Below are 56,939 nucleotides of genomic sequence, written 5' to 3' on the forward strand. Positions count from 1 at the left end.
GATGATTTCGTTGACGGGGCGCGCCCGGATTGGGGTGCGGCCGGTGCCGAACTGGTGGCCGATGTCACCCCGTTCGAGCATATGAAACTGCGAATGCTGAACGGCACCCATAGCGCGCTGGCCTATCTGGGCTATCTGGCGGGGCATGAAACGATTGCCGATGCGATGGGCGATGCGGTGCTGGCGGATTTCGTCAACTATCTGTGGCGCGCCGAGATCATCCCCGCGCTGACCCCGCCCCCCGGTGTTTCGCTGACTGACTATGCAACGGCCCTTGCGGCGCGCTATGCCAATCCCGCGATCCGTCACCGGACATGGCAGATCGCGATGGATGGCAGCCAGAAACTGCCCCAACGCATTCTTGCCACCGTCACCGAGACCTTGCAGGCCGGGCGCGACTGTCCGGGGCTGATGCTCGTGATTGCGGCCTGGATGCGCTATGTCGGGGGTGTCGATGAGGCCGGCCAGCCAATCGAGGTGAAAGACCCGCTGGCGGCCGAGTTGCGCGCGCTATCTGACAGCGCTCCCGATCCCGCGGGCAAGGTCGCCGCCCTGTTGTCGCAGCGTGCGGTGTTTCCCGCAGCACTGGCGGCGGTGCTGGTAAATCCGGTCACGGCTGCCTATCAAACGCTGGTTGCAAAAGGCGCGCTCGTCGCGGCACGGGAGGGTATCCAATGATCGAAAGCTGGCGCTGGTATGGCCCCGAACTGGACACGATCTTGCTGTCCGAAATCGCGCAAACCGGCGCGTCCGGCATTGTGAGCGCGCTGCACGAGATAGCCTATGGAGAGGTCTGGCCGCGCGCCGCGATTGCAGAGCGTCGCGCCCGGATCGAGGCCGCGGGGTTGCAATGGCAGGTCGTTGAAAGCCTGCCGATCCACGAGCGCATCAAGCGCGGCGATGGCGATCTGAGCGCGCTATTCGCCAATTATCGCCAGTCGATGGCCAATCTCGCCGCCGAGGGCATCACCACGATTTGCTACAATTTCATGCCGGTGCTGGACTGGACGCGCACCGAGCTGGCCCATCCGCTCGCGGCGGGCGGCACCAGCCTGCGCTTTGAGGCCTACCGGATGGCCGCGTTTGAAATCCACATGCTGGGGCGCGAGGGGGCCGGGGATGATTATTCCCCCGAGGTCTGCGCGCGCGCCAAAACCTGGTTCGAAGGCTCGACGCAGGCGCAGCGCGATGCGCTGTTGCACGCGATCATGTCGGGGCTGCCGGGGGCTTATGACCGCTATGATATTGCCGGTCTGCGCGCCCAGCTTGCGCTGTATGACGGCATTGGTCGCGACGAAATCCGGCGCAATTACAAACGCTTCCTTGATGAGGTGATCCCGGCGGCCGAAGATCTGGGCCTGCGTTTGGGCGTGCATCCCGACGATCCGCCGCGCGACATTCTGGGCCTGCCGCGCGTGGTGTCCGATGGCGAGGATATCGACTGGATCCTGAACGCCCATGACAGCCCCGCCAACGGGCTGACGCTTTGCACCGGATCGCTGGGGGCCAATCCCGCCAATGACCTGCCCGCGATCGCCGCGCGCTTTGCGCCGCGCATCCATTTCGCGCATCTGCGCAATGTGCGCAAAGACCCTGATGGCAGCTTTGAGGAGGCGGCGCATCTGGCGGGCGATACCGATATGGTTGCGGTGATCGCGGTGCTGCTGGCCGAGCAAACGCGCCGCGTCGAAGAGGGGCGCGCGGACGCACAGATCCCGTTTCGCCCCGATCACGGTCATGCCTTGCTGGGCGACGCCGCGCGCGGGTCCTTTCCCGGCTATCCGTTGATCGGGCGGATGCGCGGGCTGGCCGAACTGCGCGGCGTCATTGCGGGGCTGCGCGGGCGCTAAGCGGGAACGCGCGGCCAGTGAGGGCCGGGTGCGGCCTGCGTCTGGACGGTCCGGGGCCGTCGGAGTCACAATTCGAATTTAAAACAACGGAGTGGTGATGTGAGCAAGAAAACGGTTGTGGCCTGCGTGGGCGAGGCGATGGTGGAGCTGTCCTTCGATCGCCCTCAACAGCAGATCGGTTATGCGGGCGATACGCTCAATACCGCGATCTATCTTGCGCGCGCTGTTGGACCCGAGACGCAGGTCGAGTTCGTGACCGTGCTGGGGCGTGATGCGGTGTCAGATCGCATGAGCGCCTTTATCGCCTCCGAAGATGTGGGCTGCGCGCGTATCGCCCGCCATCCCGAGCGTCTCCCCGGAATCTATGCGATTGCGCTGGACGAGCGGGGCGAGCGCAGCTTTTCCTATTGGCGTGATCAGTCCGCCGCGCGCTGCCTGTTCGAAGACGGGTTCGCGCAGCTTGACGGTGTCGATCTGATCTATCTCAGCGCGATCACGCTGGCGATCTTGCCCCATCCGGTGCGCCTGTCGCTCTTGGCGCATCTGGCTGCGCATCCCGCCCGCGTGGCTTTTGATTCCAACTATCGTCCGGGCCTGTGGGAAGATGCGCAGACCGCGCGCGCGGTGACCGAGGCGGCCTGGCGCATCAGCGATATCGCGTTGCCCTCGCTGGATGACGAAATGGCGCTGTTCGGTGACACTGATGCACAAGCGGTGCGCACCCGGCTTAATGGCTGGGGAGTGCGCGAAGGGGCGCTGAAGATGGGCGCGCGCGGGCCGATATCTTTGGACCCGAGCGCCGCGCCGCTGGATCTGCCCGCTGCGCGTTCGGTGGTGGATACGACGGCAGCGGGGGACAGTTTCAACGGCGCCTGGCTTGGTGCATATCTGCAAGGTGCCTCTGGCGATCAATGTCTTGCTTGCGCCCATAACCGCGCGCTTGAGGTGATTGCCCAACCCGGTGCAATTATTGCGCGCTAGATGTGTCGTCTCGGGCCGCCTGTCCCCGGAAGGGACAGGCGTTACGGGGCTGACTCTGCGATAGCCTGCGCCGCCATTGCCAGTTCACAAACGCGGAAGGTCCGGGCCTGCGGGCAGGCTGTTTGCGTGCGCTCGCGGATATCTTCCAGAAGATTTCCGAAATATGGCAGGTCTGCATTCGCGCAGTCGATATATTCACAGCGGGTTCCATTGACCAAAAACAGGTGGTCGGTGCCGGGACGACCCGCCACATCGGTATATTTCCGCAGCTCGATTGTGCCTTGCGTGCCGCTTATAAACAACCGCCCGTCGCCCCAGTTGGGCAGCGCATCTGCGGTGTACCAGTCAACCCGGATATAACCGTGCGCCGATCCGGATCGCAGCACTATTTCGCCAAAATCCTGAAAATTCGGATGCTCTGGATTGGCAAAATTTCCGGCAGACGCCATGGCGATCTCTGCATCTTCACAGCCGGTGAAATGCAGGAACTGCTCGATCTGGTGTGAGGCGATATCGGTGAGAATACCGCCATAGGTGCGCGCGTCAAAGAACCAGTCGGGACGGGAGGGCGCGTTCAGGCGGTGCGGTCCAAGACCAACTGTCTGGATCACCTGCCCGATCGCCCCCTCTTGAACGAGGCGCGTTGCAACCGTCACCGCAGGCACTTCAAAGCGTTCGGAAAAGTTCACCGACCAGATGCGGCCGGTCTCTTGCACCACGTCACGCAGACGGCGCAGTTCATCCTGCGAGATGCAGCCCGGTTTATCCGTCATCACATCCTTGCCCGCGCGCATCGCCGCAATCGCCAGATCCGCCCGCTGGTCGGGGCGACAAGCGATCAGCACCAGCGCGATTTCGGGGTCTTCCAGGATTGCCTGCAATTCCAGACGCGGAGCTGTCGGATGGCGTTTTATAAAGCCCTCCAAAGGCGGTGGCGCGCCTTGTGTCCACCATCCGGCCAGTTCGGCGCCCGCATCCAGCAGGCCCTGTGTCATGCCATAGATATGGCGATGATCCATCCCAAGGGCAGCAAAGCGAATTTTCTGCATCAGACTTTTTGCACCTCTACTTGTTTGCCGGTCCGGGCGGATCGCGTAATCGCATCAATCAGCGCATGGACGCGCAGCGCTTCGCGTCCCGTGATGGCGGGAGGGCGACCCGTCTGGATGGCTTGCGCAAAATCAAGGATGAGGTCGCGATGCCAGTCGCAAGGAAACGCCATCGGGTCCGCGCCGCCACCAGTGCCCGAGGGTTCCCCCAACTCTTCGCGTGTGCCGTCGTGCCAGCACACATGCAGCGCGCCACCTTTTAGAACGGCGGTCCCTTTCGTGCCGTCGAGCACAAGGCTTTCGATCGCGCCGGGATAGGTTGCCGTCGTGGCGACGACAGACCCGACCGCCTGATTGGCAAAGCGGAGCCCGGCCGTGGCGAAATCTTCGGTTTCCATCTCGTGCATGGCGGTTGTCGCGGTCATCGCTTGAACCGATTGCGCCGGGGCAGTCAGGCTTAGCATCAGGTCAAGCACATGAATCGCCTGTGATATCAGAACGCCGCCGCCATCGCGCTCTAGTGTGCCTCGCCCCGGCACATCATAATAGGCCTGATCACGCCACCACGGAATTTCGGCGCGCACCAGTGCCAGTTCTCCAAGGCTGCCATCATTCACCAATTCTCGAAGCCGCAGGGCCGCCGCGCGAAACCGGTGCTGGAACACGACACCCAGCGTCACACCCGCCGTTTCGCACCGGGTTACAATGTCTTGCGCGGCGTGCAGCGTCCGCTCTAGCGGCTTTTCCATCAGGATATGCTTGCCCGCGGCTGTCATCATGGCGACAATCTCTGCGCGTTGATTGGGCGGCGTTGCCAGAATGATACCATCGGTGGCGGGATCTGCGGCGATTGCCTCCAGCGAGTCAAACACGGCAAAGCCGAACTGTCTGGCCACGGCCTCGGCTTTGGCGGGGCTGCGGTTGAACACACCTGAAACCGCAACTGTCCCGCGCAATTGTTCCAGCGCATCCAGATGAGGTCTGGTCGCCATACCTAGGCCGATAACAGCCAGTCGTGCGATTGGTTTCTCGGACATGAAGACCTCCTTATGGGCCGAACAAAGTGATCGGTAGCAGTGTCAGTTGCGGAAAGGCGGTGATCAGGATCAAAACCAGAAGCTGTGCCGCAATGAACGGAAGAATGGCGCGAAAAACCGCAGAGGAGGGCGCGCCACCGACCCGAGCGGTGGTAAAGACCAGAACCCCCAAGGGGGGTGTCAGCGCCCCGATCACAAGGTTCATCACCATGATGATACCGAACTGCAAGGGATCCACGCCAGCAGCCATCACCACCGGCACAAGGATCGGCACAAGGATGACCATCGCGGCGATCATCTCGATGAACAGGCCGACGAAAATCAGGAACAGGTTGATCAGCAAGAGCAAAACGACCGGATCTCCGGTCAACGCTCCCAGCCAGCTCGCAATTTTTTGCGGGGCCTGTTCGAACGTCAATATCCACGCAAAAGGCGACGAGGCGGCGATGATCACGGCCACGGCCACGGTGTCTTCTACGGCTTCTTTGAACGCCCCTGTGAGGTTTCGCGCCGTCAGCCCGCGATAGATGAACGCACCGGTAAAGAGGGCAAAGACAAAGGCGATCGCACCTGCCTCGGTCGCGGTAAAAACGCCAAAGCGCACGCCGCCGACAATAAGAACGGGCAGACAAAGCGCAGGGGTGGCCAGCAAAAAGGCCCGCCCGACCTTGCCACGACCGGAGCGCTTTCTTTCCCCGCCATAGCCACGTTGAACCGACACCAGCCAGACCACAACCGACAATGCGAGCGCCATCATCAGCCCGGGAATGATCGTGCCAACAAATAGGGCACCGACCGAAACAGAGGCAAGGGCGGCATAGATAATCAAGCCCAGACCAGGCGGGATCAGGTTGGCAAGTGTCGAGGCCGAGGCCGTAAGCGCGCAGGAAAACGCCCGGTCGTAGCCGTGCTTTTCCATCTGCGGCACCAGCAATTTCGCCGTCGCGGATGCATCAGCTGTCGATGATCCCGAAACCCCGGCCAGCATCACATTTGTCACGATATTTGCCTGCCCCAGCCCGCCACGCAAATGGCCGACAAGATGATAGGCGAGGTCAACGATCCGCGTGGTCACCCCGCCCGCATTCATCACCGCAGCGGCCAGAATGAAGAAGGGGATAGCCAGTAGCGTAAAAGAGTTGAGCGCCCCTGACATATTCTGCGTGATCGTCACCAGCATCAGCGGGGGTAAGGGCGCCAGCGCAGCAAACGAGCCGACAACCAGCGCAAAGACAATCGGAACCTCGGCAAAGATCAACAGCAGCGAGAAGGTCATCAACACGGTGGTGCTACTTGTTGCGGCAAAGACCGCATGGCCACCCCAGCGCATTGCCGCATAAAGCGCCAGCCCGCCAATCAGCACAAGAAACCCGCTCCACCATGCGCGACCGGGCAGCGGCGCGGAGAGAAAAACCAACCCGAGGACGCCGCCCGCCGGAACCGCCATGAACAGGTATTTCAGCGGCACACGCAGCGCGGGCAGAACCTGAAGCGACCGGTTCATGAAATCAATGCCGTGAGTCACCAGAACGATACAGGCCGCCGCCGAAACGACCCGCAAAAAGATGGCGTGCCCCGTCTGGACCCGCGGCGACATCTTGGGCACAAACAACGAAATCGCGATGTGGCGCTCACGAAAGGTCAAAAGCGCCAGTCCTAGAAACACCGCCCAGACGAACAGAAACTGCGCTGCCTCTTCGGGCCAGGGCAATGATGCGTTCAGGACATAGCGGCAAAACACCTGCAATGTGACGATGCCGACGGCCGCCAGCATCAGCAAAACGACCACCGCTTCTATCAAGCGGTCCAGTAGCTGATAGAAACGGATCGGCGTCACAGTGCCGCTTTGGAATTCGGTCTGGGTCATGGTTTGCTTTCGAGATGTGCTTGTCCGGACTGAGAGCAAAACCCCGCCCCCAAACATGTCTGGAGCGGGGTTTGATCCGGCTAGGCCAATGCGCGGATTTTTGCGATCATTTCGGCGGTCGCGGGGCTTGTTGCGCCGAATGTCTCATAGAGGCTCGCCGTCTTGTCTTCCCACTTCGCCTTTTCCGCGGCGGGGAAGGGATGAACGACACAGCCCACCGCCTTGAGTTCGTCCAGCGCCTTGTCCGCGCCGGCGCGATTGATCGTGCGCTGCTCTTCGAACACTTCTCTGGCCGATGTGCGACACAGATCCTGTAGATCGTCGGGCAGCGCATCAAGCCAGGCAGCATTCATCCGGATCGCCTTTGGCAGGAACCAGTGATAGGTCGGCAGGATGTGCTTGGCCTGCTCATGCCATTTGAACCCGAGGACCGAGAAGTAATCGGAATCCAACCCGTCGATGACGCCAGTGGACAGGGCCGAATACTGCTCGGAATAGGGCAATGGAGTCGGGTTGGCCCCCAGGAGCTTCCAGAAATCGACCCAGATCCGCACTTCCGGCACGCGTAGCTTCACGCCTTGCAGGCTTGCCAGATCGGTCACCGGTTCTTTCGTCAGCAGATGGCGAAAGCCGACTTCACCGTAGGCGATGAATTCCACGCCGGTCTTTTCCCGCGCGATCTGGCTGATTTCCTTGCCGATATCCCCCTGCAATACGCGATCGACATGGGCCTCGTTCTTGTAAATGAAGCCCGGTGCGCCTGCGGTCGCCGCGATTTCCGGCGCGATGGCCTCTTCGCTATCGGGACCGGCGGCCGTTACCTGAATCGTTCCGATCCGGCTCATTTCCAGAAGCTGTGCAAGGCCGCCAAGCTGGCTGGCCGGGAAATGCTGCGCGTCGATCCGGCCCTCACTTCTTTCGTTCAGGATCTTGGTCCATTTGTCGAAAGCATTTGTGAAGGGCGAGCCGATCGCCTCTGAATGAGCAATCTTGCAAACATATTTCTGTTGCGCCCAAAGCGAACGAGCGAGCATCGGCGTCGCCAAGGCAGCGCCTGCGAGTTGTAACACCCCACGGCGTCCAATCAGGTTTCTCGTCATTGTCGTAATCTCCTCCCTGGATTTTTTGCAGCGCCCAACCTCCCGCAAGGCTCTGCCGTCTCATGTCGTTCCCGAAATGCTATTTCCCTTTGTTTTGAGTGGCGTGTTTTTATTTGCCGAGTTCGAAAAACTCCGGCACCGAGGCCGCAACTCTCGGCAGGTCTTCAAGAATCCGGCGTAAATGCTTGCGCATGTGGCGCTCGGCAGTATTGCCGTCGCCTGCCGTGATTGCGTCCACGATCTGACGATGCTGCAACACGAGATCACGGCGTGGAAACTGGCTGGCGCTTAGATGGCGAACACGGTCCATCTGCGTCTTGAGCGGTTGCAAGAAAGCCCATCCCGCACCCTGTTCCGCAATTTCGGCTAATTTGCGGTGAAACGCCTCATCCGAGGCCATGAACGGGCGAGGATCCTCAATACCTGCGGCCTCCTCCTGCGCTGTGAGCATCGCTTCAAGCTCTTTACAGATTGCAGGGGTGGCTTGTGCAGCGACATATCGCACGATATCCGCCTCTACGGCTTCGCGTACAAACTGGGCCGAACGGACCGCCGCCGGATCGATGCGCCGGACGTAACTGCCACGCTGCGGGCGCACCTCGATCAACCCCGCGTCAACCAGCTTGATGAACGCTTCACGGACAGGCTGCCGGCTGGTTCCGTAGACCGACGCAATCTCGACCTCGGACAGGCGCGTATCGGGCGTGAGCTCCCCGCGCACGATCCGGTTATAAAGCGCCTGATAAAGCTGCGGGCCAACGGCGGCCTTCAGGTCCAATATGTCAGCTTGGCATTTTTTGTTCATGATCGCGCAGGCTCCCCCTTGAATGAGAGCCTGCGCGAAACGCACCATACTAGTCAACAGAAAAACGAGGCCGTGCGATAGCGCTCCGCTTGGGCGGGGTGTGAACGCTTAACGTGACAACGCCGATCGCCAGTGTTGCAGAAGTTGGCGTGCAGACGAGCCTCGCCCTTTGAAGTGGTCCGCACTTGTAGTTGGAAAAGCGGAGGGCGGTTCTGTCTCAAATTTCCAGATAGGCTGGAAACGGGCTGCTACTGCACATAGTTATGCTGCGAGCCGGTCAAACTGCTGGAATGCAGTCAAGCCATGAGCGTCACATGGTCAACATCGACGCCGCGCTCCTGCATCCTGTCGAGCCAACCGCAGGCCCAGAATATTTGCGACTGAACCCGTTCAGGAGATCGGGGCCGGATAGGGGCGCAACCAATAGGGATCATGAAACGGCCCCTCGGGCGGTGATTTTGATGCAGGGACAGCCTTGTCAGCATGTCCGGCCACCATTCCGCGCAGCAGCTCGGTGGTCATCAATTTGTCCAGTCGGGCGCGGATATCGGGGTGCTGCTCGATCAGGTTTTCCTGCTCGCCCGGATCGGCCTGCAGATCAAAAAGCGCTTCACTGCCGACATAATAGCGCGCCAGCTTCCAGCGGCCTTGACGCAGCATCATGCCACGCGCGGTGACGCCGAATATGGCGCGATCGTTATCGGAAGCCCCAAGCAGGGTCCCGCGTGATTGCGGCGCCGGGGGCAGGCCCGCCCATGACAGAAAGCTCGGGAAAAGATCGACCAGCGTAACCGGCGCGGTTTCGACATGTGGTTCGGGCTTGCGGAAATCTGTAACGATCAACGGCACACGGATCGAAGGTTCGTGGAAAAACCCTTTGCCCATCAGCCCGAAGTCGCCAAGATAGTCACCGTGATCGGAGGCAAAGACGACGATCGTATTCTCGAGCCTGCCTGTCTCGCGCAGGGTTTCGATCAGCATGGCGATATCCTCGTCCAGCCGTTCGACCGAGACGGCATAGTGATGCCGGATGGCACGGATTTGCGCGTCCGACAGGTCGGAATAGTCCAGCCCTGCCCAATCCTGACGATATCCGGCAACGAGTTCGGGTAAGACCTTGGCGCTTTCTTCGGTGCGCGGCAGGGCGGCGGGTAGACCGGCCGGATCGATCCGGCCAAGCGCATCGGCCGGGGGATCGTAGGGGCAATGCGGGCCGGGAAAGCCGACCATCATCGCAACGGGCTGGTCGCCCTCAAGGCTGCGAAGGTAGTCTGCCGCTCGGTTGGCAACCCAACGATCGGGTTGCAGGTGGTCGGGCAAGGGGTTGATCGCGGCGCCTTTTGTCTCGGCGTAGCCTTGCATCTCTTTTCCGTGCAGTTTGCCGTGTCCTTCGGCGCATAGAGCGTGATGATAGTCGTCGCGCACATGGATATGGCGTTTGTCCTCGGCAATGACCCGGTGCTGGAAGCCTTCCCCGATGTCCCAGGGGTAGAAATGCATCTTGCCGATCGCGGCAGTTTGATAGCCTGCCTTGGCCAAAAGCTCTGGCCAGGTGTGTATGCCCATCTGGCAGTGGTCGGGGCGCAACCAGGACGCGTTGTTGAGAATGCCGGTTTCATGTGCTGGCTGCCCCGTCAGCATTGATGCCCGCGCAGGGACGCAGATCGGTGAGGGAGAAATTGCGGTCTCGTATCGCGTGCCCTGCGCTGCCAGTGCATCAATCGCCGGCGTCGACAGGAAATTCGCACCATAGCAGCCTAGAAAGTCATGACGCAGCTGATCGGGCAGCAAGAAGATGATATTCGGGGCACGGGTCATGGCAGCTCCAAGTCGGTCGAGGAAAGATCAGGTGCGCAACGCGTCGGCTGCGATTACGGGGCAGGCGGGTCATTCATGCGTATCGTGCAAGCGACCGGGCCGGGTCATTTTCCAGCGGATCTTCACAGGAATGTGACAGGGCGGGGCGCTGTACCTTTAACGTATCTAATCATCATATGGTAATACTACAGTCATTCCATAATGACCAGTCCGGGTCGGATATGCGGAATGCAAAAATTCAGCCGTAACAGGCGAGGGCGTCCGCAGCCCGAGACCGGCTTTCAAGACGGCGGGCTACCGTAAGGCACATCTGCCCGATTGCATTCAAAAGAGGAGGAGAAAGATGAATAGAAATTACGGATGGATGCCGGTTGCGGCCACATTGGCGCTAGGCGTCATGGGCATGGGGCATGTTGCGGGCGCGCAGACGTCGACGCAGATTACGACGGGTGCGACGGAAAACCAACAAGCCGATGCGCAATCCGGACCGGAGGATATCAGCGCCAATGTACCCAATGCAGGTCCTGACAGCCGGAATTGGCGCCTTGTTCCCGCCTTGTCGGACGAATTCAACGGCTCTGGTCTTGATGCCAGCAAATGGGACGACGCGCCGCAGTCCTGGGGGATCTGGACGTGGAGCGCCGATAACGTCTCTGTTGAAAACGGCGCGCTGGCGTTGCGTATGCGCCCTGACGACCAGCCGAACGCAGTAATCCGCGACAGCAATTACAAGACCTCTACGAAACACACCTATTTTTCGTCGGGCATCATCCAGTCCAAGGCCAATCAGGTTTATGGCTATTACGAAGCGCGCGTGAAAGGCGTCGATACGTTCCCCGGCTCTGCTCCGGCATTCTGGCTTTATAGTAATCTCAAAACCGATCAGGCTGCCGGGTTTGTCGGCAAGGCCGACGGCGATCCTGCCTATTCCGAGGTCGATATTGTCGAGATGCAGCAGCACCCCGACGACGCCCGTATCATGGATCTGCACGCCCCCTATCAGGTCATCAGGAACGGCAAGCCGACATGGATCCGCAATGCGCAACAAGCACCGTATCTCGACCATAAAAACGTCAAGGTGGATTTTGACCCGGCCGCGGCCTTTCATACCTACGGGGTGATGGTCGCGCCGGATCGCCTGACCTGGTATATTGACGGCAAGGAAGTGAACAGCCTGCCCAATACGAACTGGAACCGGCTGCCGATGAATGTGACACTGTCCTTGGGGCTGCGGGAGCCGAACATGCGCTATGGAACCAAGGACAAACCCTGTCCTGGCAAAGCCTGGCGCTGCGCCGTGGCGCCAAAAGTGAATGCTGATGGCAGCGTTGACGGTTATCCTGCAAAGATGCTTGTCGACTGGGTGCGGGTCTATGCCAAAAAACCGGGAACCGGCGCATTCTAGGCGCGGGCCTTCTCGCATTGGCAGATGCGTGACGGGCGAGCGTTGATTGGGCGGGCGTTGACCGGCCGGGTGGCTACGTCGATCCGTCTTGCATGCTCTGGGTGTGCAAGACGGTTTCGCGTAGCGCCCGGCTATACCATTGACCGCATCCGGCTCTAGGCAGCATAAGAGCCAGACGCGCCGGATCATAAACGTCTCCGGTGCAGGGATGCCCAGAAGAAAGAAGAACGCGTGGAACATTCTTATGCAGGCGAGACGCCGGGCGGTCTGAAAACGCCGATGAAGCGCGGGTTGCCCCAGCAGGTTTCGCAAGCAATCGGAATACGAATTCTGACGGGGCAGTATGCGCCGGGTGACACGCTCGGGGATGAGCCTTCGCTGGCACAAGAGTTCGGGGTCAGCCGTACGGTGATCCGCGAAGCCGTGCGCGTCCTCATTTCCAAAGGGATGCTTGATGTCCGTCCGCGGATCGGGATGCGCGTGCAAGAGCCGCGTAAATGGCAGATCCTCGATCATGAAGTGCTGGAATGGAAACAGGCCGTCCCGCTTGCGGACCAGCATCTTTCGCAGCTGATCGAGCTGCGCTTGGGGATCGAGCCACTTGCGGCACGTCTTGCGGCCTCGCGGCGCACCCAGGAAGACATGAGTGCAATTCGCAAGGCGCTGCAGGCCATGCAAGACGGGGCGGGGCGCAACTCGGACTATGTGATGGCCGATGCAGGCTTTCATGCGGCCGTTTTACGCGCTGCGCATAACCGCTATTTCGATGCTCTGGAAAACGCGATTTACGCAGGGCTATTGCTGAGCATCCGTATCACCAATCCGGGCAAACAGCAGAATCTGACGTCGCTTCCGTTCCATCAGAGCATTGCCGATGCCATTGAGGCGGGCGAGCCCGAGACGGCGCAAAAGGAGATGGAACGCCATCTCGCCGATTCCGCCGCCCGTCTGGAGCGTGCACTTGCTGCGATACAATCGTCCTGATCGCTCGCAACAGCCGCCCGTCTATCAGTTCGTGCGGTCTACCAGTTCGTGACAGAGCCGTCGGGACGCGACAGATGGGGGCATTCAACGTGGCCGACATCAGAGGCGCGCAGCGCGGCTTCGTTAATCTCGATCCCCAGTCCCGGCGCATCGGATACGATATAGCACGGTCCGTCCATCTCGGCCTGAACCGGGAAAATATCTCGATTGTGAAAGCCCAGATTCTCGACCGGGGACTGGCGGGTCTCGAGCCAGGAAAAGTTCGCCACAGCCGCGCTCATATGGACACTGGCTGCGGTGCAAACGGGGCCAAGCGGATTATGCGGCATCAGATCGATATAGTGACGCTCGCACCAGCCCGCGACTTTCATCGCCTCGGTAAAGCCCCCGATATTGCTGATGTCAAAGCGCATATATTGCGTCAGCCCCTTTTCGATAAAGGGTGCGGCTTGCCATTTTGACGAGAATTCCTCGCCGATGGCAAAGGGAATATCGGTCATGGTCCGAAGCATTTCATAGGCTTCCGGGCTTTCCGAACGGATCGGCTCTTCAAGAAAATCAAGCGTTCCACGGGGCAGCATGTTGGACAGGCTTGCGATCTCGGCGGGCGTATAGCGATGGTGCAGGTCAATGCCGATGCAGATCGAATGACCGAATGTTTCACGCAGGCGGATCAACGTCTCGGCGGTCCGTTGAAGCGAGGCGCGCGGGTTGAAAATGGTGTTCTCGAAGCCGCTGGGATAAATGCGAACGCAATCCCATCCGGCATCAATCAGGGTGCGGGTATCTGCCAGTGATTGTTCGATTTCATCGGCCATGAACGAGGCAAATGTGGGCACCATATCGCGCTGTTTGCCGCCCAGAAGCTGATACACCGGCACGCCAAGGCGCTTGCCGAGAAGATCATAAAGCGCAATGTCGATCGCCGACATTGCAGCCGTAATGATCCGCCCGCCCTCAAAATACTGGCTGCGATAGGCTTCCTGCCAGATCCGTCCGATCTGACGGGAATCCTTGCCACGCAGAAATCCTTCGAAATTCTTCACCACTTCACTGACCGCCACCTCGCGGGAGGACAGCCCGGATTCACCCCAGCCAACAAGCCCGTCTTCGGTCTCGACACGGACCAAGAGCTGGTTGCGCCCGCCAACGCGCGCCTGAATAGGTTCGATTGCGGCGATCCTTGCGTCGAGGTTTGCACAACCGCGCCTCGGGGTGGCGGTTTCCGGTTTTGTCAGGTCTTTCGTGGTCGTTGACACAATTCTGCTCCTACTATTCTCACAGATAGTACCTGCTTTTGGCATTTTAGTACATTATTTTTGTGAGCCAGGTTGATATTAATTCCGCTGTCTCCGGCGCCAGCGGGGGCGTTTGCGCGGCCCCGTCACTTCATGCCCAGATCATAGCTGCGCCGCTGCTCGAGTTCCTGACTGTAGCGCTTAAGACAGAACGCCTCGCTCACCGAGCCAATGATCTTGTGACAGTCCTGAGATTGCACGACGGCCAGAATCTCGGACTCGCAGGCTTCGAATTTCTTCAGGATCGTCGATATGCTTTCATAAGGCAGCACATAGCAATTCTCCGTTGTGGTCATGTCGGCGGCGATCACGACCTGTTCGATCTCGGTATGTTCGGGATCATGCACGGCGGCGACGTCGATAATGCCGCCATATCGCCCGTCTTTCGTCACGCCAAAAATCCATTTGCGACTGCCAAGGGGAATCCTTTGGCGCAGAGCCCCGAGCGACATTTCCAAAGGTACCGATGTGAAATCCGAGCGCATCAGCCGCCCCGCAGTCAGTGCAGACACCCAACCGATATCCTGCGCCCCGTGCAAAGGCAGGCCGCGAAGGTGGAAACGCCATGTCGAAAAGCTGTAGCCAAAGGTCAGCCGTACGAATGTCGAAGCGACCAGAACGCTGAGAACCGTCGCGAAAGCGATATCAAGGTTGTCCGAGGTTTCCAGCACCAGAAACACCATCGTCAATGGCGTTCCCACGATCGCCGCCCCGGTCGCCGCCATACCCGCAAGCATCAGCACCGTCTTTTGATCGGCCATCGACGGGACAGCCAGCACCAACACCTGTGAAAAAACCGCCCCGAGCAGGACGCCGATAAAGAGAGAGGAGGAAAACAACCCGCCTTTGAACCCCGCGCCAAGCGACAGTGCGGCGGCGATGATCTTGCAAACGAGGATGACAATAAGCGGGGCGGTTGCGGGGATCTTGTCAAGATGAAGCTGCATCGCCCCATGCCCTGCCCCGAGGATCTGCGGACATCCGAAAGCCAGCACGCTTAGCGCGATCCCCCCGATCGCCGGGCGTGACCAGCCCGGCACACCGGCGCCGGTCAGCCAGCCTTCGATCGTCGTGGCGCTGCGCATGGCGGTGATGCCGACCAGCGCAGCGACGATCCCCAGAATCGCGAAGAGGCTATAGGATGCGACGGTTTCCACAGCGCCGTTCAGAACGAAGACCGGCGCTTCATATCCAAGATATTTGACGACGAAAACCGAGGACAGGCAGGCGGCAAGGACAGGGGTGAATGTGCGATAGGAATAGCTGGAGTGGACCAGTTCGAACCCGTAGAACGCGCCCGCAAGCGGGGCATTGAACGCCGCAGCGATTGCAGCGGCGGCTCCGGCGGTCAACATGCTGCGCTGGTCTTCGCGGCGCAGCTTCATCGCGCTGCCCAAGGTCGAGAAAATGCCCGCGCCGAACTGGCTGTACGCGGCCTCCATACCCACCGAGGCCCCGCAGGCGTTGGAGGCAAGGGTCAAGCCGGTCAGCCGCGTTGAATCGCGCAAGGAAAGCCGCCCGCCATAAAGCGCATTGGCTTCGACCGGGTCGACAATATCTGTGAGGTTGCGTTTTTTCAGGTGCCAAAGAAGCGCCCCGAAGGCCAGCCCTCCAAGTGCCGGGATCAAGGCCAGTCGCACCGGATTGATCGAAAGATAGGCGCTCAGATGTGCGCCATCGGGCAAATCGAAACTCAACGCGTGCAAATAATTGACGACAGCAGACATACCGGCCGTTGCCACGCCAACCAGCGCCCCCGCGACCACGGCCACAGCGATGCGCACCAGTTCCTGGCTGCGCGCGAAACGCTGCAAGTTACGCTCGCGGTAGCGCACCGCGCGCGACAGACGTTTCCCCCAGCGGCGACCTACACGCAGATACAACGTCTTTACCCCTCATTGCGGGCATATGACGAGATACCTTCGCCTATGCCGAAAAGTTCTGCGCCGTCCGGTCCCGAAACCGTCGCGCCACGATCAGTGACGCGGCGATGGCACCCGCTGCAGCTACAAATTAGAACAGGGCCGCGGACTGAACTGGCCCAGTGATGCCCAGCCCGCGCGCCCTGTATCCGGCATGCCGGATTCAGTGCCAGCCAACGCGCGGCGCGACCGGAATCATGTCATCGGGACGCGCCCGGATCATGTCCATGTGCTCTTTGCGAATGCCCGAGGAGCCTGCGTCATCAAACAGGTTCACCATTTCATCAGGATCTTCCTGCATGTCGTAAAGCTCGCCGGTGTCGGTATACATGTCGACGGTCATCCGGTAGCGTTTGCTGCGCACCGTGCGCATATCCAGATCAACTGCGGACCGGATCGAATCCACCTCGTATTCCGACAAGGCAAAATCACGAGAGCCATCGCCCTCCCACAGATCCCGCCATGAGCGGCCATGGTTCGGCCCCGTTTCGACATCTGCAAGATCCGCCGCCGTCGCGAGAATATCCGTGCTGGCAACCGGATCGTCGATCACCTTGTTCGCAGGAATTCCCGGGCCGCTGACAAGACAGGGCACACGCAACAGCCCGTCATACATCATCGGCCCTTTCAGCAGCAGGCCGTGATCGCCAAGCCATTCGCCATGATCGCTGGCAAAAATGATATAGGTATTTTCCAGTTCGCCCTGCGCCTCGAGCGCATCAAGAATGCGACCGAGCTGGTAGTCCACCGACGAGATCATTCCGAAATAGATCGCGGTCAAATCGCGCAGGGCCTGTTCGTTCAGATCGCCTTTTTGTCCCCAATCAATGCCGCCGGCATTGTGCTCGGAGCCTTGTTTGATGGGCTTGGCACGATCTTCGACAAAGGCTTTGTGCCACCACGGACGGTTTTCCAGATCCAGGTGGGGATGCTTGGCGATCACGACATCATCGCCGTTATACATGTCACACCACGGGCGGGGCGACAGGAAGGGCGGATGCGGGTCAGGGAACGAAACCCAGGCCATCAACGGCTGGTCGTCTTTCTTGTTCTCGATCATTTCGACCGCGCGATCCCCGATCCAGGGCGAGGAATGCCATTCCTCTTCAAGGCCCGAACGCCAGGTCTGGAAATGGGCAGTCTGGGGATCGAGGCGCTCTTTCGCGCGATCCCAGCGTTCTTGCCCGCGACCGTCCTGATCCAGCCAGTATTCATAGTGCAGGGCTTCGGGCGGGGCGTACCACTGCGTGTGATGGTGTGGGCGCAGCATCAGCTGGACGCGGTCGAAGCCCATGTATTTACCGCGCCATTCCGGCCCGAAATCCTTGGCGCTTTTGTAGCATTCCGGACGGCCGGTCGGCTCGAAGGTCTGCTGGCTCGACAGATGGGCCTTGCCGATGAAATGCGTATCATAGCCCGCCTTCGAGAAGGTGCCGCCAAGCCCTGCGGCGCCCAGAGCTTCGTCAAGATCGCGGCCGTTGTCGCGCACGCCATGGCTATAAGGAAGCTTGCCGGTCAGAATCGAGGCCCGCGCCGCCTGACACATCGGGTGCGGGGTGATGCATTTGCGAAAGCGAACCCCTGCTGCGCCGATTCGGTCGATATTGGGTGTCTTGACCCCGCGCCCCTCGGCAGAAATGCAATCGCCTCGCTGCTGGTCTGTCGTTATCAATAGGAAATTGGGCTTTTTAGGCATGGAGCCTCCTTGTGCGGCTGCTGAATCAAGGTGCGTAATCTCGATCTTAGCGCACTATATCCACTTTTTAATGTACAATGCAAAAAAATAATGTATTATTTGTGCAATGGAGGAGATAGCCCATGATGAACAAGACCTTAGTTGCGGCTGCTGCGATTCTTGTCGGAATCGGTGGTAGCGCCCAAGCCATGACGGATCTGGATGTTGTTGCCTGGAAGGGCAATGTCGCTCAACCCGCAGGCTTGCCAGAGTTGATCAAACGCTTCGAGGAGCAAAACCCCGATATCAAGGTGGACCTGTCCTACGTCTCGCGTAAAGACGTCGACAAGGTTGTCCCGCCGCGCCTTCAGTCCGGAAATCCGCCGGATGTCACAATGGTAGATGCGTCGCTCGTTGCGCTATGGGGCGGGGCCGGTTTCCTGAGCGATCTCGGCGAGGATCACGACTGGTATAAAAAGATGCTGCCGTCGGTCAAAAAGGTGATGACGCTGGATGGCAAGGTTCTTGCCTATCCGCTGGAAATCGTCGGCATGGGCAATTTCGTCAATATGGATCTGCTCAAGAAAGCCGGTATCGACAAGGCGCCGGTGACCATCGACGAGCTGAAAACGGCGTGTACCGCTCTGGCCGATAAGGGCATTTCGCCGATGATCTTCTCGGGTGGTTTCTCGGCCATGCTGTATGTCGGCGCGAACGGGATCAATCCGAAGGGGCCTTCGCCGGCAGAGTTCGGGAATGGCGATCTCAAGTTCGCGGATGATCCCAATTACAACGCCGCGCTGGATAGCGTGCGCGATCTGGTCGCGGCAAAATGCTTTGATCCCAAGCTTCAGGCGGCTCTTGATCCGTGGGCTACAGCGCCTCAGGCGTTCCGCTCGGGCACGGTCGCGATGCTGCCGCATGGCGCGTGGAATATCAGCGATTTTGCCAAGGTTGACGGTTTGAACTTCGAATTCGCTCCGATGCCGTCCTCGTTTAGCAAAGACGGGCTGGCGCTTGATCTGGTTGGCCCGGGCTGGGCTATCCCCAAGGATGCTGCCCATGCAGAGGCGGCGCGCAAATGGATCGAATTTTTTGCCAAGCCCGAGAATCTGAACGTCTTCCTGTCGGTCGAAAACGCCTACAGCCCCTATAGCGGGGATGCCACGCCTCCGCCGAAGTTCTCGGGACCCTACACGGCCGCGCGCAAAGCGGGCGATTCCATCTTGTGGCCGTTCTCGAACGAGGAATTTCCGAAGCAGCTGCAAAGCGAGTGGGAAAACAGTCTCACCGGTTTTCTTTTGAACCTCGACAAGCCCAACAAGGATACGCTCGATCGTTGGGACGAGTCCGTCGAAGATAACCTCTGATCTCTGAAGCCGGCCGGGAGCGGTACCGTTCCCGGCCTCACCTTTCTCAGGAATGCCCGATGCGTCACCGTAAAACACTCTATTTGTTCATAATTCCCGCGTTGCTCGTTATCGGGGTATTCTTTGTCTACCCCATAATTCTGACCTTCAATATGAGCTTCACCCGCTTTCAGGGGATCGGAAAGGCAACACAGGTCGGTCTCAAGAACTACGACCGTATCTTCTCGCGCGACCGCTATCTCGAGGCAGCTTGGGTGACGGTTTTCTATACGGTCATCGTTGTTACGGCGATGAACCTGAGCGGGTTGTTTTTCGCCGCGATCCTGCATCGTCTGCCGATGATCCGGAATTTCTCGCGGGCCGCGCTCTATACGCCGTCGATGATCTCGTTTGTCGTCGTCGCCTACGTCTGGCAATTCCTGTATTCGCCGCTGAACGGCGGGATCAATGTGGCTCTGACCAAGCTCGGGCTGGGGGCGTTTACCCAGAACTGGCTTGGAGATCCAAATATCGCGATATTCTCTGTCGCCTTCACGCAGGTCTGGATGTTCACCGGGTTCACCTGTGCGATCTATCTGGCCGGTTTTGCGGGGATTCCGGAAGAAATCGGCGAGGCGGGCCGTCTTGAAGGGGCGTCCTCCTGGCAGCGTTTCCGCTATCTCGAACTGCCGCTTCTGGGGCCTGCGATCACCGTCGCGGTCATGCTGACAACGATCGGCACCCTCAAGACGTTCGAGCTTCCTTACATCCTGACCAAGGGCGGCCCCGACGGCGCGACGCGGATGCTGTCGATTGAAATTATCAACAACCTGTTCGGGCAATACAAGTTCGGCTTCGCCTCGGCGCTTTCGATCCTCATGCTGATTTTGGTGCTCTTCGTCGCCTTCATCCAAAACAGGGTTCTACGTGACCGGGAGAACACCCAATGAGTGCTGCTGATACATCGACTGTCAAAAAGACAGGCCGCAAATTCGACGCAAATCTTTTGCGCCGCCGTGTGAAACTTTCTTTGGCACATGGCTTTGTGCTGACGCTGGTTGTAATCATGCTGTTGCCGCTGGTTTACATGGTCATGATGTCGTTCAAGACATCGACCGAGATCGCGCAAAACCCGCTGGGCCTTCCCAAAAGTCTCTATTGGGGCAACTACATGGAAGCGCTCTCTTCGATGGGGTATGTCCGCTCTGTCCTGAACTCGCTTTTTGTAACGCTTTCGGTCATTGTCGTCGTGGTGTTTGCCGGTGCAATGGCCGCCTATCCGCTGGCGCGTATCAAAAGCCGGGCGAGCCAGCTTATCGTCATGATCATGGCGCTGGGGCTGGCAACACCGAACTTCGTGACGATCACGCCGATTTATGTGATTTTCCGCGAACTCGGGCTTCTGGATACATATCTCGGCATCGTTCTGGCCTTTGCGGCCCTCAAGCTACCGCTCGCCGTGTTCTTCTATACCGGCTTTATCGCCGCGATTCCGATCGAGCTGGAAGAAGCCGCGCGATTGGACAATTGCAACAACTGGCAGATCTTCTGGCATGTCATCCGTCCGCTTCTGGCGCCGGTCACGGCGACGCTTTCGCTGTTCGTGATGATTATGGTCTGGAACGACTTCATCTATCCGCTGCTGCTTTTGACCGACAAGAACAAGCTGACGGTGATGATCTCGGTCTATAAATTTGTTGGAAATACCGGAATTGACCCGACCAAGCTGTTCCCTGCGGCGGTGCTGGGCTCGATCCCGCTGTTGCTGCTCTTTGCGGTTTTCCAACGCAAAATCATGTCGGGCGCTACTGCAGGAGCTGTGAAATGAACCTTCAAGGACGCAAGATTGTCGTCACGGGCGCGAGCGCCGGAATCGGCTTGGGTATCGTGCGCCAGTGCCGCGCCGCCGGAGCCGAGGTCACAGGCTTCGACATCAATGAGGCGGGCGCGCAGAAGCTGGCCGGTCTTGGTGCCGATTTCCAGCTGGTTGATGTCTCGGATGCCGCCGCATTCGCCACAAGCATCGCAGAGGCAAATGCGCGCATGGGCGGGCTTGACGGGTTCGTGAATAACGCCGGTGTCACGATCAAGGTGCCGTTTCTCGAGATGAGCCTCGCGCAGATGGACATGCTTTGGGAGGTGAACCAGCGGTCGGTCCTTGTTGGCTGTCAGACCGCCGGCCGGATTATGAAGGATGCGGGGGTGCGGGGGGCGATCGTCAATATTGCCTCCAATCACGCGCGCGCCACCAACCCCGGTCACGAAGGCTATTCCGCCACCAAAGGGGCAATCGTGTCGATGACGCGTGCGATGGCCTGGTCACTGGGCGCGCATGCGATCCGGGTAAATGCGCTTTGCCCCGGCATGACGCAGACCGAAATTGTCATCGAGGCGATGAAAGACCCGGCCAATGCCGAGAACTTCCGCGGATGGGCCGCCGATAACGAAGTAAGCACTGTTGAGGAAATCGGCGATGCCGCTGTGTTTCTACTGTCGGACGCGTCGATGGCGCTGAACGGCGCTGATGTGCTTGCCGACCGCGCAATGTCCGCCCTGCTGGGCGTCAACGATACGAGAAGAGGCTGATATGGGCGAACTCAAACTTAACCAGGTGATTAAGCGCTACGGTGCAACGCAAGTGGTCCACGGTGTGGATCTCGAGGTGAACGACGGCGAGTTCTGCGTGTTCGTCGGCCCGTCGGGCTGCGGCAAATCGACCCTGCTGAGAATGATCGCCGGGCTGGAAGAAACGACGGGCGGCACGATGCAGATCGGCAATCGCGATATTACCCATCTCGACCCTGCCAAACGGGGCGTTGCGATGGTGTTCCAGACCTACGCTTTGTATCCGCATATGACTGTGCGCGAAAACATGAGCTTTGGCTTGAAGATCGGCGGCACCAGCAAATCCGAGATCGCGCGCAAGGTTGATGAAGCGGCCGGTATTCTCAAGCTCGATCAATATATGGATCGCAAGCCCAAGGCGCTTTCGGGTGGTCAGCGCCAGCGTGTCGCAATCGGGCGTGCGATCGTGCGCAGCCCTGAACTGTTCTTGTTCGACGAACCTCTCTCCAACCTTGACGCCGAGCTGCGCGTCGAGATGCGCGTCGAGATCGCGCGCCTGCATAAACGCCTGGGCGCGACGATGATCTATGTCACCCATGATCAGGTCGAAGCGATGACTATGGCCGACAAGATCGTCGTTTTGCGCGATGGCCGGATCGAGCAGGCGGGCAAGCCCGTTGATCTGTATGAAGACCCCGATAACCTGTTTGTCGCCGGTTTCATCGGCTCGCCACGGATGAACTTCTTCGACGCAAAAGTGACCGGGCATCGCGACGGTGGGGTTGTTGTGAATATTGCGCGCCTTGGCATCAGTGACATGCCCGTCGATATCGGGGCGACGGTGGATGTCGGTCGCGACGTGGTCATCGGTCTGCGTCCGGAGCATTTCTCACTCGATGGGCCGACGCGTTTTGAGTTGGCGGTTGATGTGTGCGAAAACCTCGGTGGTGTTGCCTATGCCTATTCTGTCTCGCCGGATGACGACCTGCCTGTTATTGTCGAGTTGCGGGGTCGGAACAAACCCGTCGCCGGTGACCGTCTTGAAATAGGGCTCGATCCGGGTGCGGCATTGATGTTTGATCCGAAAACGGAGAAACGCATCCGCTAACCGCGTCATGGCCGCAGGGCTTGCGGCCATTCGCCATGAGCGGGATGTTTCAAAGCGGGCGGATTGATGCGCCTCTAGCGTGGGAAGAGCCAGTATGTTTGCAAGAACGCAATTTGCAGAAAAAGACGGCAATGACGCCGAAAGCATCTACGAGAAGATCCGCAACGAGATCCTCTCGGGGGAGCTTGCGGCGAATGCAAGGCTCAAGATAACGGCGCTGGCAAAGCAATATAATACTTCGACAAACCCGGTCCGCGAGGCGGTTCAGCAATTGCGCGGCGAAGGGCTGGTTCTGTTCACGCCCAATCAGGGCGCGCGCGTGCGTCCGATCGACATGGATTATGTGCGCGATGTCGCTGAGGTGGGCTACCTGATTGAACCCTACCTCATGCGTCTGTTCGTCGAGACCGCGACGCAAGAGGATCTGGACGAGCTTGAGGCGATACAAGACCAGATCGAGTCAATCAACTTTTCGGACAAGGCCCGTCATACCGAACTGAACCATATGTTTCACGAGTTGATGTATGAACGTCATTACAACCGTGTCGCCTTTGGCCTATGGAAACAACATCGCGAAATCATGGGCGCAATCAGCCGCCGCATCCCGATTGCAATCGGTCGCCAGGAGGCGATCCTGCGCGAACATCGTGAATTGATCGAAGCCGCGCGGCGTCAGGATGTCGATATGGCACTGGAGGTGCTTGGCAAACACATTCAAGCTGCCGGGCGTCATCTGGTCAACCAGCTTCGCATCGAGCAATCGAAAGAGGCGAAACACGATGGCAGGTAGCTGCTGCGCCCCGTCACGCGGGGGAGACAGCGCTGCGATTGCCTCCCTTGCGCCCGAAACCGGCATTCAGGACGATATTCAGGCCGGGGCCGGGGCGGGCGTTCATTTGCGCGACTGCGTCGCCATTCCCGGCGGCACGGCTTTGCTGGGCACCAACCGGCCTGAAATTCCTGCGGATTTCGAAGCGCCCCAGATCAAGCGACGGGTCAAGGATTTCTGGTGCGAAAGGGGCGCAACCAGCGTGGCCCAGTTCCGCCGTTTCGTACAGGCGACGGGCTATGTGACCCTTGCCGAGCGGCTTGGCTGGTCTTTTGTCTTTCACACGCATGTCCCCGAAGAAAACGCGGACGCTCTGGGTGTTATGGGGCTTGAATGGTGGCGCCGTATCGACGGTGCGACCTGGGACCGGCCACAGGGGCCCCATGGTGCGCCCGCGCGCGACGAGATGCCTGTCACGCATATTGCCTGGGAGGATGCCCGCCAGTTCGCCGCTTGGGCCGGAGGCCGGTTGCCCCGTGAGGTCGAATGGGAACATGCCGCGCGCGGCGGTCTTGGAGATGTCATCTACCCTTGGGGGGATCAGGACCCCAACGATCAGGACTTTACGCCGTGCAACATCTGGCAAGGCGATTTTCCGATGACCGATCTGGCGCTAGACGGGTATCACGGCACCGCACCTGTTCACAGTTTCGCCCCCAATGGCTACGGGCTGCACAATATGTCTGGCAACGTCTGGGAGTGGACAGCAGAGCCGTTCCGGGTGCGCTCGGCCTCTTCGGCGGGTCGCCAGATCAATCAGGCATCTGTTGGCAAGAAGCTGCTTAAAGGCGGCTCGTTCCTGTGCCACAAAAGCTATTGCTATCGTTACCGCATCGCGGCCCGCACCGGCAATACACCCGACAGCACCAGCGCGCATACCGGCTTTCGGGTCGTGTACGACAAGGCGCCAGATCCGGCGCCTTCCACTGCGTCAGGCTGTTGTTGCAAATAACGCGGTTTATTCCGCCCGCATCATGCCAGCGGCGTTTGCAGGGTAGGGAAACGGCAGGGTCGCGACGGGCTCAGGCGCGGATATAGGCCCAGCCTTGCGCCTGACGCTGCACCAGATGACCCGCCGCAGACGGCACCACGATCAGCGCGTCTGACGGCTTCAACCCTTTGTTGCGCAGCGTATTGGCGCAGATCCGCAACAGCGGGGCGGTCCGCGTATCCTTGATCTTCAACGCCGGGGCGACGGCAGCGGCATTGACCACAATTTCCACCTGCGCGTCCGGCGTTGCCGCCAACAGGTTTACAGCATTGGAACGCGCGCGGATCAGGGCTTCCTCGGTGGGCGCATGTAAAACGACTTTGACCACCATCACAGCTTCTTTCCGATGTGTGCCACAAGGCGTGCAAGCGCCTCCGATCCGCGCGGACGCGGACGCGGCAAATCAATCTTCAGGTCCAGCGCGATCGTAGCCGGGCTCCCCGACAGGACGAGGACACGATCTGCCAGAAACGCCGCCTCTGCAATGTCATGGGTGACAAAAAGCACGGCCTTGCCACTGGCCTGCCAGATCCGCAGTAATTCGTCCTGAAGGGTGTCTCTGGTGATTGCGTCCACCGCCGAGAACGGCTCGTCCATCAGCAGGATATCGGGTTGCACGGCCAGCGCGCGCGCAATCCCGCCACGTTGGATCTGCCCGCCCGACAGCTGGTGGGGATAGCGTTCGGCCAGCGCGGCGAGACCGGTCAGGCGCAGCACTTCGTCCACGCTGGCAGCCTTAGCCGCGGCGGGCAGCGCAAGCCCCTCCAGACCGTAGCCGACATTGGCGCGCAACGTGCGCCATGGCATCAGCCGTCCGTCCTGAAACACAATGGCGCGGCGACGCCGGTCAGGTCGCTCGGGGGTATTGATCGCAACCTTGCCGCGCTGCGCCTGCACCAGATTGGCGATGACGCGCAGCAGCGTGGACTTGCCCACGCCAGAGCCACCGACAATGGCGACAAATTCACCCGCTGCCACGTCCAGATCAAACCCGTCCAGCACCGGATGCGGCGCACCGGGGTGCTGGAGGGTGATGTCGCGCGCTGACAGGATCGGGGCTGCGTTTATTGCGGACGCCATTGCAGCACCCTCCCTTCGACGGCAGAGAACACCCAGTCGCTAACTGTGTAAACGGCGGAAATCGCCAGCATATAGACCACCACCGCGTCATAGGCCCCCACGCCGGCGGCCGCGTTCATTTCCTGCCCCATGCCCGGCACGCCCAACAGTTCGGCGGCGATTAATGTCATCCATGCCTGACCTACGCCGGTGCGCAGCCCCGACAGAATCTGGGGCGCGGCGGCGGGCAGGGTCACCGAGCGGTGCATTTTCCAGAAGCTGTCCTGATTGAAGGCGCGGGCCAGCTCGAAAAAGCGCGGGTCGATGTTCTTCACCGCCGAGCAGGTCGCAAAGTAGTTCACCCAGAAGACGCCGATCGAGATGACAAAGGCCGCGCCGGCATGGCTGACCTTGAACCAGGCGATGGCAAAGACAACCCATGCCAGCGGCGGGATCGGCCTCAGGATGCGGGCCAGCCACGATTGCAGCCCGTCAAATGTGGGGTTCACCGCAGCGGCAAAGCCCACGGCGAAACCTGCCACGCTGCCCAAGGTCAACCCCCAGACATAGTGAATCAGAGACGCGCCAACGGCGGGCATAAGGCGGCCCGAGTCCAACTCGTCCATCAGCGCGCCCGGCAGCGCGAAAGGGTCGGGCATGGTGCCGCTCGGGGCGATACCAAAGCCTTGCACCGCCTTCCAGAGCAGCACGAACCCCACCAGACCGGCCAGACCCAAAGCCGGCTTGCGCCAGCGGCTTTCACGTGTGTTCATAAGATTACTTCTGCAAACCGTCATAAAGCGACAGATCAAAAAGCTGATCCAGATCCACCGGCTGTTTCAGTGTGCCCAGACCGGCCTGAAAATCATGCATAACCTTGGTGCCCTTGACGATCCGGTTGGGGTCGGCGACGAAGCTGTCCTTCGACCGTTCCAGCGCGGCGGTCACGACCGAAGCTTTCATGCGGCCACCACCGACATATTTGCCCACCATCGGCGCGGCCGCGTCGGGATGCTCGCGCAGCAACCTGGTTGCCTTCAAATGGGCCGCAAGCAGCGCCGAGACTGCGGCCCGATGATCCTTGATCACCCCCTCACGCACGGCAAGAACCGCACCCGGCTGATGGGGGAACATGTCCGGGCCCGAGGCCACAACTTTGGCATCCGCGCGACGATCCAGCACCAGACTGACCACCGGCTCCAGCAGGGCAGCGCCATCCACCGCGCCGGTCAACAGGGCCTGCTGCGCCTGTGCGGCACCCTGATAGATGACCTCCACCTGATCGGGGTCGGCTTGTAGCTGTTTGCGCAGCCAGTATTGCAGCACGGTCTGGGGTACAGAGCCCACGGGGAAAGTGCTGATAACCGCCTTGCGCCCCTTGTCCTTGGCAAAACGCGCGAAGGCGGTCGCGGGATCGCTTTCGAAATAGGGGGCGAGGTCGCCAAGGGCGATCATCGAGATCTGTTCGACAATATCAGAGCCCACGACCTTGATATCGGCGCCCTTCGCACGCGCCACCATCGCCGGCCCGATGCCGAGATAGGCCACGTCCAACTGACCGGCCAGCAACGCCTGAACCATCGCCGGACCGTTCTGGAACTGCACCAGCTCCGGCGTGATCCCCGCATCCTTCATCCAGCCCTCTTCCAGAGTGACGAACAGTTGCGACACCGGCAGGATCGGCATGTAGCCGATTTCGAGTTTCACATTTTCCTGCGCCGATGCGCCCGAGGACAGGCCCAAACCCAACGCGACAGCCAGTAGAACGGATTTCACGAACGCCATCGAATCTTCCTTTTTTCACGGGCCGTCAGCGGCCCTTCGGGCGCATGTCGTCCACTTGCCCCGACAAGATCAACCGGGGTGCAGCGGGAAAAGGAAAGCGTTCTGACATCGCCCGCGCGGATCAATAACCGTTCCGCGACAGGCGTTTTTGTTGGAACATCAGACAGGGGTCACAAGGCCGGCTACTGCTTTAGCGCCGGGTTGAGATGGGGTTTGTGGTCATGCTGTTCATGGGCAGGGCGCCCGTCGATATAGCTTCCGACCGGCAACTGGTAGCCGCCACAGATCAGCGCATCATGTTCGGCCTTCATCCAGTCAAAGAGTTGCTGTTTGAGACGGCTTTCGATCTCGGCCATGTCAGGGTCTCCCGCGCGGTTGTTGCGCTCTTGCGGGTCGGTTTCCAGATCGTAAAGCTCGGCGATGTCATGCGGGCTCCATGCGTATTTGTAGCGCGCATCCCGAATGCCGCGGAATTTGAACTGGCGCCCCTGATAGGCGTCGTAGCAATAGGTGATGTGGTCCTGATCTGTCCGGTCATAGGCGCGTGCGGCCTCGTCTTCGCTGAGAATTGCCGCACCTTCGGTGGCACTGACGAGCGTCGGGAACAGGTCGCGGAAACTGACAAACCCTTCAGAGTCACAGCCCGACGACTGGCCCGGAGACCGGATCAGCATCGGGATGCGCATCACCTCGTCATAAAAGAACGGCCCCTTGTCGAACCAGCCATGCGCGCCCAGCATCTCGCCATGATCGGCGGTAAAGGCGAACACGGAATTGTCGTCCAGTCCCAGATCGTGCACGCGCCGGCGGAACTGGCCAAAGAGGTCGTCGATGAACGAGCAGAAGCCCCAGTAATGCTGCGCGGTCCGTCGCCAGTCGTCCTGCGTAAGGGCGCGCGTATCCTGACAGGGCCAGTAGGGCGCACCCTGCGCCTCGGGTTTGCCCTGCTCGGTGAACTGCGGCAGATAGTTGTCGGGCATGTAATCTTCGGGCAGATCCTTATAAAGATCGACCCAGTCCTTGGGGACGTGATGGGGAAAATGCGGCCCCGGCAAAGAGACGATCAGACAGAAGGGCTTGTCCGATTTCGACAGGCTTTCCAGACGCTCCATGCCGATGTGGACGCGCTTTTCATCCAGATGTTCGCCTTCGGTGATCGTGCCGTAAAACGGCGTTTTGCGCGGCGGAGCAAAGGTCAGATCGTCAGCCGTCATCAGCGGTTCGTCGCCGCCATCCGATAGCGGCGCATCCTGAATGCCGCGCTCGTGCAACGTGCCCGCGCCCAGATGCCATTTGCCGACGAAAGACACGTTGTAACCCGCGTCCTGAAGTCGTTCCATATAGGTGCGGTGGCTCGGGTGCAGCTTGCCGTGCGGGTAAAAGGACGACCCCTGCACATTATCCATCGTTCCGTTTTGATGCGGCCATTTCCCCGTGAACAGCGAGCCGCGGGCGGGGGTGCACAGCGGCACCGATGTAAAAGCGTTCACATGGTTGGTGGATTCTTTCCGGAAGGCTTGCAGATTTGGAAGCTTTGCGGGATGCCCGGGCTGGTTGATCGTGTCCCAACGCCATTGGTCGGTGATGAACAGGATCAGGTTCTTGGCTGTCATTTTCATTCCTCTTCGCAATCAGGGCACTGACGAACTTTGTGAAGAGCGTTTGCGCGGGCGCGGCTCCATCGGGACGGGTCTTGCGCAACCCTGTCCAGCTCTGTCGTGGGCGTTTCAAGGGGCGCAATCCGGGCCGTCTTGGTGGTCTTCACCTTCATGTGCCCGTACATCGTGTGCGATTTTGAAGCCGGATGCAATAATAATACATTCTTTTATCAAAATAGCACATCAAGTTGACTTCGGAGCGGGCTGCGTGCTGTGATCTGGTCAACAGGATGAAAAGGTAGGTAGTGAAAGATGGCGCCCACACGGATCGAAACCCCGCTGAATGTACACCATGCCGGATCGTTTGGCGCGCTTTGTGGGGAAAGCCCGGTCTGGGATCACCGCGAGAACCTGTTGCGATGGGTCGATATTACCGCGCATCAGGTCAACGCGTTTGACCCGGCCACGGGCGACTCGCACAGCCTGACACTGGACGAGCTTGTCAGTGCGGTCCTTCTGGAAAAGGCTGGCTCTTTGCTGGTCGCGACCGTGTCGGGCCTGCAGCGGCTGGATTGGAAAAGCGGCGCAATCGAATTCGTCCACAACCCCGAGCCCGGGATCGCAGGCAACCGTCTTAACGATTGCAAGGCGGACCCTGCGGGCACCCTGTTTGCAGGCACCATGAACGAGGGGGCAAAACAAAGCTCGGGGGCGCTTTACCGGTATGGGGCGCAGGGCGTCAGTCGCATCGTGAGCGGGCTGACGGTCAGCAACGGCCTGGCATGGAGCCCGGACGGGGCCCGCTTTTATCTTGTAGATAGCCCGTTGGGGCGGATCTACAGCTTTGACTATAACGCCGAAACAGGTGTGCTCTCGGATCAGAGGGTCTTTAAGGAGTATGGCGCGGGAGCTGGCAAGCCCGACGGGATTTGCACGGATTGTGAGGGCAATCTCTGGGTTGCGTTCTGGGGCGGTGCGCGGATCGAGTGTCTTCGTGTGGACGGCGCGCTACTGCATTCTGTACCGATGCCCGTAAGCCAGGTGACCAGCCTGTGTTTCGGGGGGGCGGATATGAAAACACTTTTCGTCACATCCGCCCGGATCGGTGTAAAGCAGCCCGGACTTGACGGCGACATCTTTGCGTTGACGCCGCCGGTCGGAGGACTGTTGGCGACAGAGGTGCGCCTTGCCGGCGTGGCCTAGTCCAGACGCAAGCACAGGCTCCAATGCGCCGTTTGACCCGGGGCAAGCCAGTTGGCGCGTCCCTGCGCGAGTGCCTCGTCAAGCTTGCTGAAAGGGTGCGTTGTGGGCTCGATGGCCACTTGATACAGCGGGTTATCAGCGGGCCATGCCCCGTAGCAATACCAAAGCCCGGCATAGGGCAAATCGCGCCCGCGCCAACAAAACCGGAGCGTCCCTTCCGGGCCGGTCAAAGCGACTTCCGCGCGGTTTGGCGTTGTGTCCAGCACCTTGGCAAATAGTTTCTCGACCTGCGGCGCGCCGTGGGGACCTGCGGGTCCGGGCACGACTGTTTGCGCGTCGCGGTCGCGCCACTCCGAAAGGCCGGTCGCGGTAAAGGTCTCGCCGATACGGGGGGTGAGCAGGCAATGCTGGCTCCAGAGCCAGGGCAGAGGGGCAGGGTGGTGGCTTTGCAGGCTGTAGCGGACAAACAGGGTATTCCCAAGCAGCCGGAAAGCCCGCCGGAAGGTGAATTTTGATGTGCTAAACTGCGCGACCAGTCCGTTTGCGTTGCGCGTGACCGTCCAGGGGCGCGCCCACAAAAGCCCGTGGTCGCGCAAATCGCCACCCCACTCCTCGCTACAAGAGGTGCCGACGGTCGGAAAGCACTCGTCCCAGCCCGAGGCCGCGTCCAGAAACGAGGCATCATCCGAAGCGTCCCCTTCGCCATCCCCCTGCACGATCCAGTCCCGGCCGGTTCTCTTGTCGATCAAGGATGTAACGCGCGCCCCGCTTCCGGGTGTCACGCGCAAGAAGACAAGATCGGTTTCCAAATCCATCGGCGGTATGTCCTATCTGTGATTCATCTAATCATATTATGATTGCGCAAAGCGCGATTTCAAGTTAGCTCTTTGCAAGAGACACCTTTGCGCCCCGAGGCGCGCAGGTGGTGTAATTTCCTCGAGTTGGGAGGCGGAAAATGGCCCTGAACAAGAAAATGTACATTGGCGGAGCGCTTGTTGACGGGCAAGCCGTGCTGGATGTCACCAATCCGGCAACCGAGGAAGTTGTCGGCACGGTTGCAGCCGCCGGGTTTGACGATGTTGAAAAGGCGTTGCAGGCCGCAAATGCTGCTGCAAAAAGCTGGGCGGCGACACCTGTCGCGGAGCGTCAGGCCTGGATGTTGAAGCTGCGCGATGCGGTGATCGAGAACGAAGACTACCTGCGCGACTGCATCCATCAGGAAATGGCTAAGCCGTGGGGCGGAACGCAAGAAGATTTCGATCTGCTCGAACGCGCCCTGAAATTCTATGCCGAGGAAATCCAGCGCGTCAGCGATGAAACGCTGCGTGACCGTGAAGGAACGCATGACCATCGCATCGTTTACGAATCTGTGGGTGTCTCGGTTGCCTATCTCGCTTGGAACTTCCCGCTGTTGAATCTGGCTTACAAGATTGCGCCAGCGATGGCGGCGGGCTCTCCGATCATTCTGCGGCCGTCCGCGGCCACCCCGATTTCTGCTTATGCGGTTGGTGAACTGTGCCACAAGATCGGCCTTCCCGCCGGTGTCGTAAATATCCTGACGACCGATGGATACGCGCCCTCGGATGCGTTGGCGGCTTCGACGATACCGGGATTGATTACGCTGATCGGCTCGACCAATACCGGTAAACACCTGATGAAGGTGGGCGCTACATCGATCAAGAAATACTCGATGGAGCTTGGTGGAAATGCTCCGGTTCTGGTGTTCAACGATGCCGATCTGGACCTTGCCGCTGATATTGTGACCACCGTCAAGTTCAACAATGCCGGGCAGATTTGCGTGACGCCGAACCGCGTTTTCGTCGAGCGCGGTGTCTATGATGCCTTCATGGAAAAGGTGTTGACGCGCACCAAGGCGGTGAAGGTCGGGTTTGATCGCGATGCCGATCTTCTGACAGGTCCGATGATCGACGCGCGCGCCTGGGCGCGTGTCAAAGGGCTGATTGACGATGCGGTCGCCAAAGGGGCCGTTTTGCGCGCTGGCGGAGATCGCCCTGAAGGGTTGGAAAAGGGGCATTTCCTTGCGCCGACCGTTCTGGATGGCGTGACGCCAGAGATGGAGATCTATCAAAACGAGATCTTTGGGCCGGTTGTCAGCCTGATCCCCTTTGACGATCGCGACACGATTCTCGATCGCGCGAACGAGGGCGATGAGGGCGGTCTGTCGTCTTATATCTTTACTGCGGATCTTGCGTTGGCCGAACGCCTCGCCAAGGGGCTGCGGTATGGCGAAATCCAGATCAACGGCGTGAAATACGACATTTACCTGCCACATGGCGGCATCGGTCAATCCGGCATCGGCCATGACTGCTCCCGGCTTGCGCTGAACGACTACCTCGTCGTCAAACGCATCTCGCGCGGCCTGAATTGAGAGGATTGATCCCGATGAAAATTGTAAAGATCACAAGTCACGTTTTGCAATGCGACATGCCCGAAGAGCTTGGCTATTCGCAGCAATATTATGCCAAGCGCACCGCACATCTTGTCGAGATCGAAACCGACGAGGGCATCACCGGCTGGGGCGAATGCTTTGGCCCGGGCAATGTCGCGATTGCAAACAAGACAATCGTCGAGAAGGTGATCCAGCCGATGATCCTTGGGATGGACCCGATGGATCGCGATGTCATCTGGCACAAGGTCTATAACCTGCTGCGCGATCACGGGCAAAAGGGGATGCCGCTGCAATCCATGTCCGGGGTTGATATTGCATTGTGGGATATCGCGGGCAAAGTGACGGGCCAGCCGATCCACAAGCTGATCGGTGGCGCGCATCGTACGCAGGTTGCGGCTTACGGCTACGGGATGATGCTCAAACGGGAAAGCGTGGACGATCATGTTGCGCGTTTCGTCGATGAGGCGGCCGCGATCCGCGATATGGGATTTGCGGCGACGAAGATGAAGGTCGGGCTTGGGCCGCGCGACGATGTCAAGCTGATCGACGCCGTGCGGCGCGGGGTCGGCGATGATTTCGACTTCATGGCCGACGCCAACCACGCCTATAATACGCATGACGCCTTTTATGTCGGCCGTGCCATGGAAGAAGCCGGCGCTTTCTGGTTCGAAGAGCCGGTCGCGCCCGAAGATCTTGACGGCTACAAAGAGCTGCGCGCCGGTCTGAAGGTGAATATCTCGGGCGGGGAAGCCGAATTCAACCGCTGGGGCTGGCGCCAGATCCTTGAAAACCGCGGCCTTGATATTGCCCAACCTGAAGTCTGCGCGCTTGGCGGGATTACCGAATACCTGCGGGTGCTGGCGCTGTGTCACGCGCATTTCACGCCGGTGATCAACCACGTCTGGGGCTCGGCGATTGCTGTGGCGACAAACCTGCAATTGCTTGCCGCGATGCCGCCCTTGCCCGGTGGCTTGTTCCCGCGCGAGCCGTGGCTGGAATTCGACACCACCGAAAACCGGTTCCGCGACAATCTTCTGGCCGAGCCGCTGGATATTCAGGGGCAGGTTGCGCGCAACGGCTATGTCGAAATCCCGACTGCGCCCGGCATCGGCGTCGAACCCGATCGCGCGTTTATCGCGCAATACGAACTCGATCTGTAGCACCGGCAAAACCAATGCTGTGAAAGATTTGCCGCCGTCACAGGGTCGGGGCGGCGTTTCACAGGAACAGGAGTACATGCATGATTGACTTTATCGCTGTCGATTGGGGCACGTCCAGTTTCCGCCTTTGGGCGATGGAGGCAACGGGGCAGGTGGTTGCGGCGCGCTCCAGCAAAGAGGGCATGTCGACGCTTCAACGTCCCGATTTCGCTCCTGCACTGGAAAAGCATCTCGAGTGCCTTTCGGTCTCGAAGGATATCCCGATTGTCATCTGCGGAATGGCCGGCGCGGCATCGGGATGGCAGGAAGCGCAGTATATCCCTACGCCGACGCGGCTGTGTGACATTCCTGCCCATGCGATCAAGGTTTCGGGCACAGAGCGGGATGTGCGAATCCTGCCGGGCGGGGCACAGTGTGATGCGGCGCGACCCGATGTGATGCGCGGCGAGGAAACGATCCTGCTGGGGGCGGCGCTGGAGTCCGGCGGCGACGGGCTTTTCTGCTTGCCCGGCACCCATTCGAAATGGGCAAGGGTCGTGAATGGCGAGCTTGTCAGCTTTTCAACCGCGATGACGGGCGAGCTGTTCGCGCGCCTCGCGCAAGGCTCTACCTTGTCGCAATTCGTCGATTCCTCGATCTTTGACGAAGATGTTTTTGTGCAGTCGGTGCGCGATGCCGCCAATTCTCCGGCCTCTTTCACCCATGCCTTGTTCGGGATGCGTGCGGGTCCGTTGCTGAATGTACTGGCGCCGGAAACGATTGCGTCGCGCTTGTCGGGCCTGCTGATCGGACTGGAACTGGCAGGGGTCCGGGCAGATGAAACCGGCCCGGTTTCACTTGTGTCCAGCGGTCCGCTGTCGCGAAACTATCAACTCGCCCTTAAAGAGCTGGGCTTGGATTTCCAGGTTCTGGATGCAGATGAACTTGTGCGCAAAGGGCTGACCTTTGCAGCGCAGAAACTTTGGCCGATGCCCGTTTATCACTGATGCCCGTCTATCACGAAGGAATACTCTATGACCGGACCCGAAATCTGGAACGACATAAACGTCAAGCTGATCGCGATCCTGCGCGGCATCAAACCGGAAGAAACCGACGAGATCGTTACCGGCCTGCTGGATGCCGGGTTCCGGGCTATCGAAATCCCGTTGAACTCGCCCGATCCGTTCACCTCAATTGCGCGCGCGGTCGAGATCGCCAAGAACTACGGTCCCTGCCTGATTGGTGCGGGCACCGTCCTGCGCAGCGAGGATGTTGCGCAGATCGATAGCATTGGCGGCAATCTGATTGTCTCGCCCAACATTGACACCGAAGTTGTCGATGCGAGTGTTGCGCGAAAGATGGCCAGCTTCCCGGGTCTCTTTACCGCCACTGAGGCGCATCTTGCGATCAAACATGGCGCAACCGGCCTGAAATTCTTTCCGGCAGGGCAACTCGGGCCGGACGGTATCAAGGGAATCCGCGCCACGCTGCCGGACACCACGCAGGTCTGTGCCGTCGGAGGCGTCGGCCCGTCTGGCTTTGCGCAATATATGGCTGCTGGCGTGGTCGGGTTCGGTTTGGGATCGAACCTTTATAAAGCCGGTGATGACGCCGCAACCGTCATCGAACGCGGCGTCGAATGCGTTGCAAAATACCGCGCGCTCCTCGAACCGACCACATAATATCGCACCGGCGCGACCGGCCCCCCGCAGGGCCGGTTCCCGCTTTCGCTGAATATTACGCACGCGGCAAATCGCCGGAGCAAAACGCCAGTGCTAACCGGCCGTTCCGGCGGATTTCAGGGTGGCGATAAAACGCGCCGTGCGCTCTTGTGTCGGGGCGTCAAACAGCGCACGGGCGGGGCCGGTCTCTACGACTTGGCCGCCGTCAAGAACAATCACCGTCTCGGCGATCTGCGAGGCCAGCCGCAGATCATGCGTCGCCATCACCATCGTTGTGCCCTCACGCGCGAGTTGGGCCAGCACGTCCACGACTTCCGCCGCCAGTTCGGGATCAAGCGCCGATGTGGGCTCGTCGCATAAAAGAACGCGCGGCGATGGGGCGAGGGCGCGCGCAATCGCGATGCGTTGTTGCTGTCCACCCGACAGCGTCGCGGGCCAGGCATCCGCCTTATGGGCCATGCCCACTTTCTCCAATAATGCCATCGCACGAGACCGCGCCTTTTCGGCCGGCCAGTTCAGAACAGTCACCAGCCCCTCCATCACATTTTCAAGGGCGGTCCGATGCGGAAAGAGCTGAAAATTCTGAAAGACCATGCCGGTCTGCTGCCGGATCAGCTGTATTTGCGGGCGCGTCAGACGGCGCCCCTCAGAGAAGGTCACTTGCGCCTCTCCGATCTTGAGCGTCCCGCTTGACGGCATTTCCAGCAGGTTGATGCAGCGCAAAAGCGTGCTTTTTCCACCCCCGGACGGCCCGATGAGCGCCGTCACCGAGCCTTCTTGCAACTTGAGCGAGATGTCGGACAGGACGGTATTTGTACCAAATGCCTTCGTGATGCCTGATAGTTCGATCATGTGCGCCCCTCCAGAAAACCGCCATACTGGCCCAGCCGCTTTTCCAGCCGTCCTTGCAACGCAGACAGCACCGAGCACAGCGCGAGATAGATCAGCGCCGCCTCGACATACAGGACCAGCGGCTCATAGGTCGTCGCGACAATGCGTTGCGCCGCCTGAAACAGCTCGGGCACGGTGATGGCGGCGGCCAGCGAGGTGTCTTTGACAAGCGAGATGAAGCTGTTGGACAATGGCGGCACCGCGACGCGGGCGGCTTGGGGCATGATTGTGCGCTTCATCGTCTGACGCCAGTTCATGCCGATCGAATAGGAGGCTTCCCATTGCCCCTTGGGCACCGATGAAATCACCGCGCGTAAGATTTCGGAGGTATAGGCCCCGACATTCAAGGTGAAACCGATCATTCCCGCGACAAAAGCATCAAGGGTGATGCCCAGACTTGGCAGGCCGTAAAAGATCAGGAAAAGCTGCACCAGCAGCGGCGTGCCCCGGATGACCCAGACGTAGAACCGCACGATCCAGACCAGGGGACGCGGCCCGAACAAACGGATCACCGCACACAGCAGCCCCAACGCAAGGCCTAAGGTGAAGGTGATGAGAGTAAGCGGGATTGTGTAGGTCAGCGTCGCGCGCAAAAGCGGCGCGAGCGAACTCCACATCAATGGCAACCAATCGGACATGCCCGATCCTTTCCCGTGCGGGGCAGGGGGGCGATGCCCCCCGATGCCTCTGTTACTTTGAGACGTCTTCGCCGAAATATGCTTGCGAAATCTTGAGATAGGTTCCGTCGGCCTTCATCGCGTCCAGCGCCTCATTGATCGCGGCCAGAAGTTCGGGTTGGTTCTTGGCGATGAGGACGCCGGAATAATCCGCATTCGGCAGCGTTGCGACCAGCTTCACAGGGGCGTCCGGCTTGTGCTTTTTGAAATCGAGATACGACAGGCTGTCATTCACGGTCGCATCCGCGCGATGCTGCAAAACCAGTGCGATCGACTGCGCAAACCCGTCCGTGCCGGTCAGCGTGGCACCATTGCGCGTGGCGATCGCTCCGTAATTGCTTGAGAGGGACTGGGCCGCAGTCTTGCCTTCGAGATCGGAGAAATCCTTGATGGCAGTATCGTCGCTGCGCACGATCAGCGCAGCCTTTGAGGCAATGTAGGGCTGCGAGAAGTCGTATTTCTTTTTGCGCGCCGGCGTGATGCCAACCTCGTTGATCACCGCGTCATAGCGATCGGCATCGATCCCCGCGATCAGGCCGTCCCAGCGACCTTCGAGAAACGCGACCTTAACGCCCAATCTCGCCCCGATGGCACGCGCGATTGCGACATCAAAACCGGTGAGCTTGCCGGATGCGTCGTGATAGGTGAAGGGCGGGTAGGTGCCTTCGGTCCCGACGCGAAACACCCCGGTTTTCTGGATCTCGGCCAGCGTTGCTGCCTGGGTGGTGGTTGCGGAAACGACGGCAAGCGTTGCGATGGCAATGAGCGTGCGAACAGGGGTCATCGGAGATACCTTTGTGATGCATGAAAGCGCCGGTCCCGAAATACGACAGCGCAGGGGTGGTAGTTAGGGATCGTGTTTGACAAAGTCGATGACACGCTTAGCGAATTGATAACATTCGACATTTATTCGTTTTGCTCCGCCAGGATTGGAACGGAAATCACCGAACATGGCGCCCGAAGGGATGCCGTTCCACTGACATAGCGACCGCCGCGGCGTCGCTGCACAGGTCGACGGCTTTGGCTGCCCGAGCGCAGCAAACCCGCGCATCTGTCACGTAGGTTTCACATCCCTGTCAACTGTGTGTTGCAACTTGCATCGATGGTCCGCTCCAGAACAATTCCAGGAGCTTCACATGTTCAAATCCGCATCCTTCGCCGCGTTGGCGTTGACGTTCACAGCCTCGGCTGCGCTGGCACAAACCGACATCACCTGGTGGCACGGTATGGGCGGGCGCAATGGCGAAGTCATCAACGAGATTTCGCAGAAATTCAACGAAAGCCAGCAGGCCTGCCATCTGACGCCGGTCTCGAAGGGCACCTATGAAGAGGCGCTGGCCTCGGGGATTGCGGCGTTCCGTTCGGGTGAACAGCCCAATATCTTGCAAGTGTTTGACGCAGGTGCGGCCACGATCATCAATGCCAAGGGCGCGACGATCCCGGCAGAAGACCTGATCAATGGCGCTGGTGAGACGTTCAATCGCGATGACTTCATTAATGGCGTGCGCCATTTTTATGCTGACAGCTCGGGCAAGTTCATCGGGATGCCGTTCAACTCTTCGGCGCCGATCATGTATATCAACACCGAAGCCTTCAAAAAGGCCGGGGTCGAGCCGCCCAAGACCTGGGAAGATTTCGAAAAAGTCGCGCCCAAGCTGAAGGCGGCGGGCTATCTGCCGCTGACCGCTTCGCAGCTGACCTGGATGATGGTCGAGAATTTCAAATCGCGCAACAACCAGCAATTTGCGACCAATAACAACGGTTATGACGCGATCCAAGACACCAAGCTGATCGTCAATGACGACGCTCAGGTGATGATGTTCGACAAGCTTAAGGAATGGGCCGACGAAGGATATTACGGATTTTACGGCGCGGGCTGGGGGGACAACCTCAAGCCGTTCGAAGAGGGTAAGTCGGCGATGTGGATCGGCTCTTCTGGCAGCTTCGGGGGCTTGCAGAAATCGGCCACAATGGCGTTTTCGGCCGATTTCATGCCCTATTGGGCCTCGCTTGGCGAGGGCAAGCAAAGCTTTATCGGCGGCGCTGCTCTGTTCGCGATGGCGGGCAAGCCCGACGATCAGAACAAATGCACTGCGCAGTTCTTTTCGTTCCTGACCTCGCCGGAAATTCAGGTCTACTGGCATGAAAACACCGGTTATGTGCCGGTCACCACGGCGGCTTATGAACTTGCCAAAAGCCAAGGTTATTATGAGAAAAACCCGGTGGCCGAGATTGGCATCAAGCAGCTGATGTTGCCGGGCGGCGCGTGGACCAAGGGCTATCGTCTTGGCTTTTACCCGCAGATCCGCAGCGTGATGGAGCGCGAGTTCAACAAGATCTTCTCGGGCGAGGAAACCCCGAAAGCGGCCTTCGATACGATCGAGAGCGAAGGTAATCAGCTGCTCGCACGGTTTGCCAAAACGTCCAGCTGACACCGTCCTGTGGACGCAGTCTTCCGGCTCCGGATCATCGCATCCGGGGCCGGCCCTCTTTCCCGGCGCGTGCTGCGCCAAGCAAGACAGGTTTCAGCCGTGACTCACACCCCGCTCCCGATTACCGAGAGCCCGCTATCTTTTGCTTCCCGTCTTGCGCGCTGGTGGCGCGGAGGCGATGCGCAACCGGCCAAGCGCGTGCAATTTGACCGCCCTCTGACGCCTTGGGTGTTCTTGCTGCCCCAACTGGCGGTGGTCGTGATCTTTTTCTACTGGCCCTCAGTGCAGGCGGTGACCTCGTCCTTCTATATCGAAGACCCCTTCGGCTTTGGTTCGACCTTTGTGGGGCTTGAGAATTACACCGAAGTGCTAAGCAATAATGAATACCGATCTACTGCGGGATTTACGCTGTTTTTTGGCATTGTGGTGACGGCGCTGTCACTTGGTTTCGGCCTGCTGCTTGCTGTCAAGGCCGACAAGGTGATCCGCGGTGCGAGTGCTTATAAAACCGTGCTTATCTCGGTCTATGCAATCGCGCCGCCGGTGGCTGCGCTGATTGGCATGATGCTGTTTGATATGCATATCGGGCCGTTCACCGAACTTGCCGCACTGTTTGGCTATGATCTCAAGGTTGGCGTGAACTACCGTGATACGGTCTTTGCGCTGATCACAATCGCGGTCTGGAAACAGATCCCCTACAATTTCATCTTCTTCCTGTCAGGGCTGCAATCGGTCCCTGTCAGCGTGCGCGAGGCCGCCCTGATCGACGCCCGCTCGGGCTGGCGGCGTTTTGTCGATGTGACCTTGCCGTTGCTGGCGCCGACCGCGTTTTTCCTGCTGATTATCAACGTCACCTACGCGCTGTTTGACACCTTCGGCATCATTGATGTGATCGTGAAGGACAAGCCCGCCAACAACCCGATCACGCTGGTCTACAAGGTCTATCTGGACGGGTTCAAAGGCAATGACATAGGCAGCTCATCTGCGCAGTCGGTAATTTTGATGGTGCTCGTGACGGTGCTGACAGTGGTGCAGTTCCGCTATCTCGAACGCCGCGTTCATTACGGGTGAAGCCATGCAAAAGATAAATCCTCTCGACCACCTGATCCTTATACTCGGCGCGCTTTTCTTGATCGCGCCGGTGGTGCTTGCGGTCATGTCCTCGACCCATTCCGCAATTGCTATCCACACGGGCGGCTTGTTTCTGCTGCCCGGATCGGACGGGTATGAGACCTATCACAAGGTGCTCACCGCAAAGGGCGGCTTTACCGGCAATGTGACCGGCGCGCGGATGTTGATGAACTCGATGATCATGGGCGTGGGCTTTGCCGTGGGCAAGATCGTGCTGTCGATGATGGCGGCTTATGCGCTGGTCTATTTCCGTTTCAGGCTGGCGACGCTGTTCTTCTGGATCATCTTCACGACACTTCTGCTGCCGCTCGAAGTGCGCATCATGCCGTCCTATCAGGTGATGAGCAAACTGCACCTTCTCAACACCTATACCGGCCTGATCGTGCCGCTTCTGGCCTCGGCCACCGGCACGTTCTACTTCCGCCAGTTCTTCAAATCCGTGCCCGATGAGCTGCTAGAGGCCGCACGGATCGACGCGGCAGGGCCGTTCAAATTCTTCATCGACATTCTGGTGCCGCTTTCGCGCACGATGATCGCCGCGATTTTCATCATCATGTTCGTCTATGGCTGGAACCAGTATCTCTGGCCGATCCTGATGACGACGGATGAAAGCTTTTTCACCCTGATGCGCGGGATCAAGGCGATCCTGCAAGTCTGGGTCGGCAGTCAGATCCCCGATTACAACGAAGCCTTTGCCCTTGCGGTGTTGGCGATGATTCCGCCGGTGCTGGTGGTGGTCATCTTCCAGCGCATGTTCATCAAGGGCCTGACGGAAAGCGACAAATAATGGCACAGATTACCCTAAAAGGCGTGGGCAAGACCTATGCGGGCGGCGTCCAGGCGGTCAGCGATGTGAACCTTGACGTGATCGATCGCGAGTTCGTGGTGCTCGTTGGCCCGTCGGGCTGTGGCAAGTCCACATTGCTGCGTATGGTGGCCGGGCTCGAAGAGATATCGCAAGGCGAGATCGCGATTGGCCCGCGGGTCGTCAACCGGCTTGAGCCCGCCGAACGCGACATCGCGATGGTGTTTCAGAACTACGCGCTGTATCCGCATATGAGCGTGCGCGAGAACATGGCCTACGGGCTGAAAAATCGTAAAACGCCCAAGTCCGAGATCGAGGCCCGCGTCGCGCAAGCCGCTCGGATGCTGGAGCTAGGCCCCTATCTGGATCGCAAGCCGCGCGCACTCTCGGGCGGGCAGCGCCAGCGCGTCGCGATGGGGCGCGCCATCGTGCGCCAGCCTGCGGCGTTTTTGTTTGATGAACCGCTGTCCAACCTTGATGCCAAGCTGCGCGTGTCGATGCGTGGCGAGATCCGCAAATTGCAGCGCCGTCTGGGGACGACCTCGCTTTATGTGACCCATGACCAGCTTGAAGCGATGACACTGGCCGACCGTCTTGTTGTGCTTAATGGCGGGCAGATCGAGCAGGTGGGCTCGCCGCTCGAGGTGTATCATGCGCCAGCCTCGACCTTTGTTGCGGCTTTCATCGGCGCGCCCGCGATGAACCTGCTCGATGCCTATATCGAGGGCGGACGTGTAAAGCTTGAGGGGCATGATATGGGGCTGGTCGCATTGCCTGACGGGCCGATCACCCTTGGCATTCGTGCCGAAGACCTAAGCATCGGCACGCAGGGGCTGCCCGTCACCCTTGATTATGTCGAAGAGCTTGGTGCAAATCGCATCGTGCATTGCTTTGCGGGCGGGCAACGTCTGGCACTCATACAGCCGCCCGAAGCGCCCTTGTCCGAGCATATGACACTGCGCGCGCGCCCGCAGGCGCTGCATCTGTTTGATACCACGCGGGGCGCGCGGCTTGTCGCACCCGCGACCCGGATTCCGGAGCCCGTCGCATGATCAGGACCACGACAAAATCCTTACCGCGCGTGCAATGGCCCGATCTGGACGGTGTGGCGCGCGATGCGCAAACGCATGACCGGCTTTGCGCCGGGATTGACGCGCTGCATCAGATCGAACTGGGCGGCACGGCACCGACAGTTCCGCTTGATTTCCCGATACGGGTCGCGGCCTGGAACCTTGAGCGGTGTCTGGATCCGCAGGCCTCGGCCAAGGCGTTGCGCGGGCGAGATCTTGTGCTGCTGTCCGAGATGGATTGCGGCATGGCGCGCACCGGACAGGCCCATGGCACGGCCGAGATCGCGCGTGATCTGGGCATGGCTTATGCCTATGGGATCGAATTTCTCGAACTGGGGCTTGGCTCTGCGATCGAGCGCGCCTTTTGCCTTGATGACGCCAATGCGCGCGGGTTTCATGGCAATGCCGTTCTGGCAGGCGGGCCGCTGGAACAGGTCTTCGCGCTGCGGTTGCCCGGCCATCGCCAATGGTTCACCGATCCCGAGCAGCCCCGTCTGGGCGAGCGCCTCGCGATTGGCGCGCAGGTCGCAACCCGTTCAGGGCCGGTACTGGCGATTTCGACCCATCTGGAAAGTGCCTGCCAAGCCGACCATCGCGCCCGCCAGATGGCCGGATTGATTGCGGAGATCGACGCCAGCTTTCCCGGTCTGCCGGTGCTGATCGGGGGCGATCTGAACACGGGCAATCACGCGGGTGGCGATTGGCGCGCCGAGGGATTGTTTGCGCAGGCGCGTGCGGCAGGTTTCACCGTCCACGGCGGTCCCGAAGACATGCCGACCACGCGCGCCTCGCGTCTCACCCGCTTCCCCGAGCGCGCGATGAAGCTGGACTGGTTCCTGTCGCGCGGACTGGATATGGGCGAGACCCGTATCGCTCCCGCGGTGGATGACACCGGCGCGCCGCTTTCGGATCACGAACGGATCGAGGTCGAGATTCTGGGACTGTCAGCCGCGCCGCAATAGCGTCTGGGCCATGTCAGGCCGAGCCCGTGTCAAAGCCGTATCCGCGCGCGGTTTATCCCGCTCCGGACTGGTCCTGCGGCGTGAATTTTCGATGTCGCCTCACATTCCGTCTGCGCATATGGCGACATGCTGATACCCGTCATTGGCAAGCTGGCGCGCCGCACGCCAGGCCCGCAAACCGCTTGAGCAAAGAAAGACGATGCGCTGATCGGGGGGATGCCGGATGTCGACAACGGGCAGGGTATGTGCGGTGCGCAGATCAATCACCCGATCGTGAGGCCCGATCGCGCATTGCGCCACGATTTCGGGGAAAGGGTTTTCAGGTTCGGGCGCGTCCTCAAAGCGAAACTGCGAAAACCTCCATGTCGTGAAATCGAGCGTCACGATTTGGCCCAAAGGGGAGGGCTGGAGGTTTAGCAGTACGGAAAGCGCCATTTGCGCCTGAATCGCACCTAAGGTAGCGACCGCCGGTCCCATTACCCCCGCTGTCGCGCAGGTCGCGGCATGTGATGGCGGATCGGGGAAAACGGCGCGCAAGCTTGGCGAGGAACCGCAAAAGCCCCCTGCATGGCCTTGACGCCCTAAAACAGACGCGCTCAGAAACGGCTTGCCCATAGCGCGGCAAAGGTCTGAAAGCGCGTAACTGGTTGCGAAATTATCCGCCGCATCAATCACCAGATCGGCCCCGGCAATCTCGGCCCGTGCATTGGCCGGATCAAGTCGCGCCACAACCGGACGGATCTGACATTCGCCATTGAGCGCGCGCAGATGTCTTGTTGCGGCCGGGGCTTTGGGCTGGCCCAGATCGTCCATTCGAAACAGGGTTTGGCGATGCAGGTTATGCTCTTCTACATGATCGCCATCATAAAGGGTAATGCACCCGATACCGGCGCCGGCCAGCAGAGGCAGCACTGTCGCGCCAAGGCCACCGGCTCCGGCCACCAGAACCTTCGCGGCGGCAAGCCGGTCCTGCCCTGTCGCGCCAATCTCGGGCAGACAAATCTGGCGTGCATACCGGCTCATCGCCACGACTCCGTTGCTGTTATCCACTCGTTACAGCGTTTCTCGGGCAAGAGCGCCTGCTGGATATCGGTGACGACAGCGGCACTATCGGCGCCCGCTGCGAACAGATCGGGCAGACGTGCGGGCGTGATTCCTCCGATCCCGACCAAAGGCACATCGCCCACCGCCTTTTTCCAGGCACGCACCCTTTCCAGCCCCTGCGGCCCCCATTTCATCTTCTTCAAAAGGGTCGGCCAGACCGGTCCCAAAGCGACATAGGCGGGGTCGAGAGAGAGGGCGCGTTCACGTTCTGCCGCGTCATGGGTGGATAGCCCGTAGCGCAGTCCCGCCCGGCGCAGGGCGCTGAAATCGGTGGTGTCCATGTCTTCCTGTCCCAGATGGACGAAGCCGCAGTTCAGGTCCAGCGCCAACCGCCAGTGATCGTTGATTACCAAGCGGGTGCGATGGACGGCGCAGATGTCGCGCGCACGCGCAATCTGGCGGCGGCATTCGGGTTCGGGCAGATCCTTGAGACGCAGCTGTACCAGACGCACCCCATGGGGAACCAACAGTTCAAGCTGCGAGACATGCCCGACGATCAGATAAAAAGGATCAAGCTGCATCAGGCCAACTCCGCCATGCCGAAAATCGGGGTTGAGGCTTGGGCCATGTCGCGTTGCGGCATCAGACCCGAGGATCGCGCGAGACGTCCCGCCTCGACCGCCTGCGCGAAGGCGCGCGCCATCCCGACCGGATCGGTGGCTTTGGCCACGGCGGTGTTAAGCAGAACGGCGTCGAACCCAAGCTCCATCGCCTGCGTGGCCTGGCTGGGCGCTCCGATCCCGGCGTCGATGACCAGTGGCACGTCCGGGAAATGCGCCCGCATCGCGCGCAGCCCCTCGAGATTGCGCAACCCTTGCCCCGAGCCGATCGGAGCGCCCCAAGGCATCAGAACCTGACAGCCCGCCTCGATCAGTTTTTCCCCGACGATCAGATTTTCGGTCGTGTAGGGAAAGACCGAAAACCCCTCGGCACACAGAATGCGCGCGGCCTCGATCAGCGCAAACGGATCGGGCTGCAACGTGTCGGCATGGCCGATCACCTCGAGCTTGATCCAGTCGGTGCCAAATAGCTCGCGGGCCATTCGGGCTGTGGTCACGGCTTCGCGTGCCGTATGGCAGCCTGCGGTGTTGGGCAGAATACGACAGCCGCTCCTTTTTATAATCTCGCGAAACGCTGCACCGCCTGTGCCCTCGCGGCGCAGCGAGAGGGTGATCACCTCGGCCCCCGAGGCGGCAATCGCCTCGCGCAACAGGGCGGGCGAGGGATATTGCGCGGTGCCAAGCATGAGACGCGTCTTCAGTTCCACTCCGTAAAACATCTTTTACCCCCCTTGCATCGGCGACAGAATTTCGACTTTTGCGCCGGGACACAGCGCGGCGTTTTCGCGCGCGCCGCGCGGCACGAATTGTCCATTCAGGGCGGTGGCGACGCAGTCTGCTTCGATCTCTCGCTCGGCGATCAGGGCGGCAAGAGTTTGCGCGCCGGTGTTTACGGTCGCGCCATTCAGTTCAATGCGCATGAGTGGGGTCCCTTTCGAATTGGGCGGCAAGTTGCACGGCCAGCACCGGGGCCATCAGGAAGCCGTGGCGATAGAGGCCGTTCAGGTGGATCCGGTCGTCCTGCAAGGCGACGGTGGGCAGATTGTCGGGATAGGCGGGGCGCAGGCCGGCGCCTGTCATCACGATCTGCGCTTCGGCAAAGCCCGGATGTAATGTCCATGCCGCAGATAACAGCTCCATCGCGGCGCGCACTGTCACAGGGCCTGTCCGGTCACTTTCAACCATCGTTGCGCCGATCATGTATCGCCCGTCGGCACGGGGCACGATGTAGCAGGGAAAGCGCGGATGCAGCAGGCGGACCGGACGGCTAAGCGCGATATCGGGGGCCAGCACCTCCAGCATTTCGCCGCGCACCGCGCGCAGGGCAGGGCGCCTGTCACGGGCTGCAAGCCCCCTGCAATCAACGATCCGCCCCGAGGGCGCGCCGGAATGTAACGCCACCCCCCGTTCGAGTAGACCTGTGCGCAGCTCGTCCATGGCCTGAACCGGATCCATATGCGCCTCGCCGGGATAGAACAGCCCGCGTGCAAATCGCCCCGTCAATTCAGGTTCCAACGTCACCGGATCCACCCAGTCATGGGCGCGCGTGGCCCGGGCGAACCGGTCAAGCTCGGCGCGGTCACGCGGAGCCGCCAGCACCAGCGTGCCGCGCTGTGCAAAGCTGCTGGCATGACGTTGCCACCATCCGATCGAGGCTTGCCCGGCGATCACGACCTCTTCCGGCGCGGCCTCCCCCTCACAAAAGGGCGCAAGCATCCCGCCCGCAAAACGCGAGGCGGGTTCGGGTGCATCCTTAGGGAGGATCACTTCGAGTTTGTGCCCGCGCTCGGCCAGTTCGGTGGCGGCGCAAAGCCCCGCCACCCCGGCCCCCAGAACCGAGATCATGACGCAGGCTCGGTTGGAACGTATAACGCGCCGCCTTCGCGGAATTTTTCGGCCATACGCTCCATGCCTTCGCGCTTTTCCGCTTCGGCCCGGATGTCGTGGCTGATCCGCATCGAGCAGAACTTCGGCCCGCACATAGAGCAGAAATGCGCGACCTTATGCGCCTCGGCAGGCATGGTTTCGTCATGCATTTCGCGCGCTGTATCGGGATCAAGGCCAAGGTTGAACTGGTCCTGCCAGCGAAATTCGAACCGCGCGCGTGACAGCGCATCGTCGCGCCGCTGTGCGCCGGGATGCCCTTTGGCCAGATCAGCGGCATGCGCGGCAAGCTTGTAGGTGATCACGCCGGTTTTCACATCGTCACGGTCGGGCAGCCCGAGATGTTCCTTGGGTGTGACGTAGCAAAGCATCGCCGTGCCGAACCAGCCGATCATCGCCGCCCCGATGGCCGAGGTGATGTGGTCATAGCCCGGCGCGATATCGGTGGTCAGCGGGCCGAGCGTGTAAAAAGGTGCCTCGTGGCAATGCTTGAGTTGCTCTTGCATATTGGCCTTGATCTTGTGCATCGGCACATGGCCGGGGCCTTCGATCATAACCTGACACTCTTTGGCCCAGGCGATCTTGGTAAGTTCGCCCAACGTGCGCAGTTCGGCAAATTGCGCCTCGTCATTGGCATCCGCGATCGAACCGGGACGTAACCCGTCCCCCAAACTGAAGCTGACATCGTAGCGACGGCAGATGTCGCAGATGTCTTCGAAATGCTCGTAAAGAAAGCTCTCACGGTGGTGGTGCAGGCACCATTTTGCCATAATCGAGCCGCCGCGCGACACGATGCCAGTCACCCGCTTTGCCGTCATCGGAACCATGTGAAGGCGTATGCCTGCGTGAATGGTGAAATAATCGACGCCTTGCTCGGCCTGTTCGACCAGCGTGTCGCGGAAAACCTCCCACGTCAGATCCTCGGCAATGCCACCTACCTTTTCGAGGGCCTGATACAGCGGCACTGTCCCGATCGGCACGGGCGCGTTGCGGATGATCCAGTCGCGGATGTTGTGGATGTTGCGCCCGGTCGAGAGGTCCATGACCGTATCCGCCCCCCAGCGGATCGCCCACACCATCTTTTCGACTTCCTGCTCCATGCTGGAGGTCACAGCGGAATTGCCGATATTGGCGTTGATCTTCACCTTGAAATTGCGCCCGATAATCATTGGCTCCAACTCGCGGTGGTTGATATTTGCCGGGATGATGGCACGTCCCTCGGCAATCTCGCGGCGCACGAATTCCGGCGTTACCAGATCCGGCAGTTCGGCCCCCATCGGCTCGCCGTCTCGCACTGGCGCTGCAAGGCGCCCCTCGTTTTCGCGGATCGCGACAAATTCCATTTCCGGCGTAATGATCCCTGCGCGCGCATAGGCCAGCTGTGTCACGGACCGCTCACCCGTTGCACGCAAGGCCACATGGGGGGCAGGAAACGGGGCAACCAACCGCTCCCCTTTGGCAAACCCGTTATCGGCATCGGTGACGCAACGGCCTTTGTATTCTTCGACGTCACCGCGTGCGGCGAGCCAGCCGCCACGGCTTTCCGGAAGCCCCTTGGAGATGTCGATCCGGGTTGCCGGGTCGCTATAGGGCCCCGAGCTGTCATAGATCGTCAGTGGCGCTTCGTTCGAGATCGCGATCTCGCGCATCGGGACGCGAATGTCATGGCTTTCACCTGTGACATAGATCTTGCTTGCGGCGGGCAGCGCGCCGGTGGTGATCGTCGGGATTGTGTCTTTCATCTCGGTCTCCTCTTGCGATGAGACCCGTCTGAAACTCGGCAGAAAGGGGCCGGATGCCCCGGATGCGCGTAAACGCAAAAGGGCCATCAGCGGCCCGAAAGGACCGCCCTCATACCAAGAGAAAAGCGGAATCAACCCTTCGGTCTTCCTACGCCAGCATCAACTGGGTCAGGTTCAAAGGGTCGCTTCACCGGGGAGAGTCCCCTGTCAGCCTCTCAGTCCCCATGGCGGGACTCCCCTGACGTAGGGGCAGGATTAGGAACTGATTTCGGGTCTGTCAATTAAAAAATTTCGCACGGCAGGGGGCGTCCGATGTCACACGCACAACCGGCCGGGGGATGCTTGACGAACGCTGTGCCGGATGCGACGTTGCAGTGGTTAGCGACAGGGGCGCTCGGGAAGCCGGGCTGAGATGAACCCTTAGAACCTGAACCGGATAATGCCGGCGGAGGGAGGCGCGCGAGATAGTCTGGGCCGCGCTTTGCCCGCTTTCGCGATCCTCTTTTTCGCCTTTGGCGGATGGAGATCCTGATGGCAGCCCCCGACACCTTTCCTGAACAAATGCGGGATCTTCGTCGTAGCGGCGTGGACCGGTTCGAATGCGTGAGGGTCGGGAAAACTGTATGATTCCCAATATCTTGACAATTGCTGGTTCGGACTGTTCCGGAGGGGCGGGTCTTCAGGCGGATATCAAGTCGATCAGCGCCAATGGCGGGTATGCCATGAGCGTTGTCACAGCGCTAACCGCACAGAATACGCATGGCGTGATGACAGTCAGCCATTGTGACACCGATCTGGTCACGGCCCAAATCGCGGCAATCCGCGCGGATATCAGGATCAATGCGATCAAGATCGGTATGCTGGGCTCTGCCGAGATCATCGGATGCGTCGAACGGGGGATCGCGGGGCTTGACTGCCCCGTGGTGCTTGATCCCGTGATGGTGGCCAAAGGCGGGAACCGTCTTTTGCAGGTGGCGGCGTTGCGGGCGCTCCGTGACCTCTTGCCGCGTGCCAGTCTTATCACCCCCAACCTGCCCGAAGCCGCTGAACTTCTTGACGGCCCCGAGGCGACGACCCCCCGCGAGATGCGCGCGCAGGCGGGCGCCTTGTTACAGCTTGGGCCGCGTGCGGTCTTGCTCAAGGGAGGTCACTTGCCCGGTGGCCAAAGCCCCGATCTCCTGCTGACACATGACAGCGAAACCTGGTTTGATGCACCACGGTTTGCGACGCGTAACACGCATGGCACGGGGTGCACTCTTTCTTCGGCGCTCGCGACCCGGCTTGGGTCTGGCGTTCCTTTGACCGAGGCTGCGCGCGCGGCCAAAGCCTATGTCAAAGCCGCGATCGCTACAGCCGACCATCTGTGCGTCGGGACGGGCCATGGGCCGGTAAACCATTTCCATGGCTTTCAGTAGCCGCGGGTTGGCGATTGGCCAGAGGGGTGACCGCCACGAAAGATATTACGAGAGGGCGTCGATCAGTTCGCCCAGATTACCCGCCGCTTTCTGGAGAGCCGGGAGGTGTTTCAACCCTTCTTCCAGATCCAATCGCTGTCTGGGAGCATGGAACGACAGCGTCGCGCAGAGCTTGCCGGTCCGGTCCTTTATCGGCACCCCGATTGCAATCATGCCAGACACAAATTCCTCGGATTCGGTTGAATAGCCAAGTGTGCGGATTTTCTCGATCTCTTCGCGCAACGCGTCACGGTCGCAAATCGTGAACGGGGTGTAAGATCGCAATTCGGCCTTTCGCAGGTATTTTTCCAAAACTGTCTCGGGAACAAACGCCAGTGCCGCTTTGCCCGCAGAGGTTGCATGCATCGGCACGCGCGAGCCGATTTGCAGGTCGACGCGCAAAGGCCAGTGCGTCTCGATCCGGTCGGCATAGACCATTTCATCGCCATCGGGGATCGAGAGGTTGCACGTTTCACCGATCGACGCGTTGAGCCCGCGCAACACTGCGCGCTGTGGCGCAAGATGATAGCTGGCACGCATCACACCCAGCATCATTTCCCGCAATCTGGGGCCGGGCAGATAGCTACGGCCATCGAAATGTCGGGTCAGATACCCATCTTCTTCCAGTGAATTCACAAGCCTGTGAATGGTCGGCTTGGGCAACTTGAGTGCATCATTGATCTCGGTTGCCGTCAGCGGGCGCTCCGCGCACGAGATCACTTCGAGAATAAGAAGGTTTCTCAGGCTGGGGGCGGTGCCCGGTGCGGGGGAGCGGTCTTGCATCAGAACTCATCTCGTCGGTTTTACATCTCACTAAACGAGAAGAAACGGCACTCCAACCCTTTTGCAGGCGATTGATAAATTTGCGAAATTCATTTTTGAGACTTTAAGTATCAAAAAATGATTGACTCGCGACAATAAGCCGCGCAACCTCAAGGCACGGCGCTGAGGAGACGTCGTTCGTTTTTCTATTCATCACAGCAACGCAGGGGAGGGCGTTATGTCAGATGTAACTCTGGATTTTAGTGACGCGACGCATCGCGGAAACGATTTGAAGAAGATTGTGTTCGCAAGCGTCGTCGGCTCGACAATCGAATGGTATGACTTTTTTCTTTATGGCGTCGTCGCAGGGCTGGTATTCAACAAGCTCTATTTTCCCGCTGGAAACGAGACGGTTTCCATCCTGCTGGCCTACGCGACTTTTGCGGTTGGTTTTGTGGCGCGTCCGGTCGGCGGGCTGATTTTTGGACATTTCGGAGATCGCATCGGTCGCAAGACCATGCTGGTGATCACCATTATGCTGATGGGTGGCGCGACTGTCGCTATCGGGCTGTTGCCGACCTATAACAGCATCGGAATTCTGGCTCCCATTCTGTTGCTGGTGTTGCGAGTTTTGCAAGGTATCGGGATTGGTGGCGAATGGGGCGGGGCTGTCCTTATGGCCTATGAATTTGCACCCCACCACAAGCGTGGGTTCTTTGCCTCGATCCCGCAGATCGGCTTGTCCCTTGGACTGTTTCTGGCATCGGGTGTGATGGCCCTGATGACGATGCTGCCCGACGATGCATTCATGATCTGGGGCTGGCGTCTGGCTTTCGTGGTCTCGTTTGTTCTGGTGGCGCTTGGCGTCTGGGTTCGCAGCACGGTCCATGAAAGCCCGGAATTCGAGAAAGCGAAGGCCGAAAGCCGCAACCGCGACCTGAAACTGCCTATCGTTGAAATGGCGAAACGCTATCCCGGCAATGTCCTGCTTGGCATGGGGGCACGTTACATCGACGGCGTGTTCTTTAATGTCTTCGCTGTGTTTTCGATCCTGTATCTGACGAAATATGTCGGCATGGAGCGCGAATTCGCTCTTTGGACGGTCTGCGGTGCGGCCGTGGTGATGATCTTTTGTATCCCGATTTTCGGGCGTTTGTCGGACGTCTTCGGTCGCCCCAAAACCTATGCGGTCGGATCGCTGCTTTTGGTCCTGAGCGTCTTCCCGGCGTTTTCCCTGATGTCCACAGGCAACCCGGTTTTGGTTATTCTTGGCATCGTCCTGCCTTTCGGGGTGATCTATCCGGTTTGCTACGGCCCCGAAGCCGCGCTGTTCGCCGATCTCTTCGATCCAAGCGTGCGCTATACCGGTGTGTCCTTTGTTTATCAGTTTTCGGGCATCTTTGCCTCGGGCATCACGCCGATGGTCGCAACCTGGTTAATGGCAAGCAACAATGACGACCCGTTCTGGCTATGTGCCTATGTCATCTTCGCCGGACTGGTTTCGATGCTCTGTGCGATCTTGATCGGCCGCCGCGCCAGAAGGCGCACTCACTAAGCCCCCTAAACCTGATGTCTTCCGCATCCGCTTTGAAGCGGAGGGCATCCTCTCCACCTACTGATCTTTTGAAAGAGGAATTCTCATGTCTCTCGCGCCCGAAACATCTGATTATGTAGTCGTTGGTGCCGGATCCTCGGGCTGCGTCATTGCCAATAGGCTTAGCGCGGATCCGACGGTTTCCGTCACCTTGATCGAGGCAGGCTCACGCGACTCAAGTCCGTGGATCCATATTCCCGTCGGTTATTTCCGCACGATGCATAATCCGAAATTCGACTGGTGTTACCGGACCGAGCCGGATGCGGGGATTGGCGGGCGTTCTCTTGACTGGCCGCGCGGCAAGGTCTTGGGCGGATCCTCATCGCTGAACGGGCTATTATATGTGCGCGGCCAGCACGAGGATTACGATGGCTGGGCGCAAAAAGGAAACCCCGGCTGGTCCTGGAGCGATGTTGGCCCGATCTTTGAAGAGCTCGAAACCTTCCAGCGGGGGGGCGGGGACTCTCGCGGGCACAGCGGGCCGTTGCAAGTGTCCGATCCGGCCCTGCGTCGCGAGATTTGTGAAGACTGGATCAAGGCCGCGCAGGCCAATGGCTATGAATACAACCCCGATTACAACGGCACCAAGCAAGAAGGCGTCGGGCATTTCCAACTAAGCGTTAACCATGGACGCCGCTGTTCGTCAGCCGTTGCCTTTCTGAAACCCGTGCGCCACCGCGCCAATCTGGCCGTCGCAACCAAGGCGCAGGTTTTGCGTGTTGTGATCAAGAACCGCCGCGCGACCGGCGTGGAAATCCGCTGTGAAGATGGCAGCGTGCGGCGGATCAACGCGCGGCGCGAAGTCATCCTGGCGGCTGGCGCGATCGGATCGCCGCAGCTTCTGATGCTCTCAGGGATCGGTGACGGCGAGCACCTGTCGCAATTCGGGATCGAGACACAGTATCACAGCCCCGAAGTCGGCAAGAACTTGCAAGATCACCTGCAGGCGCGACTGGTCTATAAATGCCGTGAGGCCACGCTGAACGACGAAGTGCGCAGCCTGGTCGGCAAGGCGCGTATCGGGCTGGAATACGCGCTATTCCGGTCCGGTCCCCTGACGATGGCGGCAAGTCTGGTGTTTGGTTTTATGCGCACGCGCCCCGAACTTGCGACGCCCGATATCCAGTTCCACATCCAGCCGTGGTCTGCGGACAGCCCCGGCGAAGGCGTGCATCCGTTCTCGGCCTTTACGCAATCGGTATGCCAGCTGCGTCCCGAAAGCCGTGGCGAGATTGTCCTGCAATCGGGCGAGCCCATGCAGGCACCTCTGATCAGGCCGAACTATCTTGCGACCAAAACCGACCGGGACACGCTGGTTGCAGGGATCGAGATTGCAAGAAAAATTGCGCGCACCGACCCCCTGAAGTCGGCAATCTCGCAAGAGTTCCGGCCCTCGGCTGATGTGCAGGGATACGACGAGACCCTTGCCTGGGCGCGTGAGAATTCGACGACGATCTACCACCCGACCGGCACCTGCCGGATGGGGCCGGACGCAAGTGCCGTCGTCGATTCCCGTTTGCGGGTCAACGGGATCGACGGGCTGCGTGTCGCGGATTGCTCGATTATGCCCGACATCGTTTCGGGAAATACCAACGCTCCGGCCATGATGATCGGGGCGCGCCTTGCGCAATTTGTTCTTGAAGATCGCAAGGCCATGAATAGCGCATCTGCAAAATCGGCAGGTGGTGCTTTGGAAGAAGTCGCTTGAAAGGAGACGGACAGATGAAAATGACGACTGAAGAGGCATTTGTAAAAGTTCTACAGATGCACGGGATTGAACAGGCATTCGGGATTATCGGCTCGGCCATGATGCCGGTCTCGGACCTGTTCCCCAAAGCCGGGATCAAATTCTGGGATTGCGCGCACGAGACCAATGCCGGTCTGATGGCGGACGGCTTTACCCGCTCGACGAGCAAGATGTCGATGGCGATTGCGCAAAACGGTCCCGGGGTGACGGGCTTTGTTACCCCGATCAAGACCGCCTACTGGAACCACACGCCGCTTCTTTTGGTCACGCCGCAAGCGGCCAACAAGACCATCGGTCAGGGCGGGTTCCAGGAGATGGAGCAGATGCGCATTTTTGCTGATTGTGTCTGCTATCAGGAAGAGGTTCGCGACCCGAGCCGTATCCCCGAGGTTCTGAACCGGGTCATCATGCAAGCGTGGCGCAACAGCGCTCCGGCGCAGATGAACATCCCGCGCGATATGTGGACGCAGGTGATCGACGTCGAACTGCCGCAGGTGGTGGAATTTGAACGCCCCGCCGGGGGTGAGGCCGCGGTGTCGGAAGCTGCGAAGCTTTTGTCGGAAGCCAAGTTTCCTGTGATCCTGTCGGGTGCCGGCGTGGTGCTGGCCGACGCGATTCCGGATCTGGTCAAGCTGGCCGAGCGCCTGCATGCGCCCGTCTGCTCCAACTATCAGCACAATGACAGCTTCCCGGGCAGCCATCCGCTCGCAATGGGGCCGTTGGGATATAACGGCAGCAAGGCGGGGATGGAAATCATCGCCAAGGCCGATGTCGTGCTCGCGCTTGGAACCCGGTTGAACCCGTTCTCGACCCTGCCGGGCTATGGTATCGACTACTGGCCGAAGGACGCAAAGATCATTCAGGTCGATATCAACGCCGACCGGATCGGTTTGACCAAGAAAGTCACCGTGGGCATTCAGGGCGACGCTGGTAAGGTCGCGCGCGGGATTATGGCCCAGCTTGCCGAAACAGCAGGTAATGCCAATCGCCAGGAGCGTCGCGATCTGGTGTCGCAAACGAAATCGCGTTGGGCGCAGGAACTTTCCAGTCTCGATCACGAGGACGACGATCCGGGCACCGAATGGAACACGGAAGCGCGTCAACGCGACGCCAATCTGATGTCGCCGCGTCAGGCATGGCGGGCCATCATGCAGGTCGTCCCGAAAGAGGCTATCGTCAGCAGCGATATCGGCAACAACTGTGCAATCGGGAACGCGTATCCAAGCTTTGAGAGCGGGCGGAAATACCTTGCTCCGGGCATGTTCGGGCCTTGTGGCTACGGGTTTCCGGCTATTCTCGGTGCAAAGATCGGCAACCCCGACACGCCGGTCATCGGCTTTGCAGGTGACGGTGCTTTCGGGATTTCGATGAATGAGATGACGGCTTGCGGCCGTGAGGATTGGCCCGCGATCACGATGGTCATTTTCCGCAACTACCAATGGGGTGCGGAAAAGCGCAACACGACGCTGTGGTATGACAACAACTTCGTCGGAACCGAGTTGGACCGTGACGTCTCTTACGCCGGGATCGCCAAAGCTTGCGGAGTCAACGGGGTGCAGGTCACCTCTCAGGCGGCTCTGACCGAGGCTTTGAATGACGCGATCAAGCATCAGATGGAAAAGGGCGAGACCACTTTCATCGAAGTGTTGCTCAATCAGGAACTGGGCGAACCCTTCCGCCGCGATGCGATGAAAAAGCCTGTCGCCGTTGCCGATATCGATCCGGCCGACATGCGCGCGCAGCACGGCCCTGTGTAAGCCAACCACCCCCGGCAGCCGCGTGTTGCCGGGGGATCTGCCTAGGAGGCGCTGTTTTGAAACCGCTTGAAGATCTCTTGGCGCGCGCGCGCTCAACGCCGCGTCATATTTTGCTGCCCGAAGGGCAGGACCCGCGCGTGGCTGAAGCCGCCGCACGTCTTGTGGCCGACGGTCTTGCCGAGGTGACCCTGATGAACGGGCCTGATCTGCCGGGTGTGCGCGGGCTGCGCCCCGGGGATGCCGAAGATCTGGACCTGCTGGCCGAGACCTGGCACGAGATGCGAAAATCCAAGGGCATGACCCTGGAGCGCGCACGCGAAGACATGCGCGATCCAATCCGGCAGGCCGCAATGCGGGTGCGCCTTGGTCATGTCGATGGCACGGTCGGTGGCGCGGTCGCGACCACGGCCGACACCGTGCGCGCGGCGTTACAAATTCTTGGACGCGCGCCCGATGCCGGCATCGTTTCAAGCTTCTTTCTGATGCTGTCATGCGAACCACATGCCCCGATCAAGGGCGGGATGATCTTTTCCGATTGTGGGCTGGTGATCGAGCCAAGTGCGACCGAGCTTGCATCGATCGCGATTTCTGCGGCGCAGTCCTGCCGCCAGTTGCTCAACACCGAGCCGCGGGTTGCCTTGCTGTCATTTTCAACCGCAGGGTCCGCAGATCATCCCAGCCTCGCGCGCATTCGTTCTGCGCTAACCGAGATAAAAAGCCGCGCGCCGGATCTGGAGGTCGATGGCGAGTTGCAATTCGACGCGGCGCTGGATGACGCCATTCGGGCGCGTAAGGCGCCAGAGAGCCGGCTGTCGGGGCGCCCCAATGTGTTCGTGTTTCCCGACCTCGCGTCCGGCA

52 protein-coding genes and 2 riboswitches (1 of these 54 running past the window's edge) are annotated in these 56,939 nt (G+C 59.9%); of the genes, 27 read left to right on the top strand and 25 right to left on the bottom strand.

Annotated elements, in window-relative coordinates:
- The 3 genes from DT23_RS17660 to DT23_RS17670 all read left to right on the top strand — a co-directional run.
- Positions 1-678: mannitol dehydrogenase family protein (locus tag DT23_RS17660; RefSeq protein ID WP_038133512.1), on the top strand; the 678-nt coding region annotated here is incomplete at its 5' end.
- Entirely contained in the window at positions 675-1,850 is a 1,176-nt protein-coding gene (uxuA, locus tag DT23_RS17665; RefSeq protein WP_038133513.1) for a mannonate dehydratase, read from the top strand. The genes DT23_RS17660 and uxuA, both read left to right, overlap by 4 nt.
- 99 nt (positions 1,851-1,949) lie before the next feature.
- On the top strand, positions 1,950-2,831 hold the full coding sequence (locus tag DT23_RS17670) for a sugar kinase (RefSeq protein WP_240473657.1): 882 nt from the start codon (positions 1,950-1,952) through the stop codon (positions 2,829-2,831).
- A 41-nt stretch (positions 2,832-2,872) separates the two neighbouring features.
- Here DT23_RS17670 and DT23_RS17675 read toward each other — a convergent pair whose 3' ends face one another.
- From DT23_RS17675 to DT23_RS17700, 6 genes are all read right to left on the bottom strand, one after another.
- Positions 2,873-3,880 (bottom strand): Gfo/Idh/MocA family protein, encoded by a 1,008-nt coding sequence (locus tag DT23_RS17675; protein WP_038133515.1) that lies wholly within the window; start codon positions 3,878-3,880, stop codon positions 2,873-2,875.
- The gene (locus tag DT23_RS17680) at positions 3,880-4,917 is read right to left on the bottom strand and encodes a Gfo/Idh/MocA family protein (RefSeq protein WP_038133516.1); all 1,038 of its coding nucleotides are present in this window, start codon (positions 4,915-4,917) and stop codon (positions 3,880-3,882) included. Before DT23_RS17680 ends, DT23_RS17675 begins: the two co-directional genes overlap by 1 nt.
- 10 nt (positions 4,918-4,927) lie before the next feature.
- Positions 4,928-6,784, bottom strand: a complete 1,857-nt coding sequence (locus DT23_RS17685) for a TRAP transporter large permease (RefSeq protein WP_051697411.1) — start codon at positions 6,782-6,784, stop codon at positions 4,928-4,930.
- A gap of 80 nt (positions 6,785-6,864) precedes the next feature.
- Positions 6,865-7,884: a TRAP transporter substrate-binding protein gene (locus DT23_RS17690; RefSeq protein ID WP_038133518.1), complete on the bottom strand. Its 1,020-nt coding sequence runs from the start codon at positions 7,882-7,884 to the stop codon at positions 6,865-6,867.
- A gap of 109 nt (positions 7,885-7,993) precedes the next feature.
- Positions 7,994-8,689, bottom strand: a complete 696-nt coding sequence (locus DT23_RS17695; protein WP_038133681.1) for a GntR family transcriptional regulator — start codon at positions 8,687-8,689, stop codon at positions 7,994-7,996.
- Between the two features lie 390 nt (positions 8,690-9,079).
- Positions 9,080-10,507: a sulfatase family protein gene (locus tag DT23_RS17700; protein ID WP_038133519.1), complete on the bottom strand. Its 1,428-nt coding sequence runs from the start codon at positions 10,505-10,507 to the stop codon at positions 9,080-9,082.
- A gap of 343 nt (positions 10,508-10,850) precedes the next feature.
- On the opposite strand from DT23_RS17700, the gene DT23_RS17705 reads away from it, so the two are divergent.
- Both DT23_RS17705 and DT23_RS17710 read left to right on the top strand, forming a co-directional pair.
- Positions 10,851-11,912, top strand: coding sequence for a family 16 glycosylhydrolase (locus tag DT23_RS17705; protein WP_081847301.1), 1,062 nt, complete (start codon positions 10,851-10,853; stop codon positions 11,910-11,912).
- 231 nt (positions 11,913-12,143) lie between these two features.
- Positions 12,144-12,896 (top strand): FadR/GntR family transcriptional regulator, encoded by a 753-nt coding sequence (locus tag DT23_RS17710; RefSeq protein WP_051697413.1) that lies wholly within the window; start codon positions 12,144-12,146, stop codon positions 12,894-12,896.
- 38 nt (positions 12,897-12,934) lie between these two features.
- Here the strand turns inward: DT23_RS17710 and DT23_RS17715 are convergent, their stop codons facing one another.
- From DT23_RS17715 to DT23_RS17725, 3 genes are all read right to left on the bottom strand, one after another.
- Positions 12,935-14,155, bottom strand: coding sequence for a mandelate racemase/muconate lactonizing enzyme family protein (locus DT23_RS17715; protein WP_240473658.1), 1,221 nt, complete (start codon positions 14,153-14,155; stop codon positions 12,935-12,937).
- A 125-nt stretch (positions 14,156-14,280) separates the two neighbouring features.
- Positions 14,281-16,077, bottom strand: a complete 1,797-nt coding sequence (locus DT23_RS17720; protein ID WP_051697414.1) for a chloride channel protein — start codon at positions 16,075-16,077, stop codon at positions 14,281-14,283.
- Positions 16,078-16,279: 202 nt separating this feature from the next.
- Positions 16,280-17,812 carry a sulfatase family protein gene (locus DT23_RS17725; RefSeq protein ID WP_038133520.1) on the bottom strand — a complete coding sequence of 511 codons (1,533 nt, stop codon included), beginning with the start codon at positions 17,810-17,812 and terminating at the stop codon, positions 16,280-16,282.
- A 122-nt stretch (positions 17,813-17,934) separates the two neighbouring features.
- On the opposite strand from DT23_RS17725, the gene DT23_RS17730 reads away from it, so the two are divergent.
- The 7 genes from DT23_RS17730 (at position 17,935) to DT23_RS17760 (ending at position 24,594) form a co-directional block, all read left to right on the top strand.
- Positions 17,935-19,161 (top strand): ABC transporter substrate-binding protein, encoded by a 1,227-nt coding sequence (locus DT23_RS17730; RefSeq protein ID WP_038133522.1) that lies wholly within the window; start codon positions 17,935-17,937, stop codon positions 19,159-19,161.
- A 59-nt stretch (positions 19,162-19,220) separates the two neighbouring features.
- Entirely contained in the window at positions 19,221-20,090 is an 870-nt protein-coding gene (locus tag DT23_RS17735) for a carbohydrate ABC transporter permease (protein ID WP_038133524.1), read from the top strand.
- Positions 20,087-20,968: a carbohydrate ABC transporter permease gene (locus DT23_RS17740; RefSeq protein WP_081847322.1), complete on the top strand. Its 882-nt coding sequence runs from the start codon at positions 20,087-20,089 to the stop codon at positions 20,966-20,968. The genes DT23_RS17735 and DT23_RS17740 overlap by 4 nt, the downstream gene beginning before the upstream one ends.
- Complete coding sequence (locus tag DT23_RS17745) at positions 20,965-21,726, top strand: SDR family NAD(P)-dependent oxidoreductase (protein WP_038133525.1); 762 nt, start codon at positions 20,965-20,967, stop codon at positions 21,724-21,726. The genes DT23_RS17740 and DT23_RS17745 overlap by 4 nt, the downstream gene beginning before the upstream one ends.
- A gap of 1 nt (position 21,727) precedes the next feature.
- Positions 21,728-22,813, top strand: a complete 1,086-nt coding sequence (locus DT23_RS17750) for an ABC transporter ATP-binding protein (RefSeq protein WP_038133526.1) — start codon at positions 21,728-21,730, stop codon at positions 22,811-22,813.
- 94 nt (positions 22,814-22,907) lie between these two features.
- On the top strand, positions 22,908-23,603 hold the full coding sequence (locus DT23_RS17755) for a GntR family transcriptional regulator (protein ID WP_051697415.1): 696 nt from the start codon (positions 22,908-22,910) through the stop codon (positions 23,601-23,603).
- A complete protein-coding gene (locus DT23_RS17760) occupies positions 23,593-24,594 on the top strand; it encodes a formylglycine-generating enzyme family protein (protein WP_051697416.1) in 1,002 nt (333 codons plus the stop codon). Before DT23_RS17755 ends, DT23_RS17760 begins: the two co-directional genes overlap by 11 nt.
- A 70-nt stretch (positions 24,595-24,664) precedes the next feature.
- Here DT23_RS17760 and DT23_RS17765 read toward each other — a convergent pair whose 3' ends face one another.
- From DT23_RS17765 to DT23_RS17785, 5 genes are all read right to left on the bottom strand, one after another.
- On the bottom strand, positions 24,665-24,964 hold the full coding sequence (locus DT23_RS17765; RefSeq protein ID WP_038133528.1) for a DsrE family protein: 300 nt from the start codon (positions 24,962-24,964) through the stop codon (positions 24,665-24,667).
- Positions 24,964-25,713: an ABC transporter ATP-binding protein gene (locus DT23_RS17770; RefSeq protein ID WP_051697417.1), complete on the bottom strand. Its 750-nt coding sequence runs from the start codon at positions 25,711-25,713 to the stop codon at positions 24,964-24,966. Before DT23_RS17770 ends, DT23_RS17765 begins: the two co-directional genes overlap by 1 nt.
- Positions 25,698-26,465 carry an ABC transporter permease gene (locus DT23_RS17775; protein WP_051697418.1) on the bottom strand — a complete coding sequence of 256 codons (768 nt, stop codon included), beginning with the start codon at positions 26,463-26,465 and terminating at the stop codon, positions 25,698-25,700. The genes DT23_RS17770 and DT23_RS17775 overlap by 16 nt, the downstream gene beginning before the upstream one ends.
- Positions 26,466-26,469: 4 nt before the next feature.
- Positions 26,470-27,477 (bottom strand): ABC transporter substrate-binding protein, encoded by a 1,008-nt coding sequence (locus DT23_RS17780; protein WP_051697419.1) that lies wholly within the window; start codon positions 27,475-27,477, stop codon positions 26,470-26,472.
- Positions 27,478-27,659: 182 nt separating this feature from the next.
- Entirely contained in the window at positions 27,660-29,090 is a 1,431-nt protein-coding gene (locus DT23_RS17785) for a sulfatase-like hydrolase/transferase (protein ID WP_162177270.1), read from the bottom strand.
- Positions 29,091-29,387: 297 nt separating this feature from the next.
- On the opposite strand from DT23_RS17785, the gene DT23_RS17790 reads away from it, so the two are divergent.
- Positions 29,388-30,278, top strand: coding sequence for an SMP-30/gluconolactonase/LRE family protein (locus tag DT23_RS17790; protein WP_051697420.1), 891 nt, complete (start codon positions 29,388-29,390; stop codon positions 30,276-30,278).
- Here the strand turns inward: DT23_RS17790 and DT23_RS17795 are convergent.
- Complete coding sequence (locus DT23_RS17795; protein ID WP_038133532.1) at positions 30,275-31,093, bottom strand: aldose epimerase family protein; 819 nt, start codon at positions 31,091-31,093, stop codon at positions 30,275-30,277. The genes DT23_RS17790 and DT23_RS17795 overlap by 4 nt on opposite strands.
- 140 nt (positions 31,094-31,233) lie before the next feature.
- Between DT23_RS17795 and DT23_RS17800 the strand changes: the two genes are divergently transcribed.
- The 4 genes from DT23_RS17800 (at position 31,234) to DT23_RS17815 (ending at position 35,509) form a co-directional block, all read left to right on the top strand.
- Positions 31,234-32,667, top strand: a complete 1,434-nt coding sequence (locus DT23_RS17800) for an aldehyde dehydrogenase family protein (protein WP_038133534.1) — start codon at positions 31,234-31,236, stop codon at positions 32,665-32,667.
- Positions 32,668-32,681: 14 nt separating this feature from the next.
- Positions 32,682-33,848 carry a mandelate racemase/muconate lactonizing enzyme family protein gene (locus DT23_RS17805; RefSeq protein WP_038133536.1) on the top strand — a complete coding sequence of 389 codons (1,167 nt, stop codon included), beginning with the start codon at positions 32,682-32,684 and terminating at the stop codon, positions 33,846-33,848.
- 80 nt (positions 33,849-33,928) lie between these two features.
- Complete coding sequence (locus tag DT23_RS17810; RefSeq protein WP_038133537.1) at positions 33,929-34,834, top strand: 2-dehydro-3-deoxygalactonokinase; 906 nt, start codon at positions 33,929-33,931, stop codon at positions 34,832-34,834.
- 27 nt (positions 34,835-34,861) lie between these two features.
- A complete protein-coding gene (locus DT23_RS17815; protein WP_038133538.1) occupies positions 34,862-35,509 on the top strand; it encodes a 2-dehydro-3-deoxy-6-phosphogalactonate aldolase in 648 nt (215 codons plus the stop codon).
- Positions 35,510-35,602: 93 nt separating this feature from the next.
- On the opposite strand, the gene DT23_RS17820 is transcribed toward DT23_RS17815, so the two are convergent.
- From DT23_RS17820 to DT23_RS17830, 3 genes are read right to left on the bottom strand one after another with little or no spacing between them, the layout of a single operon-like run.
- Entirely contained in the window at positions 35,603-36,361 is a 759-nt protein-coding gene (locus DT23_RS17820; RefSeq protein ID WP_038133541.1) for an amino acid ABC transporter ATP-binding protein, read from the bottom strand.
- On the bottom strand, positions 36,358-37,038 hold the full coding sequence (locus DT23_RS17825) for an amino acid ABC transporter permease (RefSeq protein WP_038133542.1): 681 nt from the start codon (positions 37,036-37,038) through the stop codon (positions 36,358-36,360). Before DT23_RS17825 ends, DT23_RS17820 begins: the two co-directional genes overlap by 4 nt.
- Positions 37,039-37,090: 52 nt before the next feature.
- Positions 37,091-37,861: an amino acid ABC transporter substrate-binding protein gene (locus DT23_RS17830; protein ID WP_038133544.1), complete on the bottom strand. Its 771-nt coding sequence runs from the start codon at positions 37,859-37,861 to the stop codon at positions 37,091-37,093.
- 352 nt (positions 37,862-38,213) lie between these two features.
- On the opposite strand from DT23_RS17830, the gene DT23_RS17835 reads away from it, so the two are divergent.
- The 5 genes from DT23_RS17835 (at position 38,214) to DT23_RS17855 (ending at position 43,477) form a co-directional block, all read left to right on the top strand.
- Entirely contained in the window at positions 38,214-39,509 is a 1,296-nt protein-coding gene (locus DT23_RS17835; protein ID WP_038133546.1) for an extracellular solute-binding protein, read from the top strand.
- Between the two features lie 99 nt (positions 39,510-39,608).
- Positions 39,609-40,580, top strand: a complete 972-nt coding sequence (locus tag DT23_RS17840; protein WP_081847323.1) for an ABC transporter permease subunit — start codon at positions 39,609-39,611, stop codon at positions 40,578-40,580.
- A 4-nt stretch (positions 40,581-40,584) separates the two neighbouring features.
- Positions 40,585-41,427 (top strand): sn-glycerol-3-phosphate ABC transporter permease UgpE, encoded by an 843-nt coding sequence (ugpE, locus tag DT23_RS17845; RefSeq protein ID WP_038133548.1) that lies wholly within the window; start codon positions 40,585-40,587, stop codon positions 41,425-41,427.
- Complete coding sequence (gene ugpC / locus DT23_RS17850; RefSeq protein ID WP_038133549.1) at positions 41,427-42,497, top strand: sn-glycerol-3-phosphate ABC transporter ATP-binding protein UgpC; 1,071 nt, start codon at positions 41,427-41,429, stop codon at positions 42,495-42,497. The genes ugpE and ugpC overlap by 1 nt, the downstream gene beginning before the upstream one ends.
- Entirely contained in the window at positions 42,494-43,477 is a 984-nt protein-coding gene (locus DT23_RS17855) for an endonuclease (protein ID WP_051697421.1), read from the top strand. Before ugpC ends, DT23_RS17855 begins: the two co-directional genes overlap by 4 nt.
- A 99-nt stretch (positions 43,478-43,576) precedes the next feature.
- On the opposite strand, the gene DT23_RS17860 is transcribed toward DT23_RS17855, so the two are convergent.
- From DT23_RS17860 to thiC, 6 genes are read right to left on the bottom strand one after another with little or no spacing between them, the layout of a single operon-like run.
- Positions 43,577-44,500: a HesA/MoeB/ThiF family protein gene (locus DT23_RS17860; protein ID WP_038133552.1), complete on the bottom strand. Its 924-nt coding sequence runs from the start codon at positions 44,498-44,500 to the stop codon at positions 43,577-43,579.
- Positions 44,497-45,102, bottom strand: coding sequence for a thiamine phosphate synthase (locus DT23_RS17865; protein ID WP_038133553.1), 606 nt, complete (start codon positions 45,100-45,102; stop codon positions 44,497-44,499). Before DT23_RS17865 ends, DT23_RS17860 begins: the two co-directional genes overlap by 4 nt.
- Complete coding sequence (locus tag DT23_RS17870; protein ID WP_038133555.1) at positions 45,102-45,860, bottom strand: thiazole synthase; 759 nt, start codon at positions 45,858-45,860, stop codon at positions 45,102-45,104. Before DT23_RS17870 ends, DT23_RS17865 begins: the two co-directional genes overlap by 1 nt.
- Positions 45,861-45,863: 3 nt before the next feature.
- On the bottom strand, positions 45,864-46,061 hold the full coding sequence (thiS, locus tag DT23_RS17875; protein WP_038133556.1) for a sulfur carrier protein ThiS: 198 nt from the start codon (positions 46,059-46,061) through the stop codon (positions 45,864-45,866).
- On the bottom strand, positions 46,051-46,986 hold the full coding sequence (locus tag DT23_RS17880) for an FAD-dependent oxidoreductase (RefSeq protein WP_038133557.1): 936 nt from the start codon (positions 46,984-46,986) through the stop codon (positions 46,051-46,053). Before DT23_RS17880 ends, thiS begins: the two co-directional genes overlap by 11 nt.
- Positions 46,983-48,767, bottom strand: a complete 1,785-nt coding sequence (gene thiC / locus DT23_RS17885) for a phosphomethylpyrimidine synthase ThiC (protein ID WP_038133560.1) — start codon at positions 48,765-48,767, stop codon at positions 46,983-46,985. Before thiC ends, DT23_RS17880 begins: the two co-directional genes overlap by 4 nt.
- Positions 48,768-48,895: 128 nt before the next feature.
- A riboswitch (TPP riboswitch) is annotated at positions 48,896-49,017 on the bottom strand.
- A gap of 126 nt (positions 49,018-49,143) precedes the next feature.
- Positions 49,144-49,238, top strand: a riboswitch (TPP riboswitch).
- A gap of 152 nt (positions 49,239-49,390) precedes the next feature.
- On the opposite strand from thiC, the gene thiD reads away from it, so the two are divergent.
- The gene (thiD, locus tag DT23_RS17890; RefSeq protein WP_038133561.1) at positions 49,391-50,182 is read left to right on the top strand and encodes a bifunctional hydroxymethylpyrimidine kinase/phosphomethylpyrimidine kinase; all 792 of its coding nucleotides are present in this window, start codon (positions 49,391-49,393) and stop codon (positions 50,180-50,182) included.
- Positions 50,183-50,227: 45 nt separating this feature from the next.
- Here the strand turns inward: thiD and DT23_RS17895 are convergent, their stop codons facing one another.
- Positions 50,228-51,004: an IclR family transcriptional regulator gene (locus tag DT23_RS17895; protein WP_038133564.1), complete on the bottom strand. Its 777-nt coding sequence runs from the start codon at positions 51,002-51,004 to the stop codon at positions 50,228-50,230.
- Positions 51,005-51,221: 217 nt separating this feature from the next.
- Here DT23_RS17895 and DT23_RS17900 point away from each other — a divergent pair, with 217 nt between their 5' ends.
- The 4 genes from DT23_RS17900 to pta form a co-directional block, all read left to right on the top strand.
- Positions 51,222-52,538, top strand: coding sequence for an MFS transporter (locus tag DT23_RS17900; protein WP_038133565.1), 1,317 nt, complete (start codon positions 51,222-51,224; stop codon positions 52,536-52,538).
- Between the two features lie 85 nt (positions 52,539-52,623).
- Positions 52,624-54,285 carry a GMC family oxidoreductase gene (locus DT23_RS17905; RefSeq protein ID WP_038133566.1) on the top strand — a complete coding sequence of 554 codons (1,662 nt, stop codon included), beginning with the start codon at positions 52,624-52,626 and terminating at the stop codon, positions 54,283-54,285.
- Positions 54,286-54,299: 14 nt separating this feature from the next.
- Complete coding sequence (gene xsc, locus DT23_RS17910; protein ID WP_038133567.1) at positions 54,300-56,081, top strand: sulfoacetaldehyde acetyltransferase; 1,782 nt, start codon at positions 54,300-54,302, stop codon at positions 56,079-56,081.
- A gap of 56 nt (positions 56,082-56,137) precedes the next feature.
- A protein-coding gene (pta, locus tag DT23_RS17915) for a phosphate acetyltransferase (protein WP_038133569.1) crosses the window boundary here: on the top strand, positions 56,138-56,939 show its 5' portion. The gene runs 188 nt beyond the window's last position; 802 of the gene's 990 nt are visible here — the first part of the coding sequence; the start codon lies at positions 56,138-56,140; its stop codon lies beyond the right edge, outside the window.

It is taken from the genome of Thioclava indica (assembly GCF_000714545.1).
Lineage (GTDB): Bacteria > Pseudomonadota > Alphaproteobacteria > Rhodobacterales > Rhodobacteraceae > Thioclava > Thioclava indica.

What these genes read in the sequence shown, in the direction of transcription:
- DT23_RS17810 (WP_038133537.1), top strand. Translation starts at nt 33,929, where the DNA reads ATGATTGACTTTATCGCTGTCGATTGGGGCACGTCCAGTTTCCGCCTT.
- DT23_RS17760 (WP_051697416.1), top strand. Translation starts at nt 23,593, where the DNA reads ATGGCAGGTAGCTGCTGCGCCCCGTCACGCGGGGGAGACAGCGCTGCG.
- DT23_RS17705 (WP_081847301.1), top strand. Translation starts at nt 10,851, where the DNA reads ATGAATAGAAATTACGGATGGATGCCGGTTGCGGCCACATTGGCGCTA.
- DT23_RS17795 (WP_038133532.1), bottom strand. Translation starts at nt 31,093, where the DNA reads ATGGATTTGGAAACCGATCTTGTCTTCTTGCGCGTGACACCCGGAAGC.
- DT23_RS17755 (WP_051697415.1), top strand. Translation starts at nt 22,908, where the DNA reads ATGTTTGCAAGAACGCAATTTGCAGAAAAAGACGGCAATGACGCCGAA.
- DT23_RS17775 (WP_051697418.1), bottom strand. Translation starts at nt 26,465, where the DNA reads ATGAACACACGTGAAAGCCGCTGGCGCAAGCCGGCTTTGGGTCTGGCC.
- DT23_RS17860 (WP_038133552.1), bottom strand. Translation starts at nt 44,500, where the DNA reads ATGAGCCGGTATGCACGCCAGATTTGTCTGCCCGAGATTGGCGCGACA.
- ugpE (WP_038133548.1), top strand. Translation starts at nt 40,585, where the DNA reads ATGCAAAAGATAAATCCTCTCGACCACCTGATCCTTATACTCGGCGCG.
- DT23_RS17905 (WP_038133566.1), top strand. Translation starts at nt 52,624, where the DNA reads ATGTCTCTCGCGCCCGAAACATCTGATTATGTAGTCGTTGGTGCCGGA.
- DT23_RS17685 (WP_051697411.1), bottom strand. Translation starts at nt 6,784, where the DNA reads ATGACCCAGACCGAATTCCAAAGCGGCACTGTGACGCCGATCCGTTTC.
- DT23_RS17700 (WP_038133519.1), bottom strand. Translation starts at nt 10,507, where the DNA reads ATGACCCGTGCCCCGAATATCATCTTCTTGCTGCCCGATCAGCTGCGT.
- DT23_RS17750 (WP_038133526.1), top strand. Translation starts at nt 21,728, where the DNA reads ATGGGCGAACTCAAACTTAACCAGGTGATTAAGCGCTACGGTGCAACG.
- DT23_RS17830 (WP_038133544.1), bottom strand. Translation starts at nt 37,861, where the DNA reads ATGACCCCTGTTCGCACGCTCATTGCCATCGCAACGCTTGCCGTCGTT.
- DT23_RS17695 (WP_038133681.1), bottom strand. Translation starts at nt 8,689, where the DNA reads ATGAACAAAAAATGCCAAGCTGACATATTGGACCTGAAGGCCGCCGTT.
- DT23_RS17780 (WP_051697419.1), bottom strand. Translation starts at nt 27,477, where the DNA reads ATGGCGTTCGTGAAATCCGTTCTACTGGCTGTCGCGTTGGGTTTGGGC.
- uxuA (WP_038133513.1), top strand. Translation starts at nt 675, where the DNA reads ATGATCGAAAGCTGGCGCTGGTATGGCCCCGAACTGGACACGATCTTG.
- thiS (WP_038133556.1), bottom strand. Translation starts at nt 46,061, where the DNA reads ATGCGCATTGAACTGAATGGCGCGACCGTAAACACCGGCGCGCAAACT.
- DT23_RS17835 (WP_038133546.1), top strand. Translation starts at nt 38,214, where the DNA reads ATGTTCAAATCCGCATCCTTCGCCGCGTTGGCGTTGACGTTCACAGCC.
- DT23_RS17675 (WP_038133515.1), bottom strand. Translation starts at nt 3,880, where the DNA reads ATGCAGAAAATTCGCTTTGCTGCCCTTGGGATGGATCATCGCCATATC.
- thiD (WP_038133561.1), top strand. Translation starts at nt 49,391, where the DNA reads ATGATTCCCAATATCTTGACAATTGCTGGTTCGGACTGTTCCGGAGGG.
- DT23_RS17900 (WP_038133565.1), top strand. Translation starts at nt 51,222, where the DNA reads ATGTCAGATGTAACTCTGGATTTTAGTGACGCGACGCATCGCGGAAAC.
- DT23_RS17895 (WP_038133564.1), bottom strand. Translation starts at nt 51,004, where the DNA reads ATGCAAGACCGCTCCCCCGCACCGGGCACCGCCCCCAGCCTGAGAAAC.
- DT23_RS17745 (WP_038133525.1), top strand. Translation starts at nt 20,965, where the DNA reads ATGAACCTTCAAGGACGCAAGATTGTCGTCACGGGCGCGAGCGCCGGA.
- DT23_RS17880 (WP_038133557.1), bottom strand. Translation starts at nt 46,986, where the DNA reads ATGATCTCGGTTCTGGGGGCCGGGGTGGCGGGGCTTTGCGCCGCCACC.
- DT23_RS17680 (WP_038133516.1), bottom strand. Translation starts at nt 4,917, where the DNA reads ATGTCCGAGAAACCAATCGCACGACTGGCTGTTATCGGCCTAGGTATG.
- DT23_RS17870 (WP_038133555.1), bottom strand. Translation starts at nt 45,860, where the DNA reads ATGTTTTACGGAGTGGAACTGAAGACGCGTCTCATGCTTGGCACCGCG.
- DT23_RS17800 (WP_038133534.1), top strand. Translation starts at nt 31,234, where the DNA reads ATGGCCCTGAACAAGAAAATGTACATTGGCGGAGCGCTTGTTGACGGG.
- ugpC (WP_038133549.1), top strand. Translation starts at nt 41,427, where the DNA reads ATGGCACAGATTACCCTAAAAGGCGTGGGCAAGACCTATGCGGGCGGC.
- DT23_RS17825 (WP_038133542.1), bottom strand. Translation starts at nt 37,038, where the DNA reads ATGTCCGATTGGTTGCCATTGATGTGGAGTTCGCTCGCGCCGCTTTTG.
- DT23_RS17790 (WP_051697420.1), top strand. Translation starts at nt 29,388, where the DNA reads ATGGCGCCCACACGGATCGAAACCCCGCTGAATGTACACCATGCCGGA.
- DT23_RS17690 (WP_038133518.1), bottom strand. Translation starts at nt 7,884, where the DNA reads ATGACGAGAAACCTGATTGGACGCCGTGGGGTGTTACAACTCGCAGGC.
- DT23_RS17740 (WP_081847322.1), top strand. Translation starts at nt 20,087, where the DNA reads ATGAGTGCTGCTGATACATCGACTGTCAAAAAGACAGGCCGCAAATTC.
- DT23_RS17815 (WP_038133538.1), top strand. Translation starts at nt 34,862, where the DNA reads ATGACCGGACCCGAAATCTGGAACGACATAAACGTCAAGCTGATCGCG.
- DT23_RS17765 (WP_038133528.1), bottom strand. Translation starts at nt 24,964, where the DNA reads ATGGTGGTCAAAGTCGTTTTACATGCGCCCACCGAGGAAGCCCTGATC.
- DT23_RS17730 (WP_038133522.1), top strand. Translation starts at nt 17,935, where the DNA reads ATGATGAACAAGACCTTAGTTGCGGCTGCTGCGATTCTTGTCGGAATC.
- xsc (WP_038133567.1), top strand. Translation starts at nt 54,300, where the DNA reads ATGAAAATGACGACTGAAGAGGCATTTGTAAAAGTTCTACAGATGCAC.
- DT23_RS17735 (WP_038133524.1), top strand. Translation starts at nt 19,221, where the DNA reads ATGCGTCACCGTAAAACACTCTATTTGTTCATAATTCCCGCGTTGCTC.
- DT23_RS17770 (WP_051697417.1), bottom strand. Translation starts at nt 25,713, where the DNA reads ATGGCGTCCGCAATAAACGCAGCCCCGATCCTGTCAGCGCGCGACATC.
- DT23_RS17855 (WP_051697421.1), top strand. Translation starts at nt 42,494, where the DNA reads ATGATCAGGACCACGACAAAATCCTTACCGCGCGTGCAATGGCCCGAT.
- thiC (WP_038133560.1), bottom strand. Translation starts at nt 48,767, where the DNA reads ATGAAAGACACAATCCCGACGATCACCACCGGCGCGCTGCCCGCCGCA.
- DT23_RS17785 (WP_162177270.1), bottom strand. Translation starts at nt 29,090, where the DNA reads ATGACAGCCAAGAACCTGATCCTGTTCATCACCGACCAATGGCGTTGG.
- DT23_RS17865 (WP_038133553.1), bottom strand. Translation starts at nt 45,102, where the DNA reads ATGCAGCTTGATCCTTTTTATCTGATCGTCGGGCATGTCTCGCAGCTT.
- DT23_RS17805 (WP_038133536.1), top strand. Translation starts at nt 32,682, where the DNA reads ATGAAAATTGTAAAGATCACAAGTCACGTTTTGCAATGCGACATGCCC.
- DT23_RS17820 (WP_038133541.1), bottom strand. Translation starts at nt 36,361, where the DNA reads ATGATCGAACTATCAGGCATCACGAAGGCATTTGGTACAAATACCGTC.
- DT23_RS17725 (WP_038133520.1), bottom strand. Translation starts at nt 17,812, where the DNA reads ATGCCTAAAAAGCCCAATTTCCTATTGATAACGACAGACCAGCAGCGA.